The 57,671-nt window shown below is 37.1% G+C and carries 52 protein-coding genes (1 of these 52 cut by a window edge); 38 read left to right on the forward strand and 14 right to left on the reverse strand.

What is annotated here, in order from left to right; genetic code table 11:
* On the forward strand, window positions 1–613 hold the 3' portion of the coding sequence (locus DYR29_RS04415; RefSeq protein WP_052186409.1) for an MFS transporter. The gene continues 605 nt to the left of window position 1, outside the view; only the last 613 of its 1,218 coding nucleotides appear in the window; the start codon falls outside the window, past its left edge; the stop codon is at window positions 611–613.
* 245 nt (window positions 614–858) lie between these two features.
* Here the strand turns inward: DYR29_RS04415 and pdeM are convergent, their stop codons facing one another.
* From pdeM to DYR29_RS04440, 5 genes are all read right to left on the reverse strand, one after another.
* On the reverse strand, window positions 859–1,503 hold the full coding sequence (pdeM, locus tag DYR29_RS04420) for a ligase-associated DNA damage response endonuclease PdeM (protein WP_213279466.1): 645 nt from the start codon (window positions 1,501–1,503) through the stop codon (window positions 859–861).
* A gap of 49 nt (window positions 1,504–1,552) precedes the next feature.
* Window positions 1,553–2,155 carry a 2,3-bisphosphoglycerate-dependent phosphoglycerate mutase gene (locus DYR29_RS04425; RefSeq protein ID WP_213279467.1) on the reverse strand — a complete coding sequence of 201 codons (603 nt, stop codon included), beginning with the start codon at window positions 2,153–2,155 and terminating at the stop codon, window positions 1,553–1,555.
* A 359-nt stretch (window positions 2,156–2,514) separates the two neighbouring features.
* The gene (locus tag DYR29_RS04430) at window positions 2,515–4,920 is read right to left on the reverse strand and encodes a ligase-associated DNA damage response DEXH box helicase (protein WP_425394630.1); all 2,406 of its coding nucleotides are present in this window, start codon (window positions 4,918–4,920) and stop codon (window positions 2,515–2,517) included.
* A 234-nt stretch (window positions 4,921–5,154) separates the two neighbouring features.
* Entirely contained in the window at window positions 5,155–6,735 is a 1,581-nt protein-coding gene (locus tag DYR29_RS04435) for an ATP-dependent DNA ligase (protein ID WP_213279469.1), read from the reverse strand.
* On the reverse strand, window positions 6,732–7,754 hold the full coding sequence (locus DYR29_RS04440; RefSeq protein WP_213279470.1) for a ligase-associated DNA damage response exonuclease: 1,023 nt from the start codon (window positions 7,752–7,754) through the stop codon (window positions 6,732–6,734). The genes DYR29_RS04435 and DYR29_RS04440 overlap by 4 nt, the downstream gene beginning before the upstream one ends.
* Before the next feature lie 201 nt (window positions 7,755–7,955).
* On the opposite strand from DYR29_RS04440, the gene DYR29_RS04445 reads away from it, so the two are divergent.
* Genes DYR29_RS04445 through DYR29_RS04455 form a run of 3 tightly spaced genes read left to right on the forward strand, consistent with a single transcriptional unit; the run spans window position 7,956 to window position 9,971 of the window.
* Window positions 7,956–8,744, forward strand: a complete 789-nt coding sequence (locus tag DYR29_RS04445) for an SDR family oxidoreductase (protein WP_213279471.1) — start codon at window positions 7,956–7,958, stop codon at window positions 8,742–8,744.
* A gap of 4 nt (window positions 8,745–8,748) precedes the next feature.
* Window positions 8,749–9,150 carry a GlcG/HbpS family heme-binding protein gene (locus DYR29_RS04450; protein WP_213279472.1) on the forward strand — a complete coding sequence of 134 codons (402 nt, stop codon included), beginning with the start codon at window positions 8,749–8,751 and terminating at the stop codon, window positions 9,148–9,150.
* 17 nt (window positions 9,151–9,167) lie between these two features.
* The gene (locus DYR29_RS04455; protein WP_213279473.1) at window positions 9,168–9,971 is read left to right on the forward strand and encodes a helix-turn-helix domain-containing protein; all 804 of its coding nucleotides are present in this window, start codon (window positions 9,168–9,170) and stop codon (window positions 9,969–9,971) included.
* Between the two features lie 153 nt (window positions 9,972–10,124).
* Here DYR29_RS04455 and DYR29_RS04460 read toward each other — a convergent pair whose 3' ends face one another.
* The gene (locus tag DYR29_RS04460) at window positions 10,125–10,580 is read right to left on the reverse strand and encodes a PPC domain-containing DNA-binding protein (RefSeq protein WP_213279474.1); all 456 of its coding nucleotides are present in this window, start codon (window positions 10,578–10,580) and stop codon (window positions 10,125–10,127) included.
* A gap of 145 nt (window positions 10,581–10,725) precedes the next feature.
* Here DYR29_RS04460 and DYR29_RS04465 point away from each other — a divergent pair, with 145 nt between their 5' ends.
* Window positions 10,726–11,352, forward strand: coding sequence for a chloramphenicol acetyltransferase (locus DYR29_RS04465; RefSeq protein WP_213279475.1), 627 nt, complete (start codon window positions 10,726–10,728; stop codon window positions 11,350–11,352).
* 72 nt (window positions 11,353–11,424) lie between these two features.
* Here DYR29_RS04465 and DYR29_RS04470 read toward each other — a convergent pair whose 3' ends face one another.
* Entirely contained in the window at window positions 11,425–12,018 is a 594-nt protein-coding gene (locus tag DYR29_RS04470; protein WP_213279476.1) for a Crp/Fnr family transcriptional regulator, read from the reverse strand.
* A 542-nt stretch (window positions 12,019–12,560) separates the two neighbouring features.
* On the opposite strand from DYR29_RS04470, the gene DYR29_RS04475 reads away from it, so the two are divergent.
* On the forward strand, window positions 12,561–12,902 hold the full coding sequence (locus DYR29_RS04475; RefSeq protein WP_052186412.1) for a helix-turn-helix transcriptional regulator: 342 nt from the start codon (window positions 12,561–12,563) through the stop codon (window positions 12,900–12,902).
* Window positions 12,903–12,916: 14 nt separating this feature from the next.
* Here the strand turns inward: DYR29_RS04475 and DYR29_RS04480 are convergent, their stop codons facing one another.
* The gene (locus tag DYR29_RS04480; RefSeq protein ID WP_213279477.1) at window positions 12,917–13,648 is read right to left on the reverse strand and encodes an MBL fold metallo-hydrolase; all 732 of its coding nucleotides are present in this window, start codon (window positions 13,646–13,648) and stop codon (window positions 12,917–12,919) included.
* Between the two features lie 254 nt (window positions 13,649–13,902).
* Between DYR29_RS04480 and DYR29_RS04485 the strand changes: the two genes are divergently transcribed.
* Window positions 13,903–15,099: an MFS transporter gene (locus tag DYR29_RS04485; protein ID WP_213279478.1), complete on the forward strand. Its 1,197-nt coding sequence runs from the start codon at window positions 13,903–13,905 to the stop codon at window positions 15,097–15,099.
* A gap of 103 nt (window positions 15,100–15,202) precedes the next feature.
* Here the strand turns inward: DYR29_RS04485 and DYR29_RS04490 are convergent, their stop codons facing one another.
* Window positions 15,203–15,580 carry a winged helix-turn-helix transcriptional regulator gene (locus DYR29_RS04490; RefSeq protein WP_047422974.1) on the reverse strand — a complete coding sequence of 126 codons (378 nt, stop codon included), beginning with the start codon at window positions 15,578–15,580 and terminating at the stop codon, window positions 15,203–15,205.
* A gap of 159 nt (window positions 15,581–15,739) precedes the next feature.
* Here DYR29_RS04490 and DYR29_RS04495 point away from each other — a divergent pair, with 159 nt between their 5' ends.
* From DYR29_RS04495 to DYR29_RS04535, 9 genes are all read left to right on the forward strand, one after another.
* Window positions 15,740–16,678 (forward strand): alpha/beta hydrolase, encoded by a 939-nt coding sequence (locus tag DYR29_RS04495; RefSeq protein ID WP_213279479.1) that lies wholly within the window; start codon window positions 15,740–15,742, stop codon window positions 16,676–16,678.
* The gene (locus DYR29_RS04500; protein WP_213279480.1) at window positions 16,678–17,844 is read left to right on the forward strand and encodes an MFS transporter; all 1,167 of its coding nucleotides are present in this window, start codon (window positions 16,678–16,680) and stop codon (window positions 17,842–17,844) included. Before DYR29_RS04495 ends, DYR29_RS04500 begins: the two co-directional genes overlap by 1 nt.
* A 74-nt stretch (window positions 17,845–17,918) precedes the next feature.
* The gene (locus tag DYR29_RS04505; RefSeq protein WP_213279481.1) at window positions 17,919–18,620 is read left to right on the forward strand and encodes a DsbA family oxidoreductase; all 702 of its coding nucleotides are present in this window, start codon (window positions 17,919–17,921) and stop codon (window positions 18,618–18,620) included.
* A gap of 114 nt (window positions 18,621–18,734) precedes the next feature.
* On the forward strand, window positions 18,735–19,316 hold the full coding sequence (locus DYR29_RS04510; protein ID WP_213279482.1) for a nucleosidase: 582 nt from the start codon (window positions 18,735–18,737) through the stop codon (window positions 19,314–19,316).
* Between the two features lie 72 nt (window positions 19,317–19,388).
* A complete protein-coding gene (locus DYR29_RS04515; protein ID WP_213279483.1) occupies window positions 19,389–20,183 on the forward strand; it encodes a helix-turn-helix domain-containing protein in 795 nt (264 codons plus the stop codon).
* A 69-nt stretch (window positions 20,184–20,252) separates the two neighbouring features.
* Window positions 20,253–21,263, forward strand: coding sequence for a S41 family peptidase (locus tag DYR29_RS04520; protein ID WP_213279484.1), 1,011 nt, complete (start codon window positions 20,253–20,255; stop codon window positions 21,261–21,263).
* 9 nt (window positions 21,264–21,272) lie between these two features.
* Window positions 21,273–21,770, forward strand: a complete 498-nt coding sequence (locus tag DYR29_RS04525; protein ID WP_425394610.1) for a GNAT family N-acetyltransferase — start codon at window positions 21,273–21,275, stop codon at window positions 21,768–21,770.
* A 120-nt stretch (window positions 21,771–21,890) separates the two neighbouring features.
* Window positions 21,891–22,466 carry a Crp/Fnr family transcriptional regulator gene (locus tag DYR29_RS04530; protein WP_213279485.1) on the forward strand — a complete coding sequence of 192 codons (576 nt, stop codon included), beginning with the start codon at window positions 21,891–21,893 and terminating at the stop codon, window positions 22,464–22,466.
* A gap of 164 nt (window positions 22,467–22,630) precedes the next feature.
* Complete coding sequence (locus tag DYR29_RS04535) at window positions 22,631–23,443, forward strand: alpha/beta hydrolase (protein WP_213279486.1); 813 nt, start codon at window positions 22,631–22,633, stop codon at window positions 23,441–23,443.
* Window positions 23,444–23,720: 277 nt separating this feature from the next.
* On the opposite strand, the gene DYR29_RS04540 is transcribed toward DYR29_RS04535, so the two are convergent.
* Complete coding sequence (locus DYR29_RS04540; RefSeq protein WP_213279487.1) at window positions 23,721–24,818, reverse strand: TauD/TfdA family dioxygenase; 1,098 nt, start codon at window positions 24,816–24,818, stop codon at window positions 23,721–23,723.
* A 216-nt stretch (window positions 24,819–25,034) separates the two neighbouring features.
* On the opposite strand from DYR29_RS04540, the gene DYR29_RS04545 reads away from it, so the two are divergent.
* The 9 genes from DYR29_RS04545 to DYR29_RS04585 are packed head-to-tail and all read left to right on the forward strand — an operon-like array spanning window position 25,035 to window position 38,739.
* Entirely contained in the window at window positions 25,035–26,561 is a 1,527-nt protein-coding gene (locus DYR29_RS04545) for a pyridoxal phosphate-dependent decarboxylase family protein (protein ID WP_213279488.1), read from the forward strand.
* Window positions 26,533–28,953 carry a GNAT family N-acetyltransferase gene (locus DYR29_RS04550; protein WP_213279489.1) on the forward strand — a complete coding sequence of 807 codons (2,421 nt, stop codon included), beginning with the start codon at window positions 26,533–26,535 and terminating at the stop codon, window positions 28,951–28,953. The genes DYR29_RS04545 and DYR29_RS04550 overlap by 29 nt, the downstream gene beginning before the upstream one ends.
* Window positions 28,946–30,262, forward strand: coding sequence for a lysine N(6)-hydroxylase/L-ornithine N(5)-oxygenase family protein (locus DYR29_RS04555; RefSeq protein ID WP_213279490.1), 1,317 nt, complete (start codon window positions 28,946–28,948; stop codon window positions 30,260–30,262). The genes DYR29_RS04550 and DYR29_RS04555 overlap by 8 nt, the downstream gene beginning before the upstream one ends.
* A gap of 4 nt (window positions 30,263–30,266) precedes the next feature.
* Complete coding sequence (locus tag DYR29_RS04560) at window positions 30,267–32,078, forward strand: IucA/IucC family protein (RefSeq protein WP_213279491.1); 1,812 nt, start codon at window positions 30,267–30,269, stop codon at window positions 32,076–32,078.
* A complete protein-coding gene (locus DYR29_RS04565; RefSeq protein ID WP_213279492.1) occupies window positions 32,075–33,478 on the forward strand; it encodes an MATE family efflux transporter in 1,404 nt (467 codons plus the stop codon). The genes DYR29_RS04560 and DYR29_RS04565 overlap by 4 nt, the downstream gene beginning before the upstream one ends.
* Window position 33,479: 1 nt before the next feature.
* On the forward strand, window positions 33,480–33,725 hold the full coding sequence (locus DYR29_RS04570) for an acyl carrier protein (protein ID WP_047374822.1): 246 nt from the start codon (window positions 33,480–33,482) through the stop codon (window positions 33,723–33,725).
* 4 nt (window positions 33,726–33,729) lie between these two features.
* A complete protein-coding gene (locus tag DYR29_RS04575) occupies window positions 33,730–35,118 on the forward strand; it encodes an AMP-binding protein (protein WP_213279493.1) in 1,389 nt (462 codons plus the stop codon).
* Window positions 35,105–37,549: a TonB-dependent receptor gene (locus DYR29_RS04580; RefSeq protein WP_213279494.1), complete on the forward strand. Its 2,445-nt coding sequence runs from the start codon at window positions 35,105–35,107 to the stop codon at window positions 37,547–37,549. Before DYR29_RS04575 ends, DYR29_RS04580 begins: the two co-directional genes overlap by 14 nt.
* A 2-nt stretch (window positions 37,550–37,551) precedes the next feature.
* Window positions 37,552–38,739, forward strand: a complete 1,188-nt coding sequence (locus DYR29_RS04585; RefSeq protein ID WP_213279495.1) for a PepSY-associated TM helix domain-containing protein — start codon at window positions 37,552–37,554, stop codon at window positions 38,737–38,739.
* Between the two features lie 263 nt (window positions 38,740–39,002).
* Here DYR29_RS04585 and DYR29_RS04590 read toward each other — a convergent pair whose 3' ends face one another.
* A complete protein-coding gene (locus DYR29_RS04590) occupies window positions 39,003–40,493 on the reverse strand; it encodes a PLP-dependent aminotransferase family protein (RefSeq protein ID WP_213279496.1) in 1,491 nt (496 codons plus the stop codon).
* Window positions 40,494–40,559: 66 nt separating this feature from the next.
* Between DYR29_RS04590 and DYR29_RS04595 the strand changes: the two genes are divergently transcribed.
* The 5 genes from DYR29_RS04595 to bioA all read left to right on the forward strand — a co-directional run bounded on the left by DYR29_RS04595 (window position 40,560) and on the right by bioA (window position 45,639).
* Window positions 40,560–41,183 (forward strand): hypothetical protein, encoded by a 624-nt coding sequence (locus DYR29_RS04595; RefSeq protein WP_213279497.1) that lies wholly within the window; start codon window positions 40,560–40,562, stop codon window positions 41,181–41,183.
* A complete protein-coding gene (locus DYR29_RS04600) occupies window positions 41,176–42,285 on the forward strand; it encodes an aminotransferase class I/II-fold pyridoxal phosphate-dependent enzyme (RefSeq protein WP_213279498.1) in 1,110 nt (369 codons plus the stop codon). The genes DYR29_RS04595 and DYR29_RS04600 overlap by 8 nt, the downstream gene beginning before the upstream one ends.
* 58 nt (window positions 42,286–42,343) lie before the next feature.
* Entirely contained in the window at window positions 42,344–42,958 is a 615-nt protein-coding gene (gene bioD / locus DYR29_RS04605) for a dethiobiotin synthase (protein ID WP_047422998.1), read from the forward strand.
* Complete coding sequence (gene bioB / locus DYR29_RS04610) at window positions 42,958–43,941, forward strand: biotin synthase BioB (RefSeq protein ID WP_142716947.1); 984 nt, start codon at window positions 42,958–42,960, stop codon at window positions 43,939–43,941. Before bioD ends, bioB begins: the two co-directional genes overlap by 1 nt.
* 405 nt (window positions 43,942–44,346) lie before the next feature.
* Entirely contained in the window at window positions 44,347–45,639 is a 1,293-nt protein-coding gene (bioA, locus tag DYR29_RS04615; RefSeq protein WP_213279499.1) for an adenosylmethionine--8-amino-7-oxononanoate transaminase, read from the forward strand.
* A gap of 173 nt (window positions 45,640–45,812) precedes the next feature.
* Here bioA and DYR29_RS04620 read toward each other — a convergent pair whose 3' ends face one another.
* Window positions 45,813–47,264 carry a T9SS type A sorting domain-containing protein gene (locus DYR29_RS04620; RefSeq protein WP_213279500.1) on the reverse strand — a complete coding sequence of 484 codons (1,452 nt, stop codon included), beginning with the start codon at window positions 47,262–47,264 and terminating at the stop codon, window positions 45,813–45,815.
* Between the two features lie 601 nt (window positions 47,265–47,865).
* On the opposite strand from DYR29_RS04620, the gene DYR29_RS04625 reads away from it, so the two are divergent.
* Entirely contained in the window at window positions 47,866–49,578 is a 1,713-nt protein-coding gene (locus tag DYR29_RS04625) for an RICIN domain-containing protein (RefSeq protein WP_047423001.1), read from the forward strand.
* Window positions 49,579–49,785: 207 nt separating this feature from the next.
* Here DYR29_RS04625 and DYR29_RS04630 read toward each other — a convergent pair whose 3' ends face one another.
* Entirely contained in the window at window positions 49,786–50,100 is a 315-nt protein-coding gene (locus tag DYR29_RS04630) for a winged helix-turn-helix transcriptional regulator (protein WP_213279501.1), read from the reverse strand.
* Between the two features lie 92 nt (window positions 50,101–50,192).
* Here DYR29_RS04630 and DYR29_RS04635 point away from each other — a divergent pair, with 92 nt between their 5' ends.
* On the forward strand, window positions 50,193–50,963 hold the full coding sequence (locus DYR29_RS04635) for an MBL fold metallo-hydrolase (protein ID WP_213279502.1): 771 nt from the start codon (window positions 50,193–50,195) through the stop codon (window positions 50,961–50,963).
* Window positions 50,964–51,043: 80 nt separating this feature from the next.
* Here the strand turns inward: DYR29_RS04635 and DYR29_RS04640 are convergent, their stop codons facing one another.
* On the reverse strand, window positions 51,044–52,240 hold the full coding sequence (locus tag DYR29_RS04640; protein WP_249413612.1) for a CynX/NimT family MFS transporter: 1,197 nt from the start codon (window positions 52,238–52,240) through the stop codon (window positions 51,044–51,046).
* A 71-nt stretch (window positions 52,241–52,311) separates the two neighbouring features.
* Here DYR29_RS04640 and DYR29_RS04645 point away from each other — a divergent pair, with 71 nt between their 5' ends.
* The 6 genes from DYR29_RS04645 to DYR29_RS04670 all read left to right on the forward strand — a co-directional run bounded on the left by DYR29_RS04645 (window position 52,312) and on the right by DYR29_RS04670 (window position 57,443).
* A complete protein-coding gene (locus DYR29_RS04645; RefSeq protein WP_213279503.1) occupies window positions 52,312–53,094 on the forward strand; it encodes a helix-turn-helix domain-containing protein in 783 nt (260 codons plus the stop codon).
* Between the two features lie 580 nt (window positions 53,095–53,674).
* Window positions 53,675–54,283 (forward strand): hypothetical protein, encoded by a 609-nt coding sequence (locus tag DYR29_RS04650; RefSeq protein ID WP_213279504.1) that lies wholly within the window; start codon window positions 53,675–53,677, stop codon window positions 54,281–54,283.
* A gap of 85 nt (window positions 54,284–54,368) precedes the next feature.
* Window positions 54,369–55,544 (forward strand): MFS transporter, encoded by a 1,176-nt coding sequence (locus DYR29_RS04655; protein ID WP_213279505.1) that lies wholly within the window; start codon window positions 54,369–54,371, stop codon window positions 55,542–55,544.
* A gap of 2 nt (window positions 55,545–55,546) precedes the next feature.
* Window positions 55,547–56,311 carry a siderophore-interacting protein gene (locus tag DYR29_RS04660; RefSeq protein WP_213279506.1) on the forward strand — a complete coding sequence of 255 codons (765 nt, stop codon included), beginning with the start codon at window positions 55,547–55,549 and terminating at the stop codon, window positions 56,309–56,311.
* A gap of 66 nt (window positions 56,312–56,377) precedes the next feature.
* Window positions 56,378–56,947, forward strand: a complete 570-nt coding sequence (locus tag DYR29_RS04665; RefSeq protein ID WP_047423014.1) for a Crp/Fnr family transcriptional regulator — start codon at window positions 56,378–56,380, stop codon at window positions 56,945–56,947.
* 133 nt (window positions 56,948–57,080) lie between these two features.
* Window positions 57,081–57,443, forward strand: coding sequence for a hypothetical protein (locus tag DYR29_RS04670; protein WP_213279507.1), 363 nt, complete (start codon window positions 57,081–57,083; stop codon window positions 57,441–57,443).
* The last annotated feature ends 228 nt before the right edge of the window (window positions 57,444–57,671 follow it).

Consider the following 57,671-nt stretch of genomic DNA (forward strand, 5'->3'; position numbering starts at 1 on the left):
AAACGGAAAAACAGCTTCTTTAAAAAGTCAGTTTAAAGTATTGGGAAACAAACGTCTTATTTTTGCTTTTTTAATGACAGCCATGGGATATGGGGGAACATTTGTAGTGTTTACTTATCTGTCACCTATTTTACAGAAAATTACCGGATTCCAGGAGTCTACCGTCACTTTTATCCTTTTGATTTATGGAATTGCCATTGCGCTGGGTAATTTGATTGGAGGAAAAGTTGCGAATAAAAACCCTTTGAAAGCACTTCTATGGATGTTTGCTGCGCAGGGATTGGTATTGCTTGCTTTTTATTTTACTGTAAGCAGTCCGGTGTTAAGTATTATTACACTTTTCTTTTTAGGAGCTTTGTCATTTGCTTCTGTTCCCGGGCTTCAGTTATTAGTGGTACAGATTGCAGAAAAAGAACTTCCGGGGACTGAAGATGTGGCTTCCGGGATTAATATTGCGGCATTTAATATGGGGATTGCAATCGGATCTTATGTGGGAGGAATGATTGTGACATCCTCTCTGGGATTGGCGAGTACACCATGGATCGGAGCTTTATTTTTGGTGGTGACGGTCTTGATTACTCTATACAGTATCCGTTTAAGCAAGACAAAATAAACGCAAACAAATAATATTGATTTTCATAACATGTGCTTAACGCAAAAAGTAAACATCATATGTTAGATTTAAGTAAATGAAGAAGTCATCAACAGATTGATGACATGAAGTGGATGGTGTTATAAAGGCAGGTTTTTATCTGCCTTTATTTTTGTTATTTAACCTGGTTTTAAACCTTGAAAAGGTTAAATAAACCAGACTGTCAAATTATTTTAAATATGAATAGTAACAAGAGATTCTTACCATCAAATTTCATAAATCTCCGCATCTGTAAATACAAAAAATGTACTGTTCTTAGGCAGATTTTTAGTATCCAGTCCTGTAAACTCACTGAAAGCAGGAAGCAATAACTGATTACTGCTGAGAGCAAAGCAGGGAAGCCTGATGTTTTTTACAGCAGAATTCAACACAATTCCGGGATGAATATGTCCGGTAATCTGGAATTCAGGTTTAGCCTTATCAAAATCGTGAATAAAAGTAATTCCATCTATTTCCAGCCACTCAGATTTGTGTTGAAAACATAATTTTTTTTCCAACACTTCTGAAATCCGGTCATGATTTCCTTCAATAAGATAAAACTGTATGTCCGTATATTGGTTTTTCCATGTACAGAACTCATCCACATCAGAATTGTCTCCTGCGTGGAGTAAATCTCCAACTACAATAAATTTTTCAGGCTGAAAAAATTCAATCAATGCCGATAATCTTTCCAGATCACTTTTCATAATATGGTTTGCCAGTGCAATACCATTTTTGCGGAAATGAGCTGTTTTTCCGATATGAAGATCAGAAAGGATAAGGGCTTTTTCTCTTTCCCAGAATAATGCACGCTGATTGCTCAGAATGAAAGTTTGATCTTGTACAGAAATGCTTTTGGTTGCTATAAACACGCTTTATAATTGAAAATTTAATGTTTAACGTTACATTATATTAATTGAATCAGCCTACCTTACGGCTTACATGAAATTTTTCATCAAAAACATAGGTCAGAGGAAAGCCTGTAACGATTTCTCTTTCTAGAATTTCTTCAGGAGACAGATGTTCAAGATACATGATCAGTGCACGAAGGCTGTTTCCATGAGCGACAATCAATACATTTTCGCCTCTTTTTAATAAGGGTCTAATCTGGCTTTCAAAATAAGGAATTACTCTGTTGTAGGTGTCTTTAAGACTTTCCCCTCCGGGAGGGACCACATCATAGGATCTCCGCCAGGTATGAACCTGCTCATCACCATATTTCAGAGCCGTTTCAGCTTTGTTTAATCCTTCCAGATTTCCGTAAGAACGTTCATTTAATGCTTTATCCTTAATGATCGGTATATCAGGATTTCCTATTTCATTCAGAATGATGGATAGAGTATGCTGTGCCCTGATGAGCGCCGAGGTGAATGCAATATCTATTCTTTCTCCTTTTAAAGCCAGCCCCGCCTTTTTTGCTTCTTCAATACCGGCTTCGGTTATATCAATATCTTTCCACCCTGTAAATCTGTTTTCCAGATTCCAAAGTGACTGTCCGTGACGGACCAAGAACAATTTTTCCATTATTTAAATTTTATTTACCACTTCTAAGGTATACTCTAAGTTACGGTGATTATTTAAATTTATCAAGAAAATTCAATCAGAATATTAGGCTAAGAATAAGATTAAAACGATAGGTTTTTTATTGATTTTATAAATTTTAGAATCTCGCAAAGGCGCAAATTTTATATTATCTATTTTTATTTAAGGCGCAGGAACATTTCGACTTCGCTCAATATTAGATTTTCAGCAAGATTAACGTGACTAGATTTTATCGGAGATAAAATCTTTGCGCTTTAAACGTTTATGATCAATTTTTTACGTCTTTGCGATAAACCAATATTCATCGGCATATCTGTTCTTATAGAAAACACATTAATTGATTATAAAAGATCACTTATATTGGATAGCTTCAGCATTCTTTTAATTCTTGTATCAAGTCCTTCACTGGAAAGTGTTTGTCTCAGACTGTCTACTTTGATCGGAAAACTTAACGGAGTAAAGGAACGGGAGTGTTTTAGAATAATTTCAGACTTTTCAATCCTTTTAAAAGCTTCTACAAGTCGCTGCTCCTGAAGCTGCATATTAAAGACTTCCGTATAGGCCTGTTTTATTAAAAAATGATTGGAATCATAGTCTTCCAGTACTTTAAAAATAAGCCCGGCCGAACTCTGCAATGATTTATTAGAGCGTTGCTGTCCTGCATAATTTTGAATCACCATTCCTGAAATTACGGCAATATCTCTGAATTTTCTTCTCGCCATTTCAGCAGAATTGATACTTGCAATCACATCGTTCATCAGATTGTCTCTGGTTAAAATCTGCTGCAGATTCTCTTCATTTAAAGGGATTTCTTTATCGCTGAACAGTTCAAATCCGTAATCATTCATTGCCATCGAAAATGAAATAGGGGCCAGTTTTGAAATACGATAGGCAATCAGAGCAGCCATTACCTCATGCACCAGTCGACCTTCAAAAGGGTACATAAACAAATGATATCCTTCACGGTTCTTAATCATTTCCACCAGAAATTCCCCTTCTTTGGGAATATGAGAGTTCTTCTCCTGATTGACGAGCAATGGATGTAAAAACTTCAGTTCTTTTTCTGAAGCCTTCGGATTTAAAGCATGGGATAGTTTTTCTCTTAAAAAATGTCCCAGATTGGTACTAAGAGGCAGTCTTCCGCCGAGATAACTCGGAACAAGAGCTCTTCCTTTGGCTGCTCGTACATAAACGGTCATATCTTTGATCATTGCGACCTCCAGCGTGCGCCCGGCCAGAATAAATTTTTCTTCTTTTTTCAGTTTTGAAATAAAATATTCTTCAATCATTCCGATATAACCTCCGGAAATAAATTTTACTTTCAGCATGGCATCACTTACAATCACGCCCATATTCATTCTGTGGAGCATGGCAATCTTTCTTGAAGTCACCTTGTAAAGACCATCTTCCATAATGACAACCTTATGAAACTCTTCATAGTTCTTTAAAACACTGCCGCCAATGGTAAGAAATTCAAGAATACTTTTCCATTCTTCATCGAGCATTTCCTGAAAGGCATATACTTTTTTGATTCTTTCGTAGAGTTCATCAGGATAAAAACCATCGCCAACAGCCAGTGTCATCAGAAACTGAACCAGAACATCAAAGCATAAGACCTGTGGTTCTCTGGGCTCAACGACTTTCTGTTTTACGGCTTCTTTTAAAGCAGAAACTTCAATGAGTTCCAAAGAATGGGTGGGAACACAATAGATTCTGGAGGTTTCAAAAGGGGAGTGTCCGCTGCGTCCTGCCCGTTGCAGAAAACGAGCAACACCTTTGGCAGATCCTACCTGAATAACGGTATCTACAGGTTTAAAATCAATCCCAAGATCCAGTGATGAGGTGGAAACGACTGCTTTTAATTTACCGGAACTTAGATTTTCTTCAATCCAGATTCTCAAATGGGCATCAATGGAACTGTGATGAATGGCGATCTGGCCTGCAAAGTCAGGATGGGCGTCCAGCAAAAGCTGATACCACATTTCACTCTGGCTTCTGGTATTGGTAAATACAATGGTGGATTTTGATTCCAGAATAATCGGAACAACTTTATCAGCAAGCTTGTTTCCAAGATGTCCTGCCCATGGTAATATTTCAATTTCATCCGGGAAAACCGGGAGAATATCTATCCTTTTCTGCTCTTTGGCGGTAATTTGTGTCTTTTTAGTGTCATAAGGAATAAGAACTTCCATGGCTTCATCCAGATTTCCGATGGTTGCTGTAATTCCCCAGATTTTTATCTTCGGAATATATTTTCTTAGTTGGGAAATGGCGAGTTCCACCATGACCCCGCGTTTTGAACCTAATAATTCATGCCATTCATCCACAGCCACACATTTCATGTCTGTGAAAAAACGGTCATTATTTTTCTGGGCGAGAAGCAAATGAAGACTTTCGGGGGTTACAACAAGAATTTCAGGCATTTTCTTGGCCTGCTGCTGTCTTACTTTCGGATCAGTATCTCCGTTTCTTACGCCTACAGCCCAATCAAGTCCTATTTCATCAATAGCTTCCTGCATCGCTTTTGCAATATCTTTGGATAATGACCTCAATGGAGTAATCCAGATCATTTTCAAGCCCTTCTTGTATTGTTCAGGATCATTCAGAAAGTCTGAAACCAAAGCTAAAAAAACGGAAAAAGTCTTTCCGAAACCAGTAGGAGCGACTACCATTCCGCTATAGCCGTTTCCAAATTTCTTCCAGGTTTCCAGCTGGAATTTAAAAGGAGCAATACCTTTATCGGTCATCCATTGTTGAATGATCTTTAACCCGTCGCTATGTTCAAAAGCTGCCAATTTTACTGTATTTATTTACTTTAAATTTTTAACACTGAGAGCGCTAAGGTCTTATGTGATATTGTTTACTTTTTCGCTCGCAAAGACGTTTCACTCAGCAAAGTCAGTATCTCGACATAGCTGAATGAAGTGCCTTTGCGAACGAAATATTATTAATAAGTTAAAGAACCTTGCGTCATTGCGTTATTATTGTATTAATTTTTTTATCTCTTCCAAATTATCAATTTCATCTACGGTTTTATCTTTCCGCCATCGTACAATCCTCGGAAACCGGAGAGCAACACCGCTTTTATGACGATTACTGAAACCTATTCCTTCAAAAGCAATTTCAAAGACCAGTTCTGCTTTTACGGTTCTCACAGGTCCGAATTTCTCAATGGCATTTTTGGTAACAAACCGACTTACTTCCATGATTTCTTTATCTGTGAGCCCGGAATATGCTTTAGCAATGGTAACCAGAGCATCACCGTTTTTTACAGCAAAAGTATAATCCGTATAGTAAGCGCTTCGCCTGCCGCTTCCTTTCTGAGCATAAATAAGCACTGCATCAATGGTTAAAGGATTAATTTTCCATTTCCACCAGTCACCTTTTTTCCGGCCGGAATGATAAGGTGAGTTTTTCTGTTTTAACATCAATCCTTCGCTGTTTACTTCTCTTGAATTTTCACGAAGCGAATCCAGTTCTTCCCATTTTTTAAAGTCAAGACTTTTAGAAATTTTGATGTTTCCAGGATTTTCATTTAATAACAATTCTTCCAGCAAAGCTCTTCTTGCGGAGATGGGTTTTTCTCTCAGATCATTATTTTCAAGCTCTAGTAAATCATAGGCAAAGACTTCTATCGGAATTTCCGACAGCATTTTTTTAGTTAAAGTTTTCCTGTTTAATCTTTTTTGTAATTCATTAAAATTTAATACTTTATCGTCTTTTACCGCAAGTATTTCTCCATCTATCACAAAATTGCCTTTCATGGCTTTTACTACTTCCGTGATCTCCGGAAATTGTTCTGTGATGAGCTCTTCTCCTCTGGACCAGATGAAAACTTCATCATTTCTCCGGATGATTTGTCCGCGTATTCCGTCCCATTTATATTCTACCAGCCATTCATCAGGATTTCCCAGTTCTTCAGTTTCTTTTTCCAAAGGATAAGCAAGGCAGAAGGGATAAGGCTTTGAATTGTCAGGATTCACATTTTCTGCATCAATAAGTTCTTTAAAAGACACTTCATCCGGCAGCCATTTTCCCATTAAGCTATGCATCAAAGCACTTGATTCCTGGCCGGAAAACTTTGTCAGAGCATTGATTAGTGTTTTATCTGACACTCCGATTCTGAAACTTCCGCCAATTAATTTATTGAAAATCAATCGTTCAGTATAATCCAGACCATTCCATGATTGCAGTACAAATTCTTTTTTTTCTGTATCTGTTTTTCCTTTTAAACCGACAATATCATTCATCCATTCTGATAAGGTACGCTCTATATTTTCCTCAGGAGGTGGAAGAATCAGCGATAATGTTTCCCCGAGATCTCCTACGGAAGAATACGATTCTTGAAACAGCCAGTAAGGAAGTTTTGTGATTTCCAGTGCCCATTCTTTCATGTAATTGGTATTGACATTTCTCTTGGGCCTTTTTCCTGTAAACAAGGCGATAAACCATACTTTATCTTCATCAGGAGCACGTTCCAGATAATCGATGATGGCATCTATTTTAGCATTGGTCTTATTGGTGGTTTCCAAAGCGTTGATAAGGTCTGCAAAATGTCTCATGATTCCGGGGTTTCAAAGGTTTCTTTTTCAGATTCTTCTTCGTCTTCTCCAAATAAGGTTTCCACCACATCTGCTTTGACTCCGATTTCATTCAAATATTTTGAAAAAACTTCGGTTTGTCCGTGTGTAACGTGTACAAGTTCAGCTTCTGTGGCTTTTACGGTCTGCAATAAACCTTTCCAGTCTGCATGGTCACTCATGGCAAAGCCTGCATCTGCACTCCGCCATCTTCTGGCACCGCGAACCTGCATCCAGCCGGAGCATATTGCTGTAGCCGGATCTGGAATTTTTTTAATGATATTACTGTCAAGTAAAGCGGAAGGAACAATTACAATTTCATGTTCCATTTCTTTCGGACGTTCCCTGAAATCTGCAATCGCATAGTCCGGCAGGTCGATTCCTACTGTTTCAAAAGCTTCATTCAGTTTTCCGATGGAATAGTGGACGTATATTTTTCCCAGATCTTCCACCGCCTTCATAATACGTTGCGCTTTTCCTAAAGAATACCCGATAAACACGGATGTTTTATTATTTTCCTTATTCTTCAGCACCCAGTTTTGTAATTTTTTATTTAAATCCGGAACTTCAAGCCAATTGTAAATAGGCAGGCCGAAAGTACTTTCTGTAACAAATTCATTGCATTTTACCAGTTCGAAAGGAGTGCTCAATCCATCATCCTGAACTTTGTAATCCCCTGAAATGACAACCACATATCCTTTATATTCAAGTCTGATCTGTGCAGAACCAATAATATGTCCGGCAGGATGTAGAGAGAGCTTTACCCCATTGATGTTGATAACTTCTCCATATTCTACACTCTGGCACTCGATATCCATTCCGATTCTTTGATACAGAATAGGTTTTGTGAAATGATGACAAAGATATTTTTTCATTCCCCAACGGGCATGATCAGCGTGGCCATGGGTAATAACCGCCATATCTACAGGTCTCCATGGATCTATATAAAATTTACCCTGTGGACAGTAAATTCCTTTTTTTGTAAATGTGATTAATTTCAATGGTGTGACTGGTTTTATAGAATAAGCTTCAAAAACTTAACCAATTTACAATAAACAGTTTATTTTTTAAGGATTAAATATCTGAAAGACTTCCTTTTTAATGGATTATCTGAACTTTTCAGCAATATAAAATTGAACGCTGCAGCAATATTGAACTTCCCGAAATCTTAGAAATTTGTATCATCATTAAAAAAGAATACAATGAGTAAAACAATTTTAATTACAGGTGCAGCAAGTGGATTCGGAAAGATTGCTGCTTTTGATCTTGCAAAAAAAGGACATAAAGTAATTGCTACGACACAGGTCTATCCTCAGATGAGTGATTTAATCCGCGAAGCTAATGAACAGGGAATTGACCTTACGGTAGATAAACTGGATGTAACCAGCCAAAGAGATATTGATTATATCTTAAAAAAGTATGAGATAGATGTTTTAATCAGCAATGCCGGAATCATGGAAGGTGGCCCGATTGCTGAACAGCCGTTAGATATTATCCGTTCAATGTTTGATGTGAATGTGTTTGGTGCGTTGAACCTTGCACAGGGATTTATCAAAAAGTTTGTTGAAAAGAAAAGCGGTAAAATTGTTTTCACCTCTTCAATGGGTGGTTTATGGACGGTTCCGTATGTAGCTGCTTATTGTGCTTCAAAACATGCTTTGGAATCTATTGCTGAAGGTTTGAGAACTGAGCTTGCTCCGTTTAACATCAAAATTGCGACTTGTAATCCAGGGGTATTTGGAACAGGATTTAATGACAGAGGAGTGGATTCTATTTTCCATTGGTATGATCCGAAAGTGAATTTCACTCCGGAATCCGCTTTTGACGGAGCCGCAGAATCTTTAGCTCATCAGCTGGATCCGCAGTCTATGGCAGAGGTAATTGTGAATGTAGCATTAGATGATGAGAGCCATTTTAGAAATGTACATCCAAAAGAGACTGAGGATTTTGTAAAACAGCTTCAGGCAGATGCATGGACCGCAAAAAGCTAATGTTATGAAACTGAATTATAAAACCGCAGAAAAAGCACTGCATGCAGCAAAGGAACAAGCATTATCTATGAATATTTCTGTAAGCATTGCTATAGTAGATACCGGAGGACATCTTGTCGCATTAGCAAGATTGGACAGCGTCTACGGAGTGATTGATTTTGCCATTAAAAAAGCAAAAACAGCAGTTATGTTTGGTGTAAACAGTGATTTGATGGGTGAAATTATCTCAGGAACCGGTATTCACGGTTATGGAATGCTGAATTCGAATGAGGGGCTTCTCACTATTGCAGGCGGTATTATCCTTAAGAATGCGGAGGGAGATATTATTGGCGCTATTGGTTCTTCAGGCGGAACTCCCGAGCAGGATAAACAAATTGCAGAAGCAGGCGCTCAGGCTATTGGTTAATTTCAGATATTTGTACGATGGAAAACACTTCTGAGATCATATTCGATAAACTGGTTTACTCATGTGCCTTCGAGTCTTACAGAGGTCATGAAGAATTTATTCCGGACTATTTTCTGGGATTTCAGATCTCCGGAGAAACGCATGCTTTTCATGAGCAGGGAAAGACTGTGATCAAAGAAAATACAGTAGTTCTGGTCAGGAAAAATCAACTGATCAGGACTATTAAATATCCTTCAGCACATGAAAAGTATCAGTTTATCTCAATTACGCTTGATGATGAAACGCTGAGACAATATGCCAATGAAAACAAAATCACTGTAAATAATAATTTTCCAGGGAATCAGCGGTTGTTTTTTGAGCCCAATGATTTTTTTAAGAGCTATTTTGCATCTCTTATTCCTTACATCAATAAAACACAGGAGATCCCGCCAAAATTAGCTGTGTTAAAGGTCAAAGAAGCCATAGAGCTGGTTTTACTTAGTAATCCTGATCTTAAAAATCTTCTTTTCGATTTTTTTGAACCTCATAAGATTGACCTTGCAGAGTTTATGAACAAAAATTTTATGTTCAATGTATCGGTGGATGCTTTTGCAAGGCTTACAGGTCGTAGTTTATCTGGTTTTAAAAGGGATTTCAATAAGACGTTTCAGATGACCCCGAAACAATGGCTGAAAGAAAAAAGGTTAAAAGAAGCCTATTATTTAATTAAAAACAGGGATAAAAAACCTTCAGAGATTTATCTTGATCTGGGTTTTGAGAATTTATCCCATTTTTATTCTTCTTTTAAAAAGAAATTTGGTGTAACGACTACGGAAGTTTAATGTAAATCAATAAAAAACACATTTATAGTATAAGGATTGGAACTACAAAGACACAGGAAATAAATCTTGTGTCTTTGTAGTTTCCTTTTCTGTTAAGGAATTATATTTTCAGCCTTATTCAGATGTTCACTGATGATGCCGACCTTCAAAGTCCTATTTTTCAAAATTATAAAGATTGATTCCTATCTCTTCATTCTTAATTTTTACGACTCTGGTATCCAGCGGATATATAATAAATTCTGCGGCACCCTGGATTTTCGCTTCTAAAAGATGTCCGGCCAAAGCGGTATAATCTTCTCTTCCTAACGTAATATGAAGATGAAGGGTTATTTTTTCTTCTATTTCAGAGATATTTCCTGAGATGTTGGTGACTTCCATCTGTTCTGTAAAGGTTTTATCAACATACTTTTTGGTTGCAGGATTGAAAAAGCGGAGTGTGGCTTCACTTACAGCACCTATTCCTGTGACTTCTCCTGCCCGGATATTCTGATTCCGGACAAAATCCGTTAATGTCTCTACAATATTGGAATGATTATCAAGACTAACCACATATATTGAACCTGCTTTTCTTGCGGACCAATTATTTCCTTTATAATTTTGAACCTCCATAATACTAAGATTTAAGATACTACATGCAATAACTATGCTCTGGCCAAACTTAAGTTTAAAAAATCTCTTATTTGTCATGAAAATTCTGAATAGTAAGTCCCTGAAAACGGTAAAAAATGCCGAAATTTGCAGCAAATAAGAAGTAATGAAGATCGTAGATATAGAGAACTGGAACAGGAAAGAACATTTTGAATTTTTTTCTAAAATGGCAAGCCCTTATTTTGGATTTACAACGGAGGTAGACTGTACAAAAGCGTATGATACCGCAAAAGAAAAAGGCTATTCTTTTTTTGCCTATTATTTTCACAAGTCTATGGTCGCGGTCAATACCATTGATGAATTAAAACTAAGAATCATTGACGGCCAGATAATACAGTTTGATACCGTACATGCCGGCAGTACGATCGGAAGACCGGATGGTACTTTCGGATTTTCATTTACACCTTTCTCAGAAGATTTTGAGACCTTCAATGCAGCGCTTCAGGAGGAAATAAAAGGAGTGCATCAGACTTCAGGATTAAGATTAAGCAATGAAAGGTTAGGAAAAGACCACGTAAGACATACGACCATTCCATGGAATTCTTTCAGTGCTATACTGCATCCTACAGATTTTAATACTACAGAATCCGTTCCTAAAATTGCTTTTGGAAGATTCAATATCCGCGAAGGCAGAAAATATCTTCCGGTTTCTATTGAAGCCCATCACGGACTGGCTGATGGTATTCACCTTGCCAGATATATGGAAGAGTTTCAGAGACAGCTTGATCAGTAGAGGATTGTAGCGTTTAAAGAAAATGATTACATTTTTTAACAATAATTAAAGCCGGATATGTCCGGTTTTTTTTTAATAATGAATCTTCCGTTTTTCTATTTTCACAATCTGGTCTTTTTCCATCTGCTTTATGGTGCGTATAACCGTTTCTACACATAATCCGGTGAGTGAAGCCAGCTGTTGGCGGGTAAGAGGAATCTGAAAAGAATAAGGTGTCTTATCTTCATGATAACTTTTCAGGTAATCCATCAGCAATTTCAGTTTGGCAACCGGATTCTGGAAAGAAAGATTATAAAACATGATGTATTTATAGTACATTCTTTCAGCCAGACATTCGTAAATGTTAAGTGAAATTTCAGGATTACTTTTGATCAGGTCCAAAAAATTCTGTTTTGACATTTTATAAATGACAGAATCTTCTATTGCTACAGCATTCATGGGATAAGGCCGGTCAACAAACAGCAGAGATTCACCAAAGCTGTGACCATCCGAGAATATATTCTGAATAAATTCTTTCCCGTCTTCCGTATAATTATTGAGTTTAATTTTCCCTTTTTCAATCTGGTAATAATGAGCTGGAAAATCTTTTTCATGGAAGATTGTTTCACCTGCCTGATAAGTTCTTGTTTCCGCCCCAAAAGAAATTAATAAACTTTCAGTGATCATAGTTATGATTTATTTATAAAATAAAGGAACACCGATTTTATTGATTTCTCTTATCATGTGGTACCATTTATATACCATAGATATTCACTTTTTTATAAGTATCTAACCTGGAAAACATTGACTGAGATCATAAAAAGTAAAGGCAATAACCCGTTACATTTACATCCCACTAAAAAATAAGGTATAAATAAAAGGAAACTGGCTGATAAAAGCAGTTAAGATATTTTTGCTTAAAATATAACGTGGTATCTATGTGGTACGCGGTTTTTATAAAATTTTAATCATTTTTTCTTTCTTTGCCAGTATAAAAATGAAATAAAATTCATACGTGTGATTTTTTTAACATAATCGTTCAATAAATACAAGCATACGCTATGAATCATTGCATTATATTAATGAAAACTAATAAAATTTTGAATACATAAAAATTATTTTGTTCCCGATATTAAATCAGCAAAACACAGATTGAGCAGAGAAAAAAAGACTTTGTACAGATTCACAAAAGATGTGGTATCTGAAATGAGTAGAGATGAGAAAGTATTATGAAAAATAGAAAAACTGAACCCAACTTAGAGGATTTGAACCAGAAAATTCTTGTACAAGACGAAATTATGGCCTTAGCCAAGGCAAATTCCCCTCGTCTGCTGAATAAATTCAGACTGGTTCATCCTGATTTTTTTAAAAAGTTATCTGCTATACAGCCAGCCCTTAAAAATTCTGAATTGATCTTTTGTATTTACCTTAAGCTCAATATGACTACGAAGGAAATTGCAACCTGTATTTTTGTGACCCCTAAGGCGATACAAAACAGAAAGAACAGGATCAGAAAAAAACTCAACATTCCTTCTGAATTTGATATTTATAAATGGTTTAATGAAATTTAAACCATTTTTTTTATTTAAATTTCTATTACGGCTCTTTCCAGATCGTGATAAAGAAGAACTTTCCAGCGGTTTTCCTTTGCCTCTTTTTCCCATTTAAGGCGTAGTTCCATTGCTTTTCTGCCATCGAAATCACTTTTATAGGCTACATGATATTTCAGATAAGAGGCCTGTGGAAGATCATCAGCCCCATAGAAAGCCGTTTCTCCATTTTCCCTGATCCAAAAAACCTGCATAAATGGAGTGTGTCCGCCCACTACTTCATAGGAAATCTCATCTGTAATCTGCCCCTGATCTCCATCCATCCATATAATATCAGGCAGTTGAATCAGCTGTTCCAGAATAGTAAAATCAAAAGAAGGATTGCCTTTATTTTCCATCGCAAAATCAAGCTCACGTTTCTGGATATAAATCTGAGCATTCGGAAAAGTGGCTTCAAAATCATTATCTGTAACGGTTACTGCACCTTCAATATGATCTTTGTGGAGATGGGAGAGCAAGAGCTTCGTAATTTGATCAGGATGAATATTTTCTCTTTTCAAAATTTCTGAAATAACAGTTGTTCCGGACTCATTTTTCCAGCCAATTCCTGCATCCAAAAGGATATAATCATTTTCAGTAATGATAAGAAAAGGCTGTACAGACATTTTGATTCCACCAACCTTATCAAAATTTTCTTCTGTTAAAAGAGTGAAGTCTTTGGTTTTACTTGCCGAGAAATTGCCTTCTTTGAGCGGAATGATTTTCATGCTGCAAATTTCCTTAATATTTCTAACATCCAAAAGGTTTTCCATCGATATATATCATCAATAAAAACAATGATACAGACAGAGTGTTGAAATCATTCTACTTACCGGAGAATCTTATAGTATTCATAGAAATGTAAAGCCATGGGACGAATAATTTCTTTTTTTAATGATTATCTTTGATCTCTTAAAAATCTGACGGATTCATTATGATCCGCTGTCAGACACCTTTCAATTCAAATAAAAACTTATACGTAATGCAGGAGAGTTCTTCCCACGGTATTTCCCGGACTGTTATCTGGCTTATGGCCGTTATTTCCGGACTGGTAGTCGCTAACAATTATTATAATCAGCCTTTACTGGCACTTATTTCAGAAGAACTTCAGGTTTCTGAGAGTGCGGCAAGTAAAATTTCTGTGCTTACCCAGATCGGTTATGCATTGGGACTGTTGCTGATTGTTCCGTTGGGTGATAAGTTTTTCCGTAAGAAACTGATTTTAATAGACCTGTTTCTCGTTTTTGGATCTCTTTTATGGATGACTTTTGCCACTCAGCTGTGGATGCTGTATGCGGCCAGTTTACTGATTGGAGCTACATCGGTTATTCCGCAATTGTTTGTTCCTATTGCAGCAGAACTTTCATCAGATAAAGAAAAATCGGCCAATATCGGATTGGTAATGTCCGGATTGTTGCTGGGAATTCTTCTTTCCCGTTTTGTAGGAGGAATAGTGGGTGAAGTCTGGGGCTGGAGAGCTATGTTTGGTATTGCGGCAGGATTGATGATCCTGGTATGGCTGGCAGTATATAAAATGCTTCCTGAGCTTTCTCCTAATTTCAAAGGAACTTACAAAGAGCTGATGCGTTCTGTTGCCCATCTGGCAAGAACACAACCTGTTCTTCAGCTGGCATCTTTCCGCGGGGCAATGGCATTTGGATCTATGTGTGCATTGTTTACAACTTTGGTTTTTCATATGGAGAAACCTCCCTTTAATGCCGGATCATCTGTTGTAGGAAGTTTTGGATTGGCAGGAGCTGTAGGAGCTTTAGCCGCCGCAAAAGTAGGAAAGCTTCAAAAGTATCTGGATATTAACCGCATTATATTGTATTCTTTACTGATCGTTATTGGAAGCTGGGGTTTTATTTATTTTGCCGGAGAAACCTATTGGGGGCTGATTGTAGGCGTTATTCTTGTTGATCTTGGTGTACAGTCAAGCCATATTATGAACCAAACCAATTATTTCCTGATCAAATCAAATGCAGTCAACAGGCTGAATACCGTTTATATGGTATCTTATTTCATCGGGGGATCACTGGGAACCTGGCTGGCTTCCGTTGCATGGCAAAAGGCTCAATGGACTGGGGTATGCTTTGTAGGAACGGTATTTGGGGTATTAGCCCTGATCGCTCATATTCTGTTTTCAAAAAGAGTAAATAGAGCAAACGCAGAGATGTAAATTTTTATATTTCGGATTCGCTTAAGGAGCGGGATTTTATCAAAGATAAAATCCCGCTCCTTCTATTTTCAAGTTTATTCAGATTCAAAATCCGCAAAATCTCTTACGCTTCGGTTGTTTCCTGTGCCTGCATCATTTCTCTGTGTTTTCCTCCCCATTCATCAAGCTGTTTCCATATAGGAATCAGTTCTCTTGCAATATCAGTAAGCTCATAATCTACTCTTGGGGGAACTTCTGCATGAACAGTTCTTTTTACTAAGCTTTCTTTTTCCAACTCTCTCAGCTGCAGCGTAAGCATTCTTTCCGTGATTCCTGAAATAGAGTTTCTAAGTTCGCTGAAACGTAATTTTTCATCTTTTAACTTGTTTAAAATAATCAGTTTCCACCGGCCTCCGATTTTGCATACAGCATAACTCAGATCACATCCCTGTATATATTGTCTGTTGATATTATTGGTCGAATTTTCTTTTAGCTTTCCCATTACTTACAAATTTGTTAGTACCATACATTTAGCTGCATACAATGCAAATGTAAGGTTTGAGATTTAATTTTACACACAGAAAGCAGAAAATATGCGGCAGTAAGGAACAATAGCGCTCACGTTCCCTGCAAAATAATAGTAACTTAAATCAAAATAATAATGCAATTAACACCTAAAATAACACAGATTTTAAATCATTTAGAAAAAATACAACCTTTCAATCCGCAGAGTTCCTTAGACGGAGCCCGTAAGTATCTTGAAACAATGTCCTTTCAGCTTAGCGGTAAAAAAGAATCCGTTGCAATGATTGAAGAGTTGGAGATTGTACAGGAAAATCATCAGATTTCTGTTCGGATTTATCGTCCTAACGGAAAGGATATTCAGAATTCATCGGCTATTATTTATATTCATGGAGGCTGGTTCATCGCTGGAGGATATGAAACCCATGATGCTGTAGTCCGTAAACTGGCTAATAAAACCGGATCTGTGGTTATTTTCGTAGATTACCGTCTTGCTCCGGAACATCCTTTTCCCGCAGGCTTAAACGATTCTCTTGACAGTATAAAATGGGTTATAGAAAATGCAGAATCTTTAGGAATTGATCCTGATAAAATAGGAATTATAGGAGATAGCGCTGGCGCAGCATTGGCTACGGCTGTTTCTACTGAAATAGGAAAGCATCTTAAGTTTCAGGTATTAATTTATCCTGCAGTCGATAATCAGCTCAATTCAAAGTCGTGGGAAACTTATGAAAACGGGCCGGTTCTTAATAAGCAGGGCGGGATTGAAGCATGGGATTGGTATCTTCCCAAAGAAGAAAAAGATAATCCTTTGGCAATTCCTGTCTTAATAAAAGATTTTAAAGAAACTCCACCCACTTTGGTGATTCTTGCAGAGCATGACCCTTTGCTTGATGATGGGAAACAGCTTTCTGAAAATATGAAAAATGCAGGCGTTACACTTACAACAAGTCTTTACAAAGATATGGTCCACGGATTTATGCATATGGGAGAAATTCTGGAAGAAGTACAGTCTGCAATAGGTGAAATGGCTGTTTTTGCTCACCGAAATTTAAATTCTGTAGAAGAAAAAGTATAATGAAAAAATACGCATATATTGGATGTCTGGGATTTATAGCCGTTATTACAACAGAATTTGGCGTTATCGGAATTCTCCCGCAGGTTGCAGAACATTACAAAATAAGTATAGACAAGGCAGGGTATCTTTTGAGTGCTTTTGCATTGATTATTGCTCTTACAGGCCCTTTTATGACCTTATTTACATCAGGATTTGATCGTAAAAAAATAATGCTTGCAGCCATTTTCATGTTTCTGATTACAGGTTTTGTATCTTCATTTTCACCTCCTTTCTGGCTGTTGATGCTGGTTAGGATTTTACCGGCATTTTTACAGCCTGTGTATATTGCAACAGCTTTATCTGTGGCAGTTTCCCAGGCAGATGACCGGAAAAAAAATGAGCTGATGGGAATTGTATTTAATGGAGTAGCCATTGCTATGGTTACAACGGTTCCTTTTGCCACATGGATTGCGGGACTTTGGTCGTGGGAATATTCATTTATGATACAGACTGCAGTAAGTCTGATTGCTTTAGCGGTCATTTACTTCCTTCTTCCTCCAATGCCTGTGAAAGAAAAAAAAACCTATGGAAACCAGGTAAGAATCCTGAAGCAGCCTCCATTTATTCTGAGTACTCTGACTAACTTTTTCATGATTACTGCGTGGTTTTCTACTTACAGCTACTTTGCTGATTATCTGAATAAAGCCAAAGGAATGGATACATCAATGGTAAGCTATATGCTGCTGTTGTTTGGACTTATAGGAGTTGCAGCCAATGGAGTTGCCGGAAAAATGCTTAACAAAAATATTGCGGGTACTACGGCGATTTTTCTTTCCGGAACCATTTTAATACCTGTACTTTTATATTTTTCTGATGGAAATTTATTCGCAACAATTCTGGTAATCGGAGTCTGGGGATTTCTGTATTCACCAAGTTTTCTGAATGCATCAGCTTATATGATTTCTTCCGCACCGGATTCACTGGAGTTTGCCAACAGCCTGGCTACATCTTTTGGAAATCTGGGAGTAACGCTGGGAACTACGATAGGAGGATGGATCATTGTGACAAAAGGAGTAGCGTATATTCCCTGGATAGGTGTTGTTTTCGGGATTCTTGCATTTCTGATGATGATCTTAAAAAGCAGAGTTGAAAAACGAAGCCAAGTTGTTTCCATTTGTCAGAATTAAACTGTAACAATTTTTGTTACATTGGATAAATTGTAGTAACTTTGTACTATTAATTTGATTTAAAATTAAATACAATGAAAATAGAAATCTGGTCGGACGTGATGTGTCCGTTTTGCTATATTGGAAAAAATAATTTTGAACAGGCTTTAAGCAAACTGCCCTTCAAAGATGAAGTAGAAGTGGAGTGGAAGAGTTTTCAGCTGGATCCAACTTTAGATCCCAATAAAACTCAGGATACCATTCAGTATTTCAGAGAAAAGAAAGGAGTCGGCGAAGCTCAGGCTACTCAAATGCTTGGACAGGTAACTCAAATGGGAAAAGGAGCAGGAATTGATTTTAATTTTGGAAAAACTCTGATCACCAATACTTTTAGTGCTCATAAATTACTTCATTTGGCTAAAAAGTACAATAAATCCAATGAAATGGAAGAAGCATTATTTATCGCTCATTTTATTGACGGTAAAAATGTAGGAGATACAGAAGTTTTGGCAGCTCTTGCTGAAAGCTTAGGGATTGACAAAGAAGATGCAATGCAGGCCGTTACTACTGATCAACTGGATTATGAAGTTAACCAGGATATTCTTGAAGCAAGAAATAATGGCGTTTCCGGAGTTCCATTCTTCGTCCTGAACGGTAAATATGCTGTTTCCGGAGCTCAGCCTGTAGAGACTTTTGAAAATGCACTTCAGCAGACTTATAAAGAAACTGTAAGTCCGTTTAAGGATCTTTCCGGTGGCAGCGGAGCTTCCTGTGATACTGACGGATGTAGTATTTAAGATAATAAAACCCCAAAACAATTGATTTATTTTGGGGTTTTAATTTAATATATTAAAAAAACCTGTTGTATCTTTGTCATGCAGTACCAACAGCTGTATAAATCTGATTTCTCAATGATAAAAATTAACAACGAAACGCACTATTCAATTGACGATACCCTTTTTGTTTTTGCATTAGATTCCGAAGCAGGAACTGTTTTTGATGATAAAAATAAATTAATTACAGGGATCGGAAAGGTAAATGCAGCGATAGAATTAACCAAAGAAATTCACGCAAGAAAACCTAAACTGATTGTGAACTTAGGTTCTGCAGGAAGTAAGGCATTTCACAAAGGAGAAGTGGTATGCTGTACAAAGTTCATCCAGAGAGATATGGACGTAAGAGGGCTTGGATTTAAACTCTATGAAACACCATTATCCGGAGTACCTCCGGTATTGGAATACGGCCTTAAGATGGATGTCTTGAAAGAAGGAATCTGTGGCAGCGGTGACAGTTTTGAAATGAATCACTCTGAGACAGATTATAATATTGTAGATATGGAAGCTTATCCACTGGCATTGATTGCTCAAAAGGAAAATATTCAGTTTTTATGTCTGAAATATATTTCTGATGATGCAGGAAGTGACGCAGCAGACGATTGGAGCGTACAGGTACATCTGGCTTCCGAAGCCTTTAAAAAAATACTGTTTTCATAAACAATATAATCCTGAACAAAGTTTCAGGATTTTGTTTTCTATTTGTATTTTTACTTTCAACTCATCACTCATATGAAAGTTACTTTTTATAAGCCGATGCATTCTGTTTTGAAAGATTATATTGAAGGATATTATTTTATAGAAAAAGATGATCATCAGAAACCTGTAAAATATCTTACATTTCCGGACAATTACTTCATTGTATCAGCATGTCAGGATGTTGCTGTTACACAGGATAAAGGATGGGTAGAAATTACCAGATCTTCTTCTGAAAATATTGTGGTTGATTTTGTATTCAGATGTTCTGTTCCTACTGAAATTTTTTATCGGCAATCGGTTAATGAAGTTACCGTTTACTTTAAACCATTGGGTATTTATCATTTTTTTAATGCTGATAAAAGCGAAGATCTGGAACAGGAAATCCTTCTTTCAGACTTTACAGACATTATGGGCACTGTTTTAAAAGAGTCTGACAGGAAAATACAAATTGAAATACTGGAAAACTATTGTCTTTCCAAATTCCGGAAGAGGGACTTACACCTGGCCTATACAATATTGAATGATTTTGAAACAGAATTGAGTATCGAAGAAATTGCTGCAAAAAATAAAATCACGAGACAGTATGTCAACAAAATATCTCAGCGGTATCTGGCTAAACCGGCCTCAGAATTCAGAAAAATACAGCGATTTCGTAATGTCTTGATTTCAAATAAAAAATCCAGAAATCTTACAGAACTTTCCTATGAACATCTGTTTTATGACCAGTCCCATCTCATTAAAGATTTTAAAGAGCTCACCAGGATAAGCCCCGGGAAATTCTTTGAGAATGTAGATACTGATCAGAATAATGTCTGGTTATTTATCTGAGTTTCCATTTTTACAATTCATACAGAACTCATTAAAATACATTTGTTGAAATATTAAATCCTTATTTCAATGAAAAAATTATATGTTGGGATTTCCCTTTTCACTTTCTTATATTCGAGTGCCCAGAAAAATGATATTTCAGTAGTGCTTGCTGATATTACAGAAAAAGTAAAAAGTCATTATATTGATAAAGAAACTTATAAAAAAGTGGACTCTTTATTTCAAAGTGACTTAAAAAAAGGAACTTTGAAAGACCTCAATAAAAAAGATTTTGCGGATCTTCTTACTCAAAAGTTAAGAACAACTATTAAAGACGAACATTTTTTTGTTAAATATCTCGAAAACTACACGCCTGAAAAACAGATGAGTGAAAAAGAGAAAGAGAAATTGAACAATGAACACAATAGTCTTGAAAATTTCGGGTTTGAAACAGTTCAGCGACTTCCGGGAAATATTGGGTATATCAATTATAAAGGTTTTGCCTCTCCTGAAGCCAGTGAAAAAACTTTAGCTGCCACCATGGACTTTGTTGCCAATACCCATTCTCTGATTATTGATCTCAGAGAAAACGGAGGTGGAGAAAACGGGATGCTTCTTTTATTTTTAAGCTATTTTTTTGATCAAAAAAAAGATCTTTATACCACGTATTTCAGACATAATCAGAAAACGGTTGTAGACAGTACCCAACCCAAAGTTTCCGGACAGAAATATCTTCATAAAAAGATCTATATTCTTACCAGCAAAAATACTTTTTCGGCCGGAGAAGCTGTAGCCTATTTTTTACAGCAATATAAGCTTGCTGAAGTAATTGGTGAAAAAACAGGGGGTGCTGCCAATCCTGTGGATCATTTTATGGTTCAAAATCAATATTTACTGCTTGTTCCGGCAGGAAAAATAACAGCTTTAAACACGCAAAAGAACTGGGAACATATAGGAGTGATCCCCGATCAGGAAGTGAAAAGCGAAGATGCTTTAAAGATGGCTCACATCAAAATTTTAAAAAATATAATAGCTTCAGAAACAAAAACAGAACTAACCTTACCTGAAATAAAAAATCTTATTTATAAATTAGAACAATAAATACCTGTTATGTCATCAATTATTATCAATACATCCAGCGAAAAAGACCTTGAAACACTTCAGAATATTGGTATACAAACCTTCACTGAAACGTTTGCAGAAGATAATACTGAAGAGGCTATGAAAAAGTATCTGGAAGAAAGCTTTAATACTGAAAAGATAAAAGCAGAGCTGAATAATCCTGATTCATTTTTCTATATTGCCTGGGAAGAAGACAATCCGGTTGGTTACCTGAAAGTTAATTCCGGAAAAGCGCAGACAGAGCTTCAGGATGAAACCAGTCTGGAAATTGAAAGAATCTATGTAAAGAAAAGCCATCACGGTAAAAAAGTAGGTCAGCTTCTTTATAACCAGGCTTTGGAAACGGCTAAGCAGCTTGGTAAATCATACTTATGGCTTGGGGTTTGGGAAGAAAATCTGAGAGCTTTACAATTTTACAGAAAGAATGGATTCGTTGAGTTTGATAAGCATATTTTCAGGCTCGGGAAGAAGAACAGACAGATCTGATGATGAAAAAAGTATTGGATTAATTTTCTTCAAAATAGAAAGATTGTATTTAACCACTGATTACACAGATTTTCACAGATGATTATATAATACAATTCTTTATACCTTCTAAATACCAAAATGAACCATTCAGAATTTATAAAACATATTAATCACTATTATCCTTTATCTGAGGAAACGCTTAAAGATTTATTAGATATCTGTACAGAAGAATATTACCACAAAAATGATCTTCTGCTGGAATCCGGATCAATGGCGAGATATTATTACTTTCTCAAGTCCGGATTGATAGGGTATTATACAATAGATGAACAAGGGGATAATATTTACAAAATCTTTTTTGAGGAAAACAGTTTTGTAGCTTCTACGTCCGCCATTATTAAAAATGAACCCAGTGATTTCACAATTATTGCACTGGAAGACTGCACAGTGATACAATATCCCGCAAAAGCTTACCGTGAGCTGCTGGAAAAGCACCATGATCTGGCACTTTTTCATATGCATTATCTGGAGAAAAACTGGGTGGTAAAAAAAGAGCCTCTCGAAGTCTCGCTAAAGTACGAAACAGCAAAAAAACGTTATTTACAATTGATTGAAAATAAGTCCCTTTACAACAGATTAAAACAGCATCATATCGCTTCTTATCTGGGAATCACACCTACACAGCTAAGCCGGATCAAGAAGGAGCTTCACTGAAATTCCTAAATTTGAAATTAAATAAACTAACAAAAGCTTCAACATATGTTGAGGCTTTTCTCTTTTTTATACTACAATTTTGTTACATCAAAGATGCATTGGTACACAATATGTTTTAAAAAATAAGATACCAGTGATTATCATTAATTAAAATTTATTTCAGCATGAAGAAGCTCATCAAAATTGTATTTGTCCTTACTGCATTTGTACAGTTATCCGCACAAAAAATTATTCATCAGGAAATTTTCAGTCCGAAAATGAATAAAAAAATCAAAACAGTGATCATCACTCCCAATCTAAAGCCTAATACGAAGTATCCGTCTGTTTACATTCTTCATGGTTTCAGTGGTAATCCGGACAGAATTATAAAGCAGGATATTCCTGATTTGGTTAAAAAAGCTCAGGAATTGAAAACAATCTATGTACTTCCGGATGGAAATTACAGTTCGTGGTATGTAGACAGTCCGGTTGTTAAGGATTCGCAATATCAGACTTTTATCGGAAAAGAACTGGTAGAATTCATTGACAAAAATTATCCTGTGAAAGCTGAAAAAAAATTCCGTGGGATTATGGGATGGAGTATGGGTGGCTATGGGGCAACCAACATCGGAGTTACGTATAATAAGACATTTGGTATCGTAGGAAGTTCATGTGGTGCCTTAGATTTTAATTCTTTTGGAGAAGGATACCAGAAATATATGGTAAATAAGGTTTTAGGTCCATTGGAATCTATTAATCCTGCTTTCCTTACTGACAGCAAAATAAAACTGATGGCCGGAGCAGATCAGCAATATATTTTCGACTGTGGAACGGAAGATACTCAAATGATCAATATGAACAGAAATTTTCATAAAAAACTGACAGAAATGAAGATCCAGCACCTTTACACAGAATCTTTAGGCGGACATGTTCCTGAATATTGGAGCAGATCGTTATCTGAGCAGTTGTCTTTATTTGACAGATTTTTTAAGCAATAAATCCTTTTTTAAGTTTTGGTTGAAGCCATTTTGAATTTATATTTAATGATTAAACGGGCTAAAGCCCGTTCCTATTGAATATTGATTAGTTTTTATATCAATAGAAGCGGGCTTTAGCCCGCTTTTTTTTTATTGTTAATGTAATATTGGCTTTAGCCAAAACTTATAGAAAATCAAGTAATTTTGAAAATATAAGACAAAAAAAATCCTTTTTGAACTATGCCCAAAAAGGATTTGCGATTGATTGAATGTTCAAAAATGCTAACTAAGCATTATATTAAAAATGTTTAAAGTTTTTACCCAGATGTTCCTCTATCACAAAGAACGGATCTTCCGTAAGGGTATGCGCTCTCATGTCAATAAGGCTTACTTTACTCATCATACGAAGCATGATTCTTCTCTCGCACGGCTGTTCTATACCGTCAATATTTCTTACTCCCGCCCGGAAAGCCGATCTTCCGTGAGCGCATAAGTGATTATTAACCAAAATCACATCTCCTGCCTGAGGGGTAAATCCTGAATAAATCAAATGTCTGGCCTCTTCCCAGAATTCATGCAGTGTACTTTGTGCTTCATCAGATTGTCTTATGCTGGAATTGAACAACTGTTCAGCGGCATCAAAACGCATAAACGGAAGGCTGTAATTTCCATACAATACAGAATCTAATGTTTCCTCTTCATTATCTCCCGTTTCCAGATTGGCATCTTTTGGAATTTTATAAATACGCTCAAAAAGAGGTCTGTAATTTTCCCCGATAGCTTCATGAGAACGGATAGAATAAAGAGTAGAAGGAACCTGTTCCTCATTTCTTACATACATAAAGCTTAGAAAATCAGCCTGATGTTTCAGAAAAGCATCTTCTGTATGTACATACAAATCTGTTGAAGAGCCTGAGCCTGTCTGCGTTTCTTTCATTCTTTCATCAGGTATGATAGCATGGATCAATCCGCCGCCTTTACGCTGTGAATAATATTGTACAGGTTTTGAGGGAAGCGCCCCATGGATAAGGGCACATGCAAAACCGTATAAATTAAATTTTGAATAATCAGCTGCCTGCCAATTGGGAGGAGTAGAGCCTATATTCTCCTGATCGATATCCATTAATCCGGTAAAGATCAGTGCACCATATTGATTTTTTGAAAAGTCACTCGCAAAATCAGCCGCTATATTTAAAATTCTCTCGGGTAAAAAATAAGACGCCAGCTGATGCACATGCTTAATAAAATCACGGTTTTCATAAGTGTCATACTTTTTCTGAAGATGCAAAGCCGCATCTTTTATCATTCTTCTTTCCTGAGAGGTGACTTCTATGACCGTAGGAAGCAGTTTTACAGCTGTTAAACAGTCTTTATCTAAAATTTCTGTAGAATTCATTAAAAAAAATTTGGTGTTAAGTAATAATTTTTATCTTTGTTTTTAATTATTCTAAATAACAATAGCTGAGTCAAATTTAGTAATAATTATGTAATCACCAAATAAAATATAATAAAAAATGTAAAAATTAAAAACCTGACTATCAGATATATATAATTATATATCAGAAAAACCACAACAATTCACAGATTAAAAAAATCACATTACAAAACTTTTATGAACAACAATTTAATATCCCTTGAAGAGCTCGCAAGCACAACTTCACCTCACATTTCGGGGAATTTTGGGAATATTTTTCATCCTGACAATTATGATCATTATCGTAATGCTGTCAACAGTACTTTAGACCTGGTTCAGGAATTTCTTTACAGAAACAACAAACCTTTCAGTGGTATAGAAGCCAAAACAATGAAAGGAATGGTACAACAGATTGATCTTAATCAAAAATTATCCAACTATAATGAGCTTCTAGCAGAAGTAGACGAAATTTATGTGAAACATGCTACAGCTTTTCACCTTCCTCAATATGTAGCTCACCTTAACTGTCCTGTAGTGATTCCTGCATTGGCAGGTGAAATCCTTGTAAGTGCCATCAATTCTTCTCAGGACACTTATGATCAGAGTGCAGGCGGAACTTTCATGGAAAGAAAACTGATCGACTGGACCGCGGGTCAAATTGGATATAATATGAATGAAAGCGATGGCGTTTTCACAGCAGGAGGGTCACAGAGCAACTTAATGGGATTGGTCATGATGCGTGACTGCTTTTCTCAGAAAAGATACAATCATAATATTAAAATGGATGGTCTTCCAGTGGAGGCAAGCCGTTTTAGAATATTCGTTTCGGATAAATCTCACTTCAGTAATCTGAAAAATGCTTCTATTATGGGATTAGGTGAGAAAAGTATCATTAAAGTGCCTACTGATGGCCGTTTCCGTATGGACATTTCTCTTTTAAAGAAATATATTAAAAGGGAAGAACAGCTAGGAAATATTCCTATCGGAATCGTAGCAACAGCCGGAACTACAGATTTTGGAAACATAGATCCACTGGATGATATTGCGAATATTGCAGAACATTATAACATCTGGATGCACGTAGATGCAGCGTATGGATGTGCATTATTATTGAGTGAAAAGTACCGTGACCTGATTAATGGCATTGAAAGAGCAGACTCTGTAACGATTGATTATCACAAATCATTCTTCCAGCCTATCAGCAGCAGTGCTTTTATTGTTAAGAACAAAAAAGAACTGTTGATCCTTAAACATCATGCCGATTATCTGAATCCGAAAGAAATGGACGAAGAGGAAATTCCGGCACAGATCAATAAATCCATTACCCAAAGTACCCGAAGATTTGATGCGTTAAAACTTTGGTTTACCATAAGGATGATGGGCAAAGAACAGCTGGCAGAATATACAGATACTGTGATTGATCTTACCAAAGATGCTGCCGCAATGATTACTGAAGATGCAGATTTTGAACTTCTTTCTGATTCTGACTTAAGTGTTCTTGTTTTCAGGTATGTAAATCGGGAAATCAGTGATCTGAATGCCCTGAATCAGTACATCAAGATGAAATTGTTCTACAGCGGAGAAATCCTTGTAGCGAGTACAAAGGTTGACGGAAATTTCTATTTGAAATTCACTTTCCTGAACCCAATTACGACGACAGAAGACATTCATCAGATTCTCACCACAATCAAAAAGCATGGAAAAGACTTTAATACAGAAAACTAAAACAGGAGAAAAAGCCCGTGAAATTACTTTCAGAATTCTGTTGAACGGAATGTTGAGAGAACTGGGAAACGGAAAATTCTACCAGGGAGTTCCAAAGTATGACATTCTCACGGCAAAAGCTCTTCAGAACAGTGATTATCCGCTGCATATGAGATTTGAAATGAAGAAAAGCGGACTGTTTTTATTTGCTCCGGTTTCTTATCGTTCCGAAACGCTTTTTCATGAATATGGACCCGTTTTGTGGGCTGTTGACCACCAGAATAAGGCTGTTTTTGAAGTTAATAATGAAAAACTGACCGAGCTGGTTTACAAAGAACTTTCTGAGACTACAAACGAAACAGGTTTCAGAAACTTTGTGGAAAGAATTCAAAGCAGCTTAAGAAACCTTGAACTCACAACTGAAGCATGTCTGCAGGATAATCAGCTTTTAACGTATTCTTTTTTGGAATCTGAACAAATGCTTCCTGCCGGACACAATCTGCATCCTTTCACCAAATCAAGAATGGGATTTTCTGAGGAAGAACAGTTGTTATACGGTCCCGAATTCGGAAAAGGATTTCAACTGGATTATTTCCTGATTCATAAAGACTGTATCACAGAAAAATCTCTTCCGGGAGTTTCAGCAAAAGAAATCTTTGAAAAATGGGCATCCATACCGGAAAGTTACGATTTTGAAAACATCAATGATTTTTACATCGTTCCCTGTCATCCATGGGAAGCGCAATATCTATTATCCACGGAAGAATATCCGGAAATGCTTGGGTCAGGGAAAATTATCCACATCGGCCCTTTGGGAGAGGATTTTTACGCAACATCCTCTATAAGAACGGTATATAATCCTGATTTTATCTGGATGCTGAAGTTTTCTTTGCATGTTTTAATGACAGGCTCTGTGAGAACAAACAGCTTAAAAGATCTCAACAGAGGGTATGCTTCGGCAATCTGGTGGCAGCATCAAAAAGCTTCATTTGAACAAGATTTTCCGAATTTTAAATTATTATTAGAACCTTCCACGTTAAGCGTTCATTATGAGGGGAAGAATATGGACAGTCTGAATATACTGCTCCGTGAAAATCCTTTTTCCAATGAAGATAAAGTGATTCTATTAGCCAGGCTTTGTCAGGATGAATCTACAGATGGTTTCAATTTTACAACACATTTCTTTAAAAATGTTGCCAATCAACTGGGAATGGAACCGGAAAAAGCTGCTATTATCTGGTTTGAAAAATATGTGAGTCTATTGCTTTCACCATTAAACAGATTGTATAATCAATTAGGAATGGCTCCGGAAGTCCATCAGCAGAATCTTCTTATTCAACTGGATAATCAGCTTCTTCCTCAATCTATTTATGTAAGAGACGGACAAGGGTATCTGATCAAAGAAAGCTTTAAAGGAAAATATGAATCTCTGATCAATAACTATCCTGAAATTGAGGATCTTTTCATTAGAGATGAACGTCTTTTAGATATTATTTCCCACCATCTTCTGGTAAGTAACCTGAGTGCGTTGATTGCTTCCATAGGTAAAACCGGATTGGTGAAAGAAAGAAGACTTATTCATATTCTGTACAGGGAGTTTGAAAACCTTCATGGAAATGAGCCTTCCTCATTAACGGATTATGCTTTGAATCAAAGATATTGGGCAGTAAAATCAAACCTTCAGTCGGCGGTGTCTGATGTAGACGGCGGAGTGTCTGCTTCCTCAATTTCTTATGCTAAAGTTCCGAACCTTCTTCACAAACATTTCTTCTCAGATCAGCTGATTCATCCTCAGGGAACAGAAGTTTTCTTTAAAAGGTATTTCCAGAAAGAAGATGTAACGATGAGTATGCGTCCTATTGATCTTGAAAATGATCTTGAAAATGACCTTGAAATGCTTCATGAATGGTTCAACCGTGAACATGCCGTAAAAATCTGGCAGATGAACTGGCCTATTGACGAGCTGGAAACGTATTACAGATTGATGCTTCCAGGTGACGAAGCGCACAGTTATATCATTGCAGGAAATGATGAGCCTTCTTGTAATATCGAGATTTATTGGGCATGCAGAGATATTGTTGGGGATTATTACGAAGTGCTTCCTACAGATTACGGAACGCACCAGTTCATTGCACCTACTGATCCTAAGAAGAAATTTGTATCTCCATCCACTCAATCTATGGTTGATTATGTTTTTGCACAGCCACAGGTAGGAAAAATGGTAGGAGAAGGGTCTGTAGACTCTCTTGCGTCTATGATGAACAAAGCTCATGTAGGCTTCAAAGTAGATAAAGTAATAGAAATGCCTCATAAAAAAGCCAATCTGAACTTCTGTTACAGAGAATGGTACTGGGAAAAATTCCCACAGAATAAAGAGGTACAAATCACCACAAACATCACAAAAAATGACTAACGAAGCCGTATACAATGTAATAGGCATAGGTATAGGTCCTTTCAATCTGGGACTTGCCGCATTATCCAATCCGATTTCGGAACTGAAAACCCTTTTTCTGGACCAGAGAGATGGTTTCGACTGGCACCCGGGATTGATGATTGACCATGTAACCCTGCAGACCCCATTTTTATGCGACTGCGTATCCATGGCTGATCCTACCAATCCTTTAAGCCTTTTGAATTATCTGAAGGAAACCGGAAGGCTGTATAAATTTTTTATCAGAGAAGATTTTTTCATTCCGAGAAAAGAATACAACCGTTACTGCCAATGGGTTATTGAACAGCTTCCACAATGCCGTTTCTCTACTCAGGTAGTGGATATTACTTATGAAGAGGGTTTATATCATGTGACAACAATTCACACCAAAACAAAAGAAACAACTGTTTTTAAAACGGAAAGACTGATTTTAGGAACGGGGACCCAACCTCATATTCCTTCTTTTATTCCGAAAGATGACTCCAGAATTATTCATACGAGCTCTTATCTGTATCGAAAAGAGGAATTATTATCTCAAGGAAAGAAAATTGCGATTATCGGTTCCGGACAGAGTTCGGCAGAGGTATTTTATGACCTTCTTCAAAACAGAAATGAAGAAACACAGTTGGGATGGTATTCCCGCCCGGACAGATTTTTCCCTATGGAATATTCTAAACTGACACTGGAACTTACTTCTCCTGATTATGTAGAATATTTCTACAACAGAAGCGAGTCAGCAAGGAAAACCATTTTAAGCAAGCAGCAAGCTCAGTTTAAAGGAATCAATTACGATCTGATTAATGATATCTATGATTTTATTTATGATTTGAATATCGACAATGCTGATCCTAATCTTAAAATCATTCCTAACAGCCAGCTGAACAGCGTAGACAATAGTAATCCTGACTTTATCAATCTTGAATTCACACAGCTGGAACAGGAAGTTCCTTATAATCAGGAAGCTGATTATCTGATTCTGGGAACAGGATACCGTTACCACGAGCCTGCATTCATAAAGAATATTCAGGACAGAATTAAAAGAGATTCCAGCGGATTGTTTGATGTGAACAGGAATTATTCAATAGACCACAACGGAGGCGAAATTTACGTTCTCCACGCTGAAGTACACACCCACAGCTATATTTCTACCGATCTGGGAATGGCGGCTTACCGTAATTCCTACATCATCAATGATATTCTGGGAAGAGAGCATTATACAATTGAAAAGAAAATTGCTTTCCAGGATTTCGATGTCGAAAAATATGCTGATTTACCAACTACCAAAATTTAATTAAATGAACACCAACTTAAAAAATACAGTAAGCCAGGAAAACTGGAATCAGGCCAACAGAAACCTAATGGCCAAAACCATCGCAGAGCTGATGCATGAAGAGCTTCTCAAACCTGTGGCAACTTTTGAAGATCAGGACGGATATACCATTTTTAAACTTGAAACAGGATTTGAAAATATTACCTACAGCTTCCGCGGACAGGAAAGGATGATGGATTATTGGCATATTGATAAAAACAGTATTACAAAGACCGAAAACGGTGAAGATCTGTCTGCCGTAGATGTGGCGGCTTTCTTTCTGGAAATGCAGTCAATTTTTGATTTAGATCCTTATACCATTGCAAGATATACAGAAGAATTGCTGCATACGCTGTATTGTGATGCTTTTATTTTATCCAAAGGAGTAATGTCTTCAAAAGACCTTGCGGATGCTGATTACCAGACTGTGGAGCACAACATGACCGGACATCCGTGGGTTATTGTGAACAAAAGCCGATTGGGTTTTTCTCCACGTGATCTGAAAACATTTGCCCCTGAAGCAGATGAGAATTTAAAAGTAATCTGGCTGGCTTCCCATAAAAGCAGATCGTCATTCCAGGCTTTGGAACATATTGACCGAGAGCAGTTTTATCGTTCCGAAATAGGAGAGGATTTATATAATAATTTTCAACAACAACTGATTAGTGAAGGTAAAAATGTTGAAGATTACCACTTTATTCCTGTACATCCTTGGCAGTGGGAGCACAAGCTTCAGATTCATTTTGCCGGAGATATTGCTTCCGGACTTTTAATCCAGCTGGGAGAGGGAAGTGATACCTACAGCCCGCAGCAAAGTATCCGTACTTTATTCAATGTAGATAATCCTAAAAAGAGATACCTGAAAACAGCTGTTTCTATTCTGAGTACAGGAAATATCAGAGGATTATCACCTAAGCAGATGAAAATTGCTCCTGCCATTACAGACTGGGTAAAAGGCTTAATTAAAGATGATGCTTACCTTGAAAATAAAGAAACTATTTTCTTAGGAGAAGAAGCTGCCATCACTTATCTGCACCCACAGTACGGAACTATTGCCAGTGTTCCTTACCAATACAATGAATTCCTTGGAGCATTATGGAGAGAAAGTGCTGAAAACTATCTGAAAGAAGATGAGCAAATGGTAACCATGGCTTCTTTACTTTATGTAGATGAAAGTGGAGTTCCATTGGTTCAGGCATTTGCAGAAAAAGCAGGTGTGAGTATCAAAGAATGGATTGAAAGCTATCTTGATGCCTATCTTACCCCATTATTACACATTTATTACACCCATTCATTATGTGTAACGCCACATGGAGAAAACATTATGGTTGTTTTGAAAAATGGAATTCCAAAAAGAATCGTAATCAAAGATTTTGTGGATGATATTGTACTTACCACAGAAGCCAGAGAAAAACTTCCTGCACACCTTGCAGACGGTTTGATTCAGTCTTCCAACAAAGAAAATATCCCGTTGTTTATTTTGCTGGGTGTTTTTGATGCTTTCTTCAGATATCTGTCAAATGCATTGCATACCTATTCAGACTTTAAGGAAGAAAAATTCTGGGGACTTGTCCACAACTGTGTAGAAAATTATAAAGCTGAGAATACCCACCTTCAGGAAAGATACGAAAAGTATGACCTGTACGTGCCTGCATTTAAAAGATTCTATATCAACAGTCTGCGTCTGAAAAATAACGGTTACAGTGAAAATAAAGCATTTGCCATTCCGAGAAAAGACGGAGCACTGCCTAATCCGCTGTATCAGATTGCCAATAAAAATTCAGTAGCAGCAGTATGAGGAAATTCCTGCATATACTAAAAGAAGGAGCGGTTTTTACGTATGGAGCCATAGCCGGAAAGAAAGTTGAACTGACTTCCGGGAGTATCAACCGTTCCATCTTTAGTCTTGCCATTCCCATGGTGATGGAACTTGTTATGGAATCTGTTTTTGTGAGTGTCAATCTATTGATTATTGCAAAATTAGGCGACAAGGTTCTTGGTCTTGTGGGAATTACAGATAACTACATCAACTTTGCTTATGCTATTGCCGTAGGTTTGGGAATTGCAGCAGCAACCCTTACCGCCAGAAGAGCAGGTGAAAAAGATAAAGAAGGAATGGGCAGAACAGCCCAATATATCATCTTGCTGGCTCTGTTTTTTGCAGTGCTTATTGGTGGAATTTCCTGCTTTTTCGCATCAGAAATTGTTGATTTTTTGGGAATCAATGCCAGTACGGTAACTGAAGGCGTTTCTTTCTCACGACTGGTCTTCCTGAGTATCGGGCTTGTAATTCTTCGTTTATCTGTAAATGGACTCTTCAGAGGGGCTGGTGACGCCGACATAGCTATGAAATCGCTTTGGATCTGCCATATTTCCAATATCATCTTTGCAGTGATCCTTGTTTTCGGATTAGGATTTATACCTGCTTTTGGATTGATGGGATTGGCATATGCTACAGTTTTATCAAGGCTTTTAGGGGTTTTATATCAAGCCTTCGTATTGATGTCCGGAAAAACCAGCATCAGCATCAGAGTTCCTTTACAGCTTGATATTCCATTGCTGCAGAAGATTCTGAAACTCGCATTTGGAGGATTGGTTCAGTATATCATTCCAACATCCAGCTGGCTGATTATGGTGAAAATCATCTCTACTTTCGGAACAACAGCGCTGGCAGGATACATTATTGCCCAGCGTATTGCTTCGGTCGCTACAATGCCTGCCTGGGGAATAGGAAATGCGGCTGGAGTTCTTACAGGCCAGAATCTGGGTGCCGGAGAACCGGACCGTGCAGAAAAAACAGTCTGGAGAGCAGGAACCATCAACATGACTTATCTGGTAATTGTAGCCTTATTCTGGCAGATTGCTGCTGAATATGTGGTGAAATTTTTTACTACCGAACCTGAAGTTGCAAGATATGCGGTTCAATACATCCATGTGGTTTCTATGGCGTATCTGCTGTTAGGATTCACCATGGTAATCAGCCGTGCTCTGAATGCGGCCGGAAACATATTACAGGTAACGTTGTTGTACCTCGTTATGTTTTATGTGATTCAGCTTCCGCTGGCTTATCTCTTAGGAGTAAGGTTTCAGTGGGAACTGAGAGGAATATTTACCGCTATCGTTTCTTCGGAAATAGTTTTGGCTGTACTATTCCTCATGATTTTTAAAAATGGAAAATGGAAAACTATAAAAATTTAAAATGAACACTACAGAAGAATTTTATGAAATTATCGCCTCTGCCATCGCAATAAAGAAAGAATTGGTAGATGAAAAACTAACATATCAGGAAATCCCGGAATGGGATTCTATGTCTCATCTTCTGATCGTAGAAGCGCTTGAACAGTTTTATCAGATCAAATTTGATTTTAATGATATTCTGGAGATGGGAACCGTCGGCAAGATTCGTGAAAAAATGAAAAAATACGAAGTATTCGTAGAAAACTAAGCCTATGAAAATTTTAGAAAATGTAATTGCCAATAAGAACCTGGCGTTTACAGATGCTTCCATCGGTACAACAATACCGGTGGGAACACTGTACCGGTCTTTAGGCTTAAACCCCGTAGAAAAAGGCCTGCTCTTTTTGTACAATGACAATCAGCTGCCTAGCATTGAGGTGCTCCTCAATTTTTACGGAACAGCGCACACGATAGCGGTATTGGGACAGAAACTCCATGAGGAGTTCAAAGAACGTATTGAAGCGGAGTACCGCCCAAAATATATTTTTGATCCGCAGAGAGAAGCCATTGAAGGATACAGCCTGAAAGAATTCTCAGACCATATCAGAATTTTTGCAAAGGATGATTATAAAAGTGTGGTTACCATTCACCCTGACATCAAAATTCTTTTGAGTACTTCAGGAACTACAGGTGTTCCGAAACTGGTTAAGTTATCTGATGAAAGTCTTTATCAGAACGCCTTGAGTATTCTTCAGTATATGCCGATTCTGGATACTGATGTAGTTCCTTTAAACGTTCCGATCAACTTTGTGTACGGATTTTCTATTTTCACCACCAACTGTATGCGCGCCGGAAGAATTGTGTGTACAGATAAAGACATTATGCAGAAAGCATTCTGGGACGAAATGGAGGAGTACGGCTACAGTACTTTGGGTGGAGTGCCTTTCCTCTATGAAAATTTGAACAGAATAGGATTCTTCAGAAAAGATTCTCCAAGTCTGAGATATTTTACCCACACCGGAGGTGTAATCAATGCTGAATTGAGAAAAACCATTTTCTCTTACTGTCATGAATTTAAAAAAGATTTCTTTGCACAATACGGACAGACTGAAGCAGGTGGAAGAATGGCTTATCTTACTACAGAAGGATTGCTGGAGGGTGAAACTTCTATCGGAACTCCTGTACACAAAGGAAGTTTCAGAATTGATCCTGAAACCGATGAACTTCTCTTTTCACACATCAGTATTTTCGGAGGTTACGCCAATAAGCTGGAAGATTTGACAACGTACGAGCAGCCTTCCGTACTGCATACCGGAGATACCGCCAGAAAAGGTGAAAACGGAATTTATTATATCACAGGTAGAATAAAACGTATCATGAAGCTTTTCGGAATACGTCTTAATCTCGATGAGGTAGAATTTATTCTTAAAAATGAAATGCAGGGCAATACTTTCGTATGTCTGAATGCTAATGATAAAAAAATCGTGGTGTTGTATGACAACCCGGAAATAGATCCTCAGATCATCACCGAAACCATTAAAAATAAACTGCGTATCAACCCACAATATGTACGCACAGAACTTATAGAATCATTCCCATTATCACAAAACGGTAAAATAAACTATCCCCTGTTACAAAACCTACAGCATGAAAACATCTAAAACCCTTATATTACTTCTTGGCCTTGCTTTATCTTCCAACTCGCTTTCTGCACAGCAGGGCGACAGAATTCATGGCAAAATCATGCTGTCTGAAAAAGCACCGGTAAAAAACGCTGTTTTAAGACTTGTCAACACGTCTTATCAGGCAAAAACCAATAATTTAGGAGAATATTACTTTGAAAATGTGCCACCTGGAGAATATACGCTTCAGGTGGTTTTAAATGACATTGAACTGATGAGGGAATCCATCCACATTCAGAAAGATGTCTATGAAATTCCTGCAATTTACGCCCCGTTACACAATAATGTGATTGAGGGAATTACCGTATATGCAGTGAGCAGAAATAAATTTTTGGATAAAGACAGTACTTCAGTGGCTAAAATGCCATTGAAAGTTCTTGAGAATCCACAGGCTTACACAAGCATCAACCAGCAGATCATGAAAGAACAGCTTACTTACGATATCTCGGAAGTATTGAAAAATGTTCCGGGAATGGTAAAAATGCAGGGAAGCCCGGGAAGAGGTTCAGGAGACGGAAGTTTCTACTACAGCCTTAGAGGTTTTCCTACCAAAGTATCCATGGTAGACGGTGTTCCTGCAACCACCAACGGAGAAATAGATCCTGCCGATCTTGAACGTCTGGAAGTGATCAAAGGTCCTTCAGGAACATTGTATGGAGGTGCAGTAACTTCGTTTGGAGGTTTAATCAATGCTGTAACCAAAAAACCGAAAGATTATTTAGGAGGTGAAGCTTCTTATTTGATGGGAAGCTACAATCTGAACCGTGTCACAGCTGATGTTTACGGACCGATTACGGAATCCAGAAATATGTTATTCCGCTTAAATGCGGCATATCAGTATCAAAATGGTTTCAGGGATTCCGAATTCAGGAAATCATTCTTTGTAGCCCCTACAGTTAGTTATCAGGTTAATGAAAGGCTTAAGTTTAACTTAGGAGCTCAGATTTATAATTATGAAGGAACAAACACTCCGATTATTTTCCTTCCGAGAACAAGAGCTTATTTTTCTCATAATCCCGATGAACTTGGTTTCGACTGGAAAAGGTCATATTCCAACAATGATATGACGTTAAAAGCTCCGTCCATCAATGTAAAAGCTGAGGCTAATTACAAAATTTCAGATAAATGGACTTCACAAACCTTGCTTTCAAGAAACTTCAGAAAAACAGAAGGTTTGTACCAATATCAGTTTATCAGAGGAAATACAAGTGATGCCATGCTGGAACGTAACGTACAATGGCAGAACTCAGAAGCATCTTCTACAAGTGTTCAGCAGAACTTCAACGGAGAATTTAACATCGGAAAAGTTAAAAATAAAGTATTAATCGGATTAGATTACCTTAATCAGACAATCAACAATAACCATTCTCCGATTGTGGTATTTGATAATGTGGACGGACAAAATTTGACAGGGAGCTATGGAAGCATTTCTAAAGACCTTGCCCTTCAGAAAATCCAGGCAGCTACTCAGGCGGCAATTTCAGCAGGTAAAACACCTTTGGTTAGAAATACCACTGCATCCAATCTTTATGGAGCTTATATTTCAAACGTAACCTATATTACCGACCGTTTGATTACGCTGGTAAGTTTGCGTATGGATCATTATGAAAGTAAAGGACAGCTTAATCTGAATGATAACAAACGTGTGGGTGAATTCAAACAGACGGCATGGTCTCCCAAAGTAGGAATCGTATACCAGATACTTAAAGACCAGTTATCTGCCTATGGGAACTATATGAATGGCTTCAGCTATACAGCACCTGTTACACAACAGTTGGCAGACTACAGTGGAGATATGAAGCCACAGATGGCCAACCAGTGGGAGGTAGGATTGAAAGGAAATCTCTGGAGAAACAAAATTAATTTTACCGTTTCATATTATGACATCCTTGTCGACAATATCCAGAGAGGAACCGGAGTGATCCGTGACGGAAAAGAATACAATATTGTTGTTCAGGACGGAAAACAAAGAAGTAAAGGCATTGAAATCGAAACGATCATGAATCCTGTTCAGGGATTAAATATTATGGCCGGATATGCTTACAATCACAGCAGATATGAAAAAGCTGATCCTGCTGTAGAGGGGCGCCGTCCGGAATCTGCAGGTCCTGCGAATGTATTCAATTCCTGGATCAGTTACATACTTCCGATTAAAGGACTTCAGGGACTTGGAGTAGGTTTCGGGGTAAACCGTGTAGGAAAACAGATTACCGGAAATAAAGTGGTTACCGGACAGTTTATATTTCCTGCCTATACTTTGGTGAATGCTTCTATTTCCCTTGAAAAAGAAAGATACAGGCTAGGATTTAAAATGAATAACCTGGGCAATGTACAATACTTTGCAGGGCAGGGAGTAGTAGTCGCTCAGATGCCTCGTAATTTCGTTGCTGAGGTAAGCTTTAAATTTTAAGGATGAAATTAAAGTTTAGAAAAATTGCATATCAGTTACATCTATGGCTCGGACTCACGTCCGGGCTTATAGTTGTTATTATGGCCGCTACAGGATGTATCCTTGCTTTTGAAGAAGAATTAAAACATATTGTTCACCCCAACAGATATTATGTTGAAAACATTGGAAGAAAAAAGCTTTCATTATCTCAACTTACGGAAAAAGCAGAAAAAGCACTTCCTGAAGGACTGAAGGTTAAAAGGGTAGTAATACCTTCCGATCCTGCACAAACCTATATATTCCGAACCCTTAAAATGGATAACGAAGCATGGACGTATTGGGGAACTTATCTTTATTATTACCGTGTGTATATTGATCCTTATAACGGAAAAGTTCAGGAAGTGGAAGATGCCAAAAAGGACTTTTTTGAAATTGTATTGGATCTTCACAGAAGGCTTTTGCTGGGTGAAAAAATAGGGAAAACAATTACCGGCTATTCCACACTTGTGTTGGGGATCATTCTTTTTTCGGGGCTTGTAATATGGTACCCCCGTAAAATGAGCAAAAGTATGCTGAAAGGAATGTTTTTCATTAAATTATCAGCCAACTGGAAAAGAATCAATTATGATCTTCATAATGTACTGGGATTTTATTCAGTGATTCCTTTGCTTATTATTTCTTATTCCGCATTGATATGGAACTTTGAAGATGTAGACAAATGGGTAAAGAATACATTAAATGGAAACATTCCCACAGAAAAGAAAGCCAAAAGTATCATACCTTCCGGAGAGTTTTCAAACCGGGAAAATATTCTCAATCTGATTGGAAATACCATGGAAAATGGACTTAAAAACAAAAAATCAGCGCTTATTAATTTTCCAAGATCAGAAGAAGGTACTTATTATACTGAACTGACTTATGACGGAAGACAATACAGAAACGAACAGTTTAATTTTGATCAGTATTCAGGAGATATCTTAAAATCTCAATCTTATAAAAACAAAAATATCGGATATGGAACCGCATTGAGAGAAAGAAATTATGACCTTCACACCGGAAGCATTTTGGGAATAACGAGCAGAATCATTTATTTTCTGGCAGCAATGATCGCAACATCACTTCCCATCACCGGTTTTATCATCTATTTAAACAGGAAAAAGAAAAAACCAAAACATAAGAAAAACAAAATAGTTTATCCTTCTCATCATTAATAAAGAGAAGAGGTTATCTCAAAGGACAACAATCCGACTTTTGTCATTCTGACGAAGGAAGAATCTCATTAATAATTCAGGTGAAGAGATTCTTCACTACATTCCATTTCGTTCAGAATGACACTTTGACATAGCCTCTTCACTTTTACTATTCAAAAGTAAGAATATCCAATGTCAATTTTATCGAAGATAAAATCCTTGCGCCTTAAAACAAGTTTTCTTCATCTCAATTGCGCCTTCGCGTTTTCCAACTAATAAAATAATCAGCTTATCAATTCTTTCACGTTTTTCGAAAACACCTCAATCCCTTTATTCATTTCCTCAACATTCAAATCCCCAAACCCCAGGCGCATCGCGGTAAGCCCTTTATTCTGATATAATAATGTTTTAGGAATAAAAAGATTATCCTTCGCACAATTCCTGCTCAGCTGCATCAGATTCAGCGGAATATTCCATTCCAGCCATAGGGCAAGTCCTCCGGAAGGTTTTTTAAAAGAAATAAAATCACCAAGATTCTCTTCCAACAGTCCGGAAAAATAGTCACGTCTTTCCTGATAAACTTTTAAAGATTTTTTCAGATAACGGTTGATTTCTCCTTCTGCGATCATTTCTCCAAGCGCTCTTTCCATCAGAATATCGCCCTGACGATCTATAATTCCCAGGTATTTACGCATTTCTGTCATCAGATTCTCCGGAGCAACAATAAATCCTGTCCTGAATCCCGGAGCCAAAGACTTTCCGAAAGAACCAATATAGATCACCATTCCGTTCGTATCAGCACTGGCTAACGGAAGAATAGGACTTTTATCGTAATGAAATTCATAATCGTAATCATCTTCCAGGATAATAAATCCATATTCATTGGCCAGTTCCAGTAATTCAAATCTTCTCTGAGCGCTCAAAGCAACCGTAGTAGGATAGTGGTGGTGCGGAGTAAGATAAAGCATGCGTATTTTCTGTTTTTTACAGGCTTCACGAACACTTTCCACTATAATTCCTTCTTCATCAATGGGAATCGAAACAATGCCAACCCCAGCTTTCATAAAGATCATATTGACGGAAAAATAACTCAAAGCGCCCACCAACACGGTGTCACCGGCAGAAAGAAGAATTTCTGAAACAATATAAATACTCATTTCCGTACTTCTGGTAATAAGAAGGTTATTCTTGGAAATAGGAAGTCCGCGGGAAAGATTCAGATATTGGGATAAATGTTCCTTAAAAAATTCACTTCCGTCATGATTGTAATGTCCAAAAGCTTTCTGGCTGGATTTACGTTTCAAAATAGAACTGTAAAACCGGGAATGTTGTCCGATTTGCGTTAAACGGATATCCGGCACCCCATCATTAAAGACATACTCACAATCCGAATGTTCAAAGGGATTATCTAAGATATTGGATGTTTTAAATGAAAAACCTGTTGTTATTGGATAATTTTCAAGATTATTTTGCTCAAAATCGTTCACTTTCACAGGTTTTTCCTGATCTTTTCCAATCACAAAAGTCCCTTTGTTCGGAAAACTCTCTGTCCAGCCTTGAGCCGACAGTTCATCATAAACTGCAACCGCTGTATTTCTATGGATTTCCAACATTTCACTGAAGGTTCTTGTCCCCGGAAGTTTTGTTCCAAAAGGTAAAACACCTCTCTGAATGGTATTGATCAGCTGATTGGCAATCTGCAGATAGATAGAAGTCTCTGATTTTCTATCAATTTTTATAAAACTTTCGTAAGGAATTTTAACCGGACTATCCATAATATCAAAACTGGCACCATGTAACCATCCGGCAATATACTACTTTTGACATCAAAATAAAAATCTATGGAATTTCATCATCTGTTAAAAAGAATTGTACAGGACGGAAGTACCCATGCCAAATGGCTCAATACACTTTCTTATATGGAAAATGCCGGTGCAAGAAAAATATCAAAATGTGAACATCCAACATTGGTTTCTCAGATCCAGCTGAAACATGCGGCTGAAGAACACCGTCACGCTTATTATCTAAAAAAACAGATTGGGAAAATAGATCCGGAATTATGTAAAACCTATGAAAGCACAGAGCTTCTGGCTCCTATTGCAACAAGTCAATATCTTCACTCATTGGATATAAAAGCCTGTCGCTACCTTCAGAATGCTTTTAATCTTGATAAAACAGATATTAAATATGCTGCCTATCTTTTTGTAACCTATGCAATTGAGGTACGTGCTGACGAACTTTATCCGGTTTATCAAGAGGCACTTACTGAAGCTTCTTCTAAAATCATGGTAAAATCTATTATCCTTGAAGAAGAGGGACATTTGGAAGAAATGATTCATCAGCTTAATGAATTTTCACCAGACTGGAAGCACCATGCAGACCATATTCTAACAATAGAAAAAGAATTGCATGAAGAATGGATCAATGCGATTACTCAGGAAGTAGCTCAGCTGAATTATGCTTAGCAATACCTTCCGTTTCCAGGAGTCTCTGGATAAAAGAGAAGAAGAAGGAACGTTGAGGCGTTTGCGTCTTCGTTCTGATGGAATTGATTTTTATTCCAATGATTATCTTGGATTTGCAAGAAGTAAGGAACTTCAAAATTTACTACTGCAAAAGATTACGGATAATCCTCAGCTGCTTTCCGGAAGCACAGGTTCAAGGTTGATTAGCGGGAACAGTGATATTGCTGTTTCGGTGGAGAAAGGTATTGCTCAAAAACATCAGTTTGAGTCTGCCTTGCTTTTTCCATCGGGATATAATGCAAATCTGGCTTTGTTTTCCACACTTCCCGGTCGCCATGATGTAGTTATTGTGGACGAACAGATTCATCGGTCGGTACATGATGCCTGCAAGCTTTCGAATGCTAAAAAGCTGAAATTCAAGCATAATGATATTGAAGATCTTGAAAATATTTTAAAAAGACAGGAAGGTCATTGTTATATCGCAATAGAAAGTCTTTATTCCATGGAAGGAGATTTTGCTCCTATTTCGGAAATCGCTGCACTTGCCAGTAAATATAAAGCCTCTCTGATTGTTGATGAAGCACACGCATTTGGCGTTTTTGGATATGGATTGATTGAAAAATATGAGTTGCAGAAGCAGATTTCAGCAGCCGTTATCACTTACGGAAAAGCCCTTGGAGTTCATGGAGCATCAATTCTTTGCAGTGAAACGGTGAAATCTTATTTGGTGAATTTTGCAAGTCCGTTTATTTATACCACTTCAGCGCAGGATTTTCAGTGGATGAGCATCAAAACAGGGTATGAATTTTTAGATCAAAATTATGAACAGGCAACAAAACTTCAGGACAATATCAGAATTTTCCGAATTCAAAATCTAGATTCTCCATCAGCAGAAACGAGTCCGGTTCAGGCCATTCTAATCCCGGATAACCAAAAACTGAAAACAGTACAGAACACTTTATCTGAAGAAGGTTTTTTAACCTATGCGATATACTGCCCAACGGTAAAAGAAGGAAATGAACGCTTGAGAATATGCCTTCACAGCTTTAATACAGAAGAAGAAATTATGAAACTGACAGAAATTATTAAAGAATTGATGTAAAGTATAATTTTTTAAATCCCGAAACACGAAACACGAAACACGAATCCCAAATAAAAACATGAAATTATTTATAACAGGAATAGGAACCGAAATAGGAAAAACAGTCTGTTCAGCTGTTTTGGTTCAGCATTTTAAAACAGAATACTGGAAACCCATACAGTCCGGAGATCTGCATTATACAGACAGTCATAAAATCGAAGCATGGACAGATACCAGCTTTTGCCATCCGGAAACTTATCGTTTACAGCTGGCGGCTTCACCACATCAGTCTGCAGGAGAAGAAAATATTACCATCAATCTGAATGATTTTCAACTCCCCAAAACAGCAAATCCACTGATCGTAGAAGGTGCAGGAGGCCTTATGGTACCCATTTCAGACACAACATTTATGATCGATCTGATTGAGGAATTAAACCTTCCGGCAGCATTGGTCGTAAGAAACTATCTGGGCTGCATCAATCATAGTTTACTCTCAATCTTAGCCTTACAACAGAGAGAAATACCATTGGAATATTTAATTCTTAACGGAGATTTTCCAGAAGATACAGAAAGAGTAATCTGCAGCTTTATCGAAAAAGAAACAAAAATTATAAGGATTCCGGAGATCAATCATACCGATAAGGAATCAATACAAAATGCTGCAAAGCAATTAACAATAACAAAAATAGGATAATGGATACTAAAACAACATTGAGAAACAACTGGACCAAAGAGGAAATTGAAGAAATTTATCACTTGCCTCTGATGGAACTTATTTATAAAGCAGCAACCGTACACCGCGAATGGCATGACCCTTCTGAAGTACAAATTTCAACACTATTATCTATCAAAACGGGTGGATGCCCTGAAGACTGTTCCTACTGCGGACAGGCAGCACGTTATCACACCAACATCAAAGTACAGGCTTTATTACCAACTGAAACAGTAATTGCGCATGCTCAGAAGGCGAAAGATTCCGGTTCATCAAGATTCTGTATGGCAGCAGCATGGCGTGAAGTTCGTAATAACCGTGATTTTGACAGAGTAATTGATATGGTAAAAGGAGTAAATGACCTTGGTCTGGAAGTTTGCTGTACGCTCGGAATGCTTACGGAAGAACAGGCTTTAAGATTGCAGGAAGCAGGATTATATGCTTATAATCACAACCTTGATACTTCAGAACAATATTATGAAGAGATCATTTCTACCAGAACTTTTGACAACAGAATCAATACAATCAACAATGTAAGAAAAGCAGGAATCACAGTATGTTCCGGAGGAATTATCGGACTTGGTGAAACCCACAGAGACAGAATTTCAATGCTTCTGACGCTGGCAACAATGCCAAAACACCCGGAATCCGTTCCTATCAACGCATTAGCAAGAGTCGCTGGAACTCCATTAGAAGATAATGAAAAAGTAGATACCTGGGAAATGGTAAGAATGATCGCTACCGCAAGAATTGTAATGCCTTCTTCTATGGTAAGGTTAAGTGCCGGACGTATAGAAATGTCGGAAACAGAACAGGCATGGTGCTTTATGGCAGGAGCCAATTCCATTTTTACGGGAGAAAGAGAAACCTTATTGGTAACGCCTAATCCTGGAGTTTCTGAAGATATGCAGATGCTGCAGACCTTAGGATTGAAACCTATGATGAAAAAAGAAACATGCTGTTAGATAATTATGAATTATAAATGATAAATGATGAGTGATGAGTTGGATCATTAGTATTATCACTTTTATTACAAAATTGGTTTTAGAATTTTTATAAACAACTTTAATCTGATATAGGTTGGAAAACGCAAAGACGCAAATATTTAAGATAAATAATGTTTTAAGGCGCAAGGGTTTTATCTCCGATAAAATTGATTATGTACAAGTGATACTGTCAACGACTTAATAAGCGTTGTACTTGCTGAAAATCTAATATTGAGCGAAGTCGAAATATTCTTGCGTCCTTAAAATAATAGCAGTCGATGATAAACTTTGCGTCTTTGCGATTAATCCAACATTTACGCAAACATATTCAACTAAATTATTGTTAAATCCACCTTCATCACTCATTACTTTTTAGATCAATATATGAATACAACAACAAAAGAATTCAGCCTCCTGCAAAGAGATAAAGCAATCAACTGGCATCCCTATACTCAGATGAAAACAGCTGAAGATGCAATTCCCATTGTAAAAGGGAAAGGGATTTATCTTTATGATACCGAAGGAAAAAAATACATGGATGTCGTTTCATCCTGGTGGGTAACGCTGCATGGACATTCTCATCCTTATATTGCACAGCGTGTTTTTGAGCAGTTAAACACATTGGAACAGGTTATCTTTGCTGGCTTTACACATGAACCAGCTGTACAGCTTTCAGAGAATTTACTGAAGCTTCTTCCTGCCAGTCAGGAAAAGGTTTTTTACTCTGATAATGGTTCTACAGCGGTAGAAGTTGCTTTAAAAATGTGTATTCAATATGCATACAATCAGGAAAAAAAGAAAACGAAAATTCTGGCTTTTAAAAATGCTTATCACGGAGATACTTTCGGAGCGATGTCTGTAAGCGGGAAAAGCTTCTGGACAAGACCTTTTGAAAGCATGCTGTTTGAAGTCGTTTTTATTGATACACCCAATCCTGAAAACCTGAAAACCCTGCAGTCACAGATTAAAGAACTGGCCGATGAAGTAGCTTGTTTCATCTATGAACCATTGGTTCAGGGTGCGGCCGGAATGCTAATGTATGACGCTGAAGATCTTAGCCAGCTCATGAAATTCTGCCGGGAGGAAGGCATTCTTATGGTTCAGGATGAAGTTTTTACAGGATTTGGAAGAACGGGTAAGCTTTTCGCAGCTGATTATCTTACGGAAAAACCTGACATTATGTGCTTTTCAAAAGGGTTAACAGGAGGCACGATGCCCATGGGAATCACCACCTGTTCCAATGAAATTTACAATGCTTTCCTGTCGGATGATCGTTATAAAACCTTATTTCACGGGCATTCGTTTACAGCTAATCCTTTAGCCTGTACGGCCGCTCTCGCCAGTATGGAAATACTTCTGACAAACGAAACTCAAATGAATATCAACCGCATCACTCATCAACATTCAGAGTTTGTAAAAGCACTTGCTTTTCATCCTCATGTAGAAAAGGTTCGTCAGATCGGGACTATTTTAGCTTTCGATTTTAAAACCGGGAATGGTACTTCTTATTTCAATGAAATAGGGAAGAAGCTATACAATGAATTCTTACAGAGAGGGATTATTATGAGGCCGCTGGGAAATGTAATCTATCTGGTACCACCTTATTGCATTACATCCGAAGAATTGGATTTTGTATATCAGAATATTATGGAAGTTTTGGATCAGCTTAGAGATTAAACGATCCCTTCAGGTAATAATTTTTTAATTTTTTAAACCTTATAGATTCTAAGATCTATAAGGTTTTTAATATATGATAATCTGATATTCAATATTTTTAAACCAAAACATTTAATCAGAGTATCTCAGTGAATTCATTTACAGAATTGTTATTGGTTCTTAAATAATTTTTTTTACTTCTTAATTAGTTTTTTTGTAGAAAATCTTCCATTTCCAAAAATAGTTTTTGCAAAATAAACCCCTTTAGAAAGTTCAGAAACGTCAGAATTATTTTCTTTTACAGTCTTTAGTAATTTTCCATCAACAGAATAGATCTCTATCTTATCAATTTTTTCTTTTGACTGGTAAATTAAATGATGTTCTACAGGGCTTTCAAAAGTAATTTCAGGATTGTTTTTTATAGTTCCTTTTGTTGCTAATGTAGCAGTACCGTTTATAAGATAATTAACAATATTAAATGTTTCTCCATCGGTGCTCACAATGATATTATTATCAAAAACCTTTATTGAATTGATGCTATGATAAATTAAATTAGGATCACTTTCTATATATTCTCCAAATACGGGATCAACAGTTCCGTTCTGATCAAGCTTAGAGATATAATAATAAGTATATCCACTATTATTGAGTCCAGCAAAGCCCGCAATATAATAAGAACCATTTTTTTCATAGATATCCCGAAATTCAAGACCAACAATCCCATTATAATTGAATGTAGTATCTGGTGTACCATCAGCATTAAGTCTTCCTAAAACAGGTGGAGTCTGCCACGATAAATCATTTTTTGCATATACAATTTTATCAGCAGAATCTACTTTTACAATACTGGGGTCTCCACTAAACTGAACTTCTCCATTGTTACCAAAACCAACCATAGGCTGTCCATCAACAGTGTATTTTTTTATTGTGCCATTTCCGAAAAAAAGAAGATTAAACTGGTTATCTAAAATGATATAAGGAAGATATGAACTCTGAAAAGGATTCTGTTGATAAGTCAATATTTCTCCATTATTTCCAAAGCTATTGTCTAATGTACCATCAGAATTTAATCTCAAAGTATGAGTTTTCGAATCAGTTTGACCAAAAGAATCCATGCTAATTCCTGAAACAAGAATTTTATTTCCCTGCTGTATAAGATTGTTTAATTCAAAAGAAACGGATAAATTGGCTAATGCCCTTATTCCTCCATTTCCAAATGAAGGGTCTAATTGCCCATTAGAAAGTAATCGAACTACATCCAAATAATACGTATTATTTGTAGAATCATATCGTTTGAGTAGTAAAGTTAATTTATCATCAGTATGTCTTAGAACTCCAACAAGAGAACTATTATCGTAATTCAAAGCAATTTTACCATTCATACCAAAAGTCAAATCCAAAGGGCCACTGTAAGTTGTCGCTTTAGAAATAATTAATTGGTTGGTACTGGTATTATAGGATTTATAAAATACTGAATTTGTCGTTGCAGTTAATTCTCCTGCATATGTGCTTCCCGTTCCTAAATATGAGCTTCCTGCTGGAAGGGTGTAAATCCCGTTCGAAGCAAACGCAGGATCTTTGGAAATAATTTGTGCAAAAGAAGCTTGTGCCGCGAGAGTAAGCACAAATAATAATTGTTTTTTCATTGTTTGGTTTTTTAAATTTTTGAGGTTATAATGTAACCCGTAAGCCTGAAATTTTTAGGTTGTGGGTTCAAATGTATGGTAAAATTTCAGAAAAATAAATAGTCATCACATCTTTTTTCCTAAGCACCTAAACGAAAATTTATGATAAGGTTCTTCATTTTTTCTTACTACAAAAAGCATTATAACTATTTATTATCAATTCCATTTATGATATTGATTTTTTTATATTAATTTCATAAAAATATTGCTTTATATTTAATAATATGTTTATTTTTATCACAAACTAACAATTACAATTGGTGATAATTCAGATTTTCACAATATCATATTTATGCGTATGGAAAATCCAGAAAAAGAGAAAGAAGACTGTCAGTTCTGAAATGGAATAGAAACGGTTCCACTGTTCTGCAAAATCTGAAAGCAAAGAACAAAGTAGCGAAGATCAGCACATGATCATGTTGAGCGATTGCTGCATTATTGCAACATTACCTTACCGTCCAATTAAGATTAAAAATATCTGATACTCCTACGCAGTAGGGAGTCAAATAATTGATGGCTAAAAGTAAATTGATAATCACCCTTTAATATTAATATTTAAACTATGAAAACAAACAAAATGTGGCTACTGGCCTTTCTGTTAATCATTCTTTCCAGCTGTTCTACGATGGAAGAAAAAGTTTTTTCAGAAGAATCTGAAACCAACCTGAATGCCAGTGCAAGAGCATTGGCAGCAACCCCAATGCTGCATGTCGGAGGCAGAAACCTTCAGGACCCCTGTGGCAATAATGTTCTCTTACATGGTGTTGCCATAACACCCAGCCCCTGGTTTAATGGATGTCAATATGGTGCCAATTCAGGCTACTGTACCTGGGACAATTACAATGTTCAGGGAGCCCTGAACTATAACAAAGCTGTCATGAACAAACTCAGCAACGCTGCCGATGGCTGGTATCTCAATTACATTCGCCTTCACATTGATCCATATTGGACCAATGATCCCGGACCGGCTATCCCTGAGAACGATATCTCAAGATTCAATTATAACCGCCTGGTTACTTATACAGATCAGGTGATTATTCCACTCATCAACCATGCCCGCAGCCTGGGAATGTATGTCATCCTGCGTCCGCCAGGTGTATGTCCGAGCCGTATTGCTGTGAACGATGCCTATCATAGTTATCTTAAAACCGTATGGACCTTTTTGTCACAGCATCCGGGCTTAAAGAATGCTGACAACGTAATGTTCGAATTAGCAAATGAACCTGTTGAAATCCTTGGAACAAATGGCACATGGGGATCTACAGGAAACGAGCACTTTGCAGCACTTAAAAATTTCTTCCAGCCTTTAGTCAATATTATCCGTAACAACGGAGCCAATAATGTTTGCTGGATACCGGGTACAGGATGGCAATCGCATTATCAGGGCTATGTCAATAACCAGATCACAGGGGGTAATATTGGTTACGCTGTTCATATTTATCCGGGTTACTGGGGTGGTGTCAACAATTATCAATCCTTTCAAAATGCATGGAATATCAATGTTAAACCAATCGCAGACATTGCTCCGATTGCCATTACCGAGACCGACTGGGCTCCTCAGGGATATGGTACCTTCGGTGTTGCTACTACCGGTACGGCAGGTGGAAGCGGATTTGGTGCAAACTTAAAATATATTGTGGATCAGTCGGGCAATGTGAGCTGGAACCTCCTTGCCCCTGATGATCTGCTTCACAAGGGAGACCCTAATGCAGGAACAGCCTTCAACAACGACTGGGAGGCCTGCGCCGCCCCAAGCAAACAGTGGTTTCAGCAATATGCGTCCTCCAATTATCCCGTTGGAAACTGTAACACAACCAGCAGCCTGGTCAATAATGGCATTTACGAAATTGAGTTTCAGACTGATGCCAATAAAGTACTTGATTTAAAATCAGGTGAGGATGCCAATGGCGCAGTGTTAAGACCATGGACAAGAAATGGTGCTAATGCACAGCGTTGGGTTGCCATTGATGCTGGCAATGGTTACTGGCGTTTTGTATCCAAAGCGAGTGCTTCTAACCGTTGTATTGACCTGACAAGTAACAGCAATACACTGGGAACGTCAATCCGCCTTTGGCAGAACTATAGTAATGACGCACAGGCATGGCAGGTAGTTGCGGTCTCCAATGGTTATTACAAAATTCTTTCAAAGGTTGATGCTTCGCGTGGCTGGGATATTCCAAGCTGTACCATGGACGGCAATTCTAACTTACAGCTTTGGGATTATTATGGTACATCCTGCCAACTGTTCAAGTTCAAATTTATAGCAATGAACTAAACATCTCAGAAAGATGTAATAAATGTGACTTTATTTTCTAAAATTTTTATATTATTTCGCGGTAAGCAGTCCTTACCGCGATTTTTTTTAAAACAAAAACCTAAAGCTTCACTATACAAGAAATTCATTTCAGTATCTTGTCATTTCTCCTGATAGTATGCCTTTGAACTGTAAATCACATATAAATTGACAATTTATTAAGCTGCTTTATGCCAATCCGTTTCCCCATGAATGAAGTTCAGAAAGAATAGGCCCCAGCTTTTGACCTCTTTCTGTCAGTTTATAATAAACTTCCGGTGGAAAATTATGCACTTCAGTCCGTTCAATAATGAGATCTTTTTCCAGCTGTTTCAACTGTTCTGCAAGTACTTTCTTGGAAACCCTGGGCATATTCCGCCAAAGCTCCACAAAACGCACCCGATCTTCCTCAAAGAGGTTTTGCAGGATCAGCGGCTTCCATTTACCAGAAAGGACATCCAGGCTTCGTCTTAATCCACAGTTTTTAAATTCTTCAAAATTCATAAGTCAGTTGAATATTTATGGTTAACCTTTTGGTAACCTTCGATTGTTTTACCCTGATCAGGTAATAACTTTGTTCAACAAAAATACCCAAAATGAAATTACAATTGTGGCGTAATGCAACATTACTACTGAATATTGATGGAGTTTCTATTCTGATAGATCCCATGCTCGGAGAAAAAGGTTCCAGAGGAAAAATGCCAATGACAGACAGCGAATTACTCAATCCTCTCGTAGACCTGCCTTTTAATAAAGAAGAATTAAATAAAAAATTAAAAAGTGTAGATGCGGTTGCTGTAACCCACCTTCACCCTGATAATTGGGACGTTGCTGCCATTGAACTTCTTGATAAAAACATTCCGGTTATATGCCCGGATGTCATTTCGAAACAAATTGCAGGACAAGGTTTCAAAAACATTATTACGATTAATAATGATCCGGTTCAATTCAAAAATATTGAGATATCAACCACCAAAGGACAGCATGGAACCGGAGAAATCGGAGAAAAAATGGGAATCGTGAATGGATTTGTATTTAAAACAGAAAATAAATCAGTATACATCGCAGGAGATACTATCTGGTATGATGAAATTGCTCAGGAAATTGCTCAGCATCAGCCACAACACATCATTGTAGCAGGAGGAGCTGCTACTTTTTCCATAGGAGATCCCATTATTATGACCAGCGAAGACATTCTGAAAGTATGTGAATATGCTCCGGAGTCTACTGTTTGGGTAACTCATCTTGAAACCTTAAGCCATTGCAGGGAAGACAGAAAATTTATTAAGGAGAAAATCAATGAAAACAGCTTAGAAAAGAGATGCTTTGTACTTGATAACGGTGAAGAAGCTGAATTAAAATTTTAATTAATAAAACTGTTTGAAAAAGTAAAAAAATTAAGGATAGAAAGCAATGATTAATTGATTTCTATCCTTTAAACGTATGACTAATCTTCTACATATCTATTTCTCGCGGCCTTCATTCCGAAATAGAGCATTAACAGTACCGCAGAACTCAATAAATAAAATGAGCTGTTCCAGGAAACATCCCAATCATGTAATTTTCCAAATAACGGAGGACCAAATGCAGCAATCAGATATCCAACAGACTGTGCCATTCCGGAAATCTTAACAGCATTGATACTGCTTTTCGTTCTTGTAGAAAAAAACAGAATAGATAAACTGAAAGACAAACCATTGGAAATTCCTATGATCACAGCGTTCACATAAATCCACTGAGATTTCAGGAACACAAACATCATCGTACTTCCGAACATCAGAGTGCATATAAAAAGAATCATAAGCCTCTGATCTTTCATCTTGCTGGCAATAATCGGACAGCAGAACGTCACAGGAATCATCGTAATCTGAATCACAAAGAAAACCCATCCGGAACTTTCTCCCTGCATATTAAAATCTGCAAGAAATGAAGGCAGCCACGTCACCAGACAGTAATAAAATAAGGACTGCAGCCCCATAAAAATACTGATATTCCATGCCTGAGCGGATTTGAACATATTAAAACCAGAAGTACTGATAGGAAGATTTTGATTTCTTTTATTAAAGATAAATTCCAATGTTAAAACAAGAAAACCTAATGCCGCAATAATCAGCCAGATTCCTAAAGAGCCTTTCCATCCAAAACCTGTCAGTTCCCCGATCTTTACACTAAAACCAGAAGCCAAAGCTGCTGTAAGATTCATGGATACGGCAAAAATCCCCGTCATAAGGCCAATCTGATTCGGAAAATTATTTTTAACATATCCCGGAGTAACCACATTTCCAATGCATATCCCTAAACCAATGAATACAGAACCTAAAAACAACAGCCAAAGAGATCCGCTGATACGTAAAAACAAGCCAAAACTTAAAATAATCAGGGAATACATCAGAAGTTTACTGATTCCGAACTTATTAGAAAACCTACTGACCAATACAGAGCAGGCCGCAAACATAAACAGTGGAATAGAGGTAAGCAGACTTACCTGAAAATTATCCAGTTTCAATGCATCTCTTATTTCACCCAATACAGGAGCTACTGCCACAATCGGAGAACGGAGGTTACTGGAAATTAATATAACTACCAGAACGTTAATAATTAACAAAACATACGAAGCATTCTTTTTTACTTCATTATTCATCATGATAAAAACTTTTCTGCAAAATTAGTATAGTAATTTTGTTTAATTTTGCCAAAGTTTTAACCTAAAACGACATGAACGCTAACGACAGTATAAAAATAGATGATCTTGAGAAACCTTATTTTGTATGGTTTGAAGAAAACTGGGTTCATGATGATGTTCTTCACCATCATCAGAAAGGCCAGCTTGTATATGTGGAAAGCGGTTTTCAGTACATTACTATTGATGAAAAAATTTATCTGCTCCCACAAAATTATGCGGTATGGATTCCTCCAAATGCAGTTCATAAAACCAATTCACATTCTGAAAAGATCAAGCTGATGATCATGTTTGCTGATATCAGCACAAAAAAACCTTTTTATAATGAGATCAATGTATTTTCTGTTCCCCCGGTTTTAAAAGAAATGATAAAATATGCAGAAAAATGGTCTAAGCAAACGGTTTCAGATAATGATGAAAACCTATTTCTGAAAGCATTGTTCAACGAACTTCCACAATTTGTAGAGCATTCATTAACTCTTCATATCAGTCTTCCAAAAGATCAGCGCCTTACAAAAATTATTAAGTATCTTCATCATCACTACCGGGATGAAATTAAAATGGAGGATCTCAGCGATGCAGCTCTTTTATCTTTCCGTACACTGGAACGTATTTTCAAAAAAGAAACCGGGCTCACCTTAAGTAAATACCAGCAGATGCTTCGTATCATTAAAAGTCTGGAGTTTCTGAGTGCCGGTCATCTTACCATTTCAGAAACAGCTTATGAAGTAGGGTACAGGAGTGTACAGGCCTATACCAGAAGTTTTCTGTCTGTGATGCAGTTCAGGCCTACAGATTTTGTTAAAACAATTCAATAGCCGTTTAAAGCAACTACAGAGCGGATCGAATATAGCGAAAAAGAGACTTATTGAGATCTTAAAACTTTGAGTATTCCTTTGTATAAAAGCAACTGACTTGTTTGAAAAAGAAAATAATTCACATTTTACATCATTTTCCACTTCAGCAGTCAATATTCAATTATGATATTATTGAAAACAAAAAGGTCCCCACGAATGGAGACCTTAAAAAAACACAAATGATGAAAAAAAATTATTTCGATTCACAAATATAAACAAAAATCATGTTATGCAAAACATCATAAGCTCATTTTTTTTAAAAATTATTTATTTTAAGTAAAAACAATTATTCTCTAAATGATTTTAGTTTTGTTTAGGATTCCGGAATTCTTTACACAAAAAACATATCCTGCTAAATATAATTCGCGCTCTGATGAATTGTATGCCGTTTTTTAGCCTCAACAGAAAAATTGCAAAAAGTGAATTATTATAAAAATAAAGCTTCTTTAACACAGTATCCAAACATACGTTTAACTTTTTTTGTGACTCTACTCATAAAATTCTATAGGATTTTTACAGTAATTTCTCCAAAACATACAGTATGAGTCCAAAAAAATTTAAGGGAGTCCCTAAACAAAAATTCGGAGGTTTTCATGATACGGAAACCAGGAAACTATTTGATCAGGAATCCATGTCATTGAAATTTGAAACATTAAAAGAACGGTTTTTCTCAGTCAATAAGTGGCAAAGCTATTGCGGGGAGGCATTTGCAGCATTTAAACTTTATGATTTTAACGGCCGTCCTGTGGATCGTGAACCACAGAAAGGAGATTTTATCAGGATTGATATTCCGGGACCGGGAGAGCCTGAGGCCAAAGGATATGATTGGGTAGAGATTACAGATATTTGTTTTTACGAGAACAGCTTTGCTGAATGTATAACAATGACCTGCAGACCGTCCAGAAACCCGGAAGACAAAAAAAACCGCCATATTGCTCATTTTTACAGCTCCGGATCAACCTCTACTTTTATGATATCAAAAAGTCCTGCTCATTTAAAAGCCGCAGTGTATGGACGAAATGAAAGACCTAATCTGAATGCTAAGCTCCTTGATGTCATCAGAAATCTTGTTATCGCAGCCGGTGGAATAATGGGAGCCGCTAAAATACAATGGAAACAGCTTACCGACGGTTTTTTAGATTTTGAATAACTATTTTCTACCTTTTTTGATCTAGATCAAAGTTTAGTATTTGTTGTACAGGGACCTTTGCACCCGAATATTTTAAACAAAATTTATGAGTACAACATTAGAAAAAGGACAGACTATTAATTTCTATCAGGCGACTGCTCCTATTATCATTTCGGTATTCGGGGTTTATCTTACGATAGGAATCGCCTTGGGAGTACTTCCCGGATTTGTCCAGAACACACTAGGCTTTGACAGTATTATTGTGGGGCTTGTTATTGGTCTCCAGTCGTTGTCAACACTTTTAACCCGCGCATATTCCGGAAAAATTACAGATACCAGAGGAGCCAAGAAAAGTAAAATGTCCGGTGTGGTATTAGCTGTTATTGCCGGGATTGTTTATGTACTTGCGGTACTATTTCAAGCTCATTCGTTAACGGCACTTATCTTTCTGCTACTGGCAAGAATCATTCATGGTGTTGGCGAAAGCTTTCTGGTTACCGGAGCATTAACATGGGGAATAGGACTGGCAGGACACTCCAACTCCGGAAAAGTAATGACCTGGAACGGTATTGCTATGTATGCAGGAATTGCAACAGGAGCTCCTTTAAGTATCTGGTTGAGTAAAGAATACAATATTCTCCCTGCTTTTATCCTTATAGCTCTGCTTCCGCTTGTAAGCTGGATTTCTACCGCAAAACTTCCTTCTATTCCTGTAGATAAAGATCATGTACGAACACCTTTTTATAAGGTGATCGGTACGATATCAGGCCAAGGGCTGAGCCTTGCTTTTTCATCAATGGCTTTTGGATGTATTGCTTCTTTTATTGCATTATTTTTCTCACAAAAGAATTGGGGGGATGCATCACTTGCTTTTATGATTTTCGGAATATGTTACGTTCTTACCCGGATTTTCTTTGCTTCATTTCCGGATAAATACGGAGGTTTTAAGATTGCTTTGATCTCTCTGATTATCGAAGTGGCAGGACAGCTGCTGATCTGGACGTCTGCGTCAAAAACACTGGCCATTATCGGATGTGGATTAACCGGAGTTGGATTTTCATTGGTTTTTCCGGCTCTGGGAGTTCTTGCCATTCAAAAAGTAAAGCCACAAATGAGAGGAACAGCGTTGGGAGCATATGTTGCTTTTGTTGATCTGTCATTAGGATTGGCAGGACCTATTGCCGGACTGATCGCCGGTTGGTTTGATTATCAGGCAGTCTATCTTTTCGGGGGAATCAGCTGTGTTGTGTCAATGTTTATTCTACTATATAATAAAAAATAAAAATGGAAAATACTATAATTACTCAAACAGAGAAAACGAAAAAAATACGTTCTGCATTTATCGTTAAAAATAAACAATATCTCACTCCACATCTTATCCGTGTAGTATTTGAAATCAATGAAAATCAGGTTGAAATGCTAACTAATGTACGCTCTGGTTCTAATAATAAAATCTTTATTCCAACTGAAGAGGGAAGAGATCCTTTAATCAGAACCTATACCAACAGAAAAATTGATCTGGAAAACAGGGAATTAATTGTAGATTTCGTTGCCCATGGTGATAACGGACCTGCTTCTGCCTGGGCACTGCAAGCAAGTTCTGGTGATTCATTGGAAATAGGAATGAAAGAAAGTGCAAGACCGTTAGTTCCTGACGCTGATTTTTATCTGCTGGCGGGAGATGCAACAGCATTACCTGTTATTTGCGCCATTGCAGAGCAGTTTCCTCCTTATGTATCAGTAAAAATATTATTAGAGGTGGCTGGGAAAGAAGATGAACTTATTTTGTGTTCCGCAGCAGATATATCCGTCGAATGGCTTCATAATCCTCATCCGGAAGAGGGAAGCCGGCTCGCAGAAGCTGTAAAATCGGTTCAGTTTTCACCCGGAGTTTTGAAAGAATATGTTTATATCGCTGCAGAATATACGACAGTACATGAACTTCGTACTTACTTTAAAACAACCCTGCAGTGGGATCCTCATGCAATATATGCATGTTCTTATTGGAGAGCGGGACAATCGGAAGGGAAATCATCTGAAAGTACTTAAGAAGCAGGATCTGCAGTAAATTTTTAGCATATTTATTACTACATTTGCTGCGACTGATTTAAATAAATGGAAGACGTATTAGTTTCATATATTAAAAGCAAAATATCAATAACAGACGAAGAATTGAAAGTTATTCTTTCTTATTTCAAACCTGTTAAATTAAAAAAGAACGAGCTTCTCGTTACCAATGTTCATTCTCCCAAAAAAACATTCTTTGTTGTAAAAGGCTGTTTACGGATATTTTATATTAATAAGGAGGGGCAGGATTCTACAAGATATTTTGCTTTTGAAAATCAGTTTGCTACAGCGCTTCATACCTTTATTACTTCTGAACCTTCTGATGAACTTCTCCAGGCTGTGGAAGATTCGGAGGTATATTATATTACCCATCAGGATTTTTATCATTTATTAGACATTATCCCACAATGGGAAAAATTTTACCGAATTTATATTGAAATTGCCTGTATTGCTAACACCAAAAGGCTGATGTCTTTTATGGTACAGGATGCACTTGAAAAATACAAACAGTTACTGGAAGAAAATCCAATTATTGTACGTCGGCTTTCTAATAAAATGGTAGCTTCCTATCTAAATATTTCACAGGAAACCCTAAGCAGATTGAAGTCAAAACTATGATTTTTTGTTTGACAAATCTAACATGATCAGGAATGACTATTATTTATTTAAACCATTTTTAAACTAGCTAAAATTATCAAAAAATTAATACCAGAGCCTGTTCAAGAAAAATTTAAGCCCTATATTTGCACTCATGTTAAAATGGTTCTCCATATTATGCTCAATGATGTATGTGCTGGCTACCACCAATGCGGGGGAAGTACTGAAGGTACCTATGTTTGTGGAACATTTTATGGAATACCAAGGAAGCTTATCAGAATTTGTCATGGAACATTATGATAATCACAAACAGGATTCTGACTGGGATATTGATCAGAAACTGCCGTTTATCAATCCTCCCATCGTACTGACTGTAAATGCCCAACTTCCGGAAATTACATTTGAACTAAAAAAACCTAAAGAAATTACTGTTTCCAAGAGAAACAGTATCTATAAGGAAAAAGATTTCTCCAATCAATACCTTTCCCAGATTTTCCAGCCTCCGCGGCTTTCTTAACAGATTTTATACTGACATTGCTTTAGCCTTAAAGCAGTCTATTTATTATTACATCAATTTAACCTGTTGTGCATTATAACACTGTTTATGATGTCTTTACTAAATTTTGTCGTAAATTTTTCATCATGATAAGTTTACAACAAAGCACATGATTATCAGGTAGATATCATTACTTACGGGTATAATATCTTCTGTGATCGTACAAATAAAGACTTCAGTGGCTTTTAT

This window comes from Chryseobacterium indologenes (genome assembly GCF_018362995.1).
Classification (GTDB): Bacteria; Bacteroidota; Bacteroidia; order Flavobacteriales; family Weeksellaceae; genus Chryseobacterium; species Chryseobacterium indologenes_G.

What these genes read in the sequence shown, in the direction of transcription:
- DYR29_RS04545 (WP_213279488.1), top strand. Translation starts at nt 25,035, where the DNA reads ATGAACAACAATTTAATATCCCTTGAAGAGCTCGCAAGCACAACTTCA.
- DYR29_RS04650 (WP_213279504.1), top strand. Translation starts at nt 53,675, where the DNA reads ATGAGTCCAAAAAAATTTAAGGGAGTCCCTAAACAAAAATTCGGAGGT.
- DYR29_RS04585 (WP_213279495.1), top strand. Translation starts at nt 37,552, where the DNA reads ATGAAATTAAAGTTTAGAAAAATTGCATATCAGTTACATCTATGGCTC.
- DYR29_RS04455 (WP_213279473.1), top strand. Translation starts at nt 9,168, where the DNA reads ATGGAAAACACTTCTGAGATCATATTCGATAAACTGGTTTACTCATGT.
- DYR29_RS04665 (WP_047423014.1), top strand. Translation starts at nt 56,378, where the DNA reads ATGGAAGACGTATTAGTTTCATATATTAAAAGCAAAATATCAATAACA.
- DYR29_RS04430 (WP_425394630.1), bottom strand. Translation starts at nt 4,920, where the DNA reads ATGACCGATAAAGGTATTGCTCCTTTTAAATTCCAGCTGGAAACCTGG.
- DYR29_RS04435 (WP_213279469.1), bottom strand. Translation starts at nt 6,735, where the DNA reads ATGAGACATTTTGCAGACCTTATCAACGCTTTGGAAACCACCAATAAG.
- DYR29_RS04490 (WP_047422974.1), bottom strand. Translation starts at nt 15,580, where the DNA reads ATGGGAAAGCTAAAAGAAAATTCGACCAATAATATCAACAGACAATAT.
- DYR29_RS04635 (WP_213279502.1), top strand. Translation starts at nt 50,193, where the DNA reads ATGAAATTACAATTGTGGCGTAATGCAACATTACTACTGAATATTGAT.
- DYR29_RS04505 (WP_213279481.1), top strand. Translation starts at nt 17,919, where the DNA reads ATGAAAATAGAAATCTGGTCGGACGTGATGTGTCCGTTTTGCTATATT.
- DYR29_RS04520 (WP_213279484.1), top strand. Translation starts at nt 20,253, where the DNA reads ATGAAAAAATTATATGTTGGGATTTCCCTTTTCACTTTCTTATATTCG.
- DYR29_RS04560 (WP_213279491.1), top strand. Translation starts at nt 30,267, where the DNA reads ATGAACACCAACTTAAAAAATACAGTAAGCCAGGAAAACTGGAATCAG.
- bioA (WP_213279499.1), top strand. Translation starts at nt 44,347, where the DNA reads ATGAATACAACAACAAAAGAATTCAGCCTCCTGCAAAGAGATAAAGCA.
- DYR29_RS04580 (WP_213279494.1), top strand. Translation starts at nt 35,105, where the DNA reads ATGAAAACATCTAAAACCCTTATATTACTTCTTGGCCTTGCTTTATCT.
- DYR29_RS04475 (WP_052186412.1), top strand. Translation starts at nt 12,561, where the DNA reads ATGAAAAATAGAAAAACTGAACCCAACTTAGAGGATTTGAACCAGAAA.
- DYR29_RS04525 (WP_425394610.1), top strand. Translation starts at nt 21,273, where the DNA reads ATGTCATCAATTATTATCAATACATCCAGCGAAAAAGACCTTGAAACA.
- DYR29_RS04535 (WP_213279486.1), top strand. Translation starts at nt 22,631, where the DNA reads ATGAAGAAGCTCATCAAAATTGTATTTGTCCTTACTGCATTTGTACAG.
- DYR29_RS04600 (WP_213279498.1), top strand. Translation starts at nt 41,176, where the DNA reads ATGCTTAGCAATACCTTCCGTTTCCAGGAGTCTCTGGATAAAAGAGAA.
- DYR29_RS04645 (WP_213279503.1), top strand. Translation starts at nt 52,312, where the DNA reads ATGAACGCTAACGACAGTATAAAAATAGATGATCTTGAGAAACCTTAT.
- DYR29_RS04530 (WP_213279485.1), top strand. Translation starts at nt 21,891, where the DNA reads ATGAACCATTCAGAATTTATAAAACATATTAATCACTATTATCCTTTA.
- bioD (WP_047422998.1), top strand. Translation starts at nt 42,344, where the DNA reads ATGAAATTATTTATAACAGGAATAGGAACCGAAATAGGAAAAACAGTC.
- DYR29_RS04485 (WP_213279478.1), top strand. Translation starts at nt 13,903, where the DNA reads ATGCAGGAGAGTTCTTCCCACGGTATTTCCCGGACTGTTATCTGGCTT.
- DYR29_RS04470 (WP_213279476.1), bottom strand. Translation starts at nt 12,018, where the DNA reads ATGATCACTGAAAGTTTATTAATTTCTTTTGGGGCGGAAACAAGAACT.
- DYR29_RS04655 (WP_213279505.1), top strand. Translation starts at nt 54,369, where the DNA reads ATGAGTACAACATTAGAAAAAGGACAGACTATTAATTTCTATCAGGCG.
- DYR29_RS04425 (WP_213279467.1), bottom strand. Translation starts at nt 2,155, where the DNA reads ATGGAAAAATTGTTCTTGGTCCGTCACGGACAGTCACTTTGGAATCTG.
- DYR29_RS04450 (WP_213279472.1), top strand. Translation starts at nt 8,749, where the DNA reads ATGAAACTGAATTATAAAACCGCAGAAAAAGCACTGCATGCAGCAAAG.
- DYR29_RS04565 (WP_213279492.1), top strand. Translation starts at nt 32,075, where the DNA reads ATGAGGAAATTCCTGCATATACTAAAAGAAGGAGCGGTTTTTACGTAT.
- DYR29_RS04660 (WP_213279506.1), top strand. Translation starts at nt 55,547, where the DNA reads ATGGAAAATACTATAATTACTCAAACAGAGAAAACGAAAAAAATACGT.
- DYR29_RS04575 (WP_213279493.1), top strand. Translation starts at nt 33,730, where the DNA reads ATGAAAATTTTAGAAAATGTAATTGCCAATAAGAACCTGGCGTTTACA.
- DYR29_RS04500 (WP_213279480.1), top strand. Translation starts at nt 16,678, where the DNA reads ATGAAAAAATACGCATATATTGGATGTCTGGGATTTATAGCCGTTATT.
- DYR29_RS04445 (WP_213279471.1), top strand. Translation starts at nt 7,956, where the DNA reads ATGAGTAAAACAATTTTAATTACAGGTGCAGCAAGTGGATTCGGAAAG.
- DYR29_RS04555 (WP_213279490.1), top strand. Translation starts at nt 28,946, where the DNA reads ATGACTAACGAAGCCGTATACAATGTAATAGGCATAGGTATAGGTCCT.
- bioB (WP_142716947.1), top strand. Translation starts at nt 42,958, where the DNA reads ATGGATACTAAAACAACATTGAGAAACAACTGGACCAAAGAGGAAATT.
- DYR29_RS04630 (WP_213279501.1), bottom strand. Translation starts at nt 50,100, where the DNA reads ATGAATTTTGAAGAATTTAAAAACTGTGGATTAAGACGAAGCCTGGAT.
- DYR29_RS04510 (WP_213279482.1), top strand. Translation starts at nt 18,735, where the DNA reads ATGATAAAAATTAACAACGAAACGCACTATTCAATTGACGATACCCTT.
- DYR29_RS04590 (WP_213279496.1), bottom strand. Translation starts at nt 40,493, where the DNA reads ATGGATAGTCCGGTTAAAATTCCTTACGAAAGTTTTATAAAAATTGAT.
- DYR29_RS04595 (WP_213279497.1), top strand. Translation starts at nt 40,560, where the DNA reads ATGGAATTTCATCATCTGTTAAAAAGAATTGTACAGGACGGAAGTACC.
- DYR29_RS04495 (WP_213279479.1), top strand. Translation starts at nt 15,740, where the DNA reads ATGCAATTAACACCTAAAATAACACAGATTTTAAATCATTTAGAAAAA.
- DYR29_RS04465 (WP_213279475.1), top strand. Translation starts at nt 10,726, where the DNA reads ATGAAGATCGTAGATATAGAGAACTGGAACAGGAAAGAACATTTTGAA.
- DYR29_RS04460 (WP_213279474.1), bottom strand. Translation starts at nt 10,580, where the DNA reads ATGGAGGTTCAAAATTATAAAGGAAATAATTGGTCCGCAAGAAAAGCA.
- DYR29_RS04515 (WP_213279483.1), top strand. Translation starts at nt 19,389, where the DNA reads ATGAAAGTTACTTTTTATAAGCCGATGCATTCTGTTTTGAAAGATTAT.
- DYR29_RS04670 (WP_213279507.1), top strand. Translation starts at nt 57,081, where the DNA reads ATGTTAAAATGGTTCTCCATATTATGCTCAATGATGTATGTGCTGGCT.
- DYR29_RS04570 (WP_047374822.1), top strand. Translation starts at nt 33,480, where the DNA reads ATGAACACTACAGAAGAATTTTATGAAATTATCGCCTCTGCCATCGCA.
- DYR29_RS04550 (WP_213279489.1), top strand. Translation starts at nt 26,533, where the DNA reads ATGGAAAAGACTTTAATACAGAAAACTAAAACAGGAGAAAAAGCCCGT.
- DYR29_RS04625 (WP_047423001.1), top strand. Translation starts at nt 47,866, where the DNA reads ATGAAAACAAACAAAATGTGGCTACTGGCCTTTCTGTTAATCATTCTT.
- DYR29_RS04480 (WP_213279477.1), bottom strand. Translation starts at nt 13,648, where the DNA reads ATGAAAATCATTCCGCTCAAAGAAGGCAATTTCTCGGCAAGTAAAACC.
- DYR29_RS04640 (WP_249413612.1), bottom strand. Translation starts at nt 52,240, where the DNA reads ATGATGAATAATGAAGTAAAAAAGAATGCTTCGTATGTTTTGTTAATT.
- DYR29_RS04620 (WP_213279500.1), bottom strand. Translation starts at nt 47,264, where the DNA reads ATGAAAAAACAATTATTATTTGTGCTTACTCTCGCGGCACAAGCTTCT.
- DYR29_RS04540 (WP_213279487.1), bottom strand. Translation starts at nt 24,818, where the DNA reads ATGAATTCTACAGAAATTTTAGATAAAGACTGTTTAACAGCTGTAAAA.